Source organism: Methanoregula formicica SMSP (genome assembly GCF_000327485.1).
Lineage (GTDB): Archaea > Halobacteriota > Methanomicrobia > Methanomicrobiales > Methanospirillaceae > Methanoregula > Methanoregula formicica.
The window spans coordinates 112945-169249 of sequence record NC_019943.1 but is presented as its reverse complement, the minus strand read 5'-3'; the positions used below and the strand labels follow the sequence as shown (position 1 = coordinate 169249).

Below are 56305 nucleotides of genomic sequence, written 5' to 3'. Positions count from 1 at the left end.
TGTATCGCCACACTCCCAACGCAAAGCAAGCTGATTCTCTATTCGATGCTTATCCTGGAACAGCTGGGACAGAATATCTTTACGAGCGGGGAAGTCTCACGTATATACCAGGACATCGCCCCGTCCATCGAGCTCGATGTGCTCACCCACCGGAGGATTACCGACCTGATCTCTGAGCTGAACATGCTCGGCGTTATCAACACCCGGGTCGTGAGCCGCGGGCGGTACGGCAGGACTAAGGAGATGTGGTTCGATGCCAACACGGGCAAAATCCGCGAAGTCGTCCTAAAGGACTCGCGCCTCAATGGACTAAAAGATCTCGATGTCTCCCAGATGGAAGCCAAGTGGCTCAAGACTTGGTTCAGGTGAATTATGACGGATGAAAAGGATCTCGAGCTCCTCCGCATCCTGGAGGAGAACAGCCGGCTGTCGACAGAAGAATTAGCGACCATGACCAGCCTCGCCGCAGCCGAGGTTGCACGCCGTATCGGGGCCCTTGAAGCCGCCCAGGTCATCAAACGCTACTCAACGGTAGTCAACTGGGAAAAAGCCGGAAACGGCGAGGTCTCGGCCATCATCGAGCTGAAAGTGAGCCCCGAGCGTGATTTCGGGTACGATCGTATAGCCGAACGCCTCTCGCGGTTCCGGCAGGTCAGGAGCCTACGCCTTATCACGGGTACGTACGACCTCCAGCTCATTGTAAGCGGTAAAGATATGCAGGAAGTCTCACGGTTTGTCTCCGAGCATGTCGCACCCATGGACCGGATAAGGGAGACAGCAACACACATCATCATGAAGTCGTACAAGGAGAATGGCAATGCGTTCTTTGAACAGCCAGAAACGGAACGACTTCCTTACAGCCCGTGAGGTGCAAGGATGCGGAATTTTGTCTCACAGCGCACGCAGGAGATCCCCCCATCGGGGATAAGGAAGTTCTTCGACCTTGTTCTGACCATGGATGATGTGGTCTCCCTCGGGGTAGGAGAACCGGATTTCAACACCCCTTGGAACATCTGCGAATCGAGTATCTACTCAATTGAACAAGGAGGGACGTCATATACCTCGAACCGCGGGCTCCAGGCCCTTCGGGACACCCTCTCGCAGTATCTAGACCGGCACTATGGCGTGAGCTATGACAGCAATAACGAGATGGTCATCACGACCGGGGTATCAGAAGCGCTCGATATTGCTATCCGGGCGATTACCGATCCGGGTGATGAGATCATCATCTCGCAGCCCAGCTATGTCTCGTATGCACCTTGCGTCACCCTTGCGGGAGGGACACCGGTCCCGCTCCGTTGTATGGAGAAGGATCACTTCAAGATCAACCCGGACACCCTTGCTGAGCTGATAACCCCGAAAACGAAAGCGCTGGTCATAAACTTCCCGAACAACCCGACCGGGGGGGTTATGACGAAGAGCGACCTCATCGCTGTCGCGGACATTATCGCCGACCACGATCTCCTCCTCATCAGCGATGAGGTCTATGCAGAGCTGACCTATGAGGGGAGCCACTGCGTTGCGGCAACGGTTGGCGATCTCTGGGAACGGACGATCACCTTAAACGGATTTTCCAAGGCATATGCCATGACCGGATGGCGGATCGGGTATCTCTGCGCGCCAAAAGAACTCTGCGATGCGGCACTGAAGATCCACCAGTATGTGATGCTCTGCGCACCCGTTATGGGGCAGGTGGGGGCTCTCGAAGCACTCCGGTCGGCTGAGGAGGACAAGAACAGCATGGTAAACGAGTACCGTCTCCGCCGCAACCTGTTCGTGGCCGGACTCAACCGCATCGGCCTTCCCTGCCACGTGCCGGAAGGAGCGTTCTATGCATTCCCGTCTGTTGAGAAAACAGGACTATCTGACACGGAATTTGCCGAGCGCCTCTTAATGGAACAAAAGGTTGCTGTTGTCCCCGGTAGTGTTTTTGGCCCCGGTGGCGAGGGACACCTGCGGTGCGCCTATGCCGTTTCGAGGAAGGACCTTGGTGTGGCGATTGAGCGTATGGACCGGTTCCTCCAGAGTCTGAAATAAGGGAAAGCTTCGCACAACACTCCCCTTTTTTAAAAAAATACTCAATAATCGGACTTCTGTCTCAGGGAATAGTTTATTGGGAAACTCGCACAATACTACATGAAACAGAATGAGTTGTACAATCATCGTTGGTGGATTTTTCGGGGATGAGGGGAAGGGCAAGGTTGTTGCCCATATTGCCCATAAGGACAGACCCACAATCATCTCCCGTGGTGGTGTGGGCCCGAATGCCGGGCACACTGTCCAGGTTGGAACCAAGGAATACGGAGTCCGTATGGTTCCGTCCGGTTTTGTCTATAAAGATGCGAAGCTGTGCATCGGCAGCGGGGTCCTTGTCGACCCCCGGGTCCTGAAACACGAAGTCGAGACACTGGGTGTCAGGGGCCGCGTCTTTGTCGATAAGCGTTGCGGCATCATAACAGAAGACCATATTGCCCGGGACAAGGGGAGTGCTCATTTGGCGAAGAAGATTGGCAGCACTGGATCCGGCTGCGGGCCGGCAAACTCCGACCGGGTCATGCGCACCTCCCCGCAGGCAAAGGATGTTCCAGAACTTGCCGAATACCTGCTTGATGTGCCAAAAGCAATCGACGATGCCCTGAAACAGAAGCAGAACGTGCTTCTCGAAGGCACACAGGGATTTGGAATCTCCCTGTATTATGGGACATACCCCTTCGTGACCAGCAAGGATACTTCAGCATCCCAGATTGCCGCAGACAACGGTGTCGGGCCGACAAGGATCGATGATGTTGTCGTTGTCTTTAAGGCATATCCCACTCGTGTCGGGGAAGGGCCGTTCTCCACCGAGATGCCGGCCGAGAAGTCCGATGCCATGGGAATCCAGGAGTTCGGCACCGTAACCCACCGCAAGCGCCGTATCGGTGGCTGGGATGGCGATATGGCCCGGTACTCGGCCATGATCAACGGGTGTACTCAGGCAGCCATTACCGGGATCGACCGGGTAGACAAGGACTGTTTCGGGATTACTGAATACACGAAGTTGACCAAAAAGGCCAAAGACTTCATCAAGCAGGCCGAGGAAGACATTGGTTGCCCCGTTGCCCTGATCTCCACCGGACCGGAGATTACCCAGATCATTGATATCCGGGATGAACTGAAATGAGACGCTCTTTAATGGATATCCTCTGCTGCCCGGTCTGCAAGGGGGATCTATCTCTTCACATTGATGCAGAAGATGCAAAAGAAGTTCTCGAAGGGACCCTGCACTGCGCTGCCTGCAGGGTGGATTATCCAATCCACGAGGGCATCCCCAACCTCCTGCCTCAGCAGGGTTCGTGATAGAGAAGGTTCCGGCATGACAATCCCCTTCTTTTTTTTAGCACTGATATCTACTACTGACGGGAGTGATGCCGGGCACGAGGTTCATCTGAACCGGAGCAGTATCAACTCCATTGATGTCCCTCGGGATAAGATTGTTGCAGAGCCCGGGGGTCTCCTCCGCATCCGGTTTATGAACCACGGGGCGCCAATTCATATCACGATCACAGCATCCAATGCCGGGGCATTCACCAGTTTCTTTCATGAGAACCTGTACGTTGTTGATGAATCGACTCTTGCAATACCCATCCTCATGGACTGCCCCCCGGGCACGTTCGACCTTGACATCATCTCGGGCTACGGTGTGATGAAAGCACAGATTCCGGTTAGCATCCTGCCCTCGCAGGCATCGCGCCCGACAATCCGTGAGGAATATCCCCTCCAGCCGGTTGCCCACGGCCGGCCTCATCCCCTGATGCTCATGATGGGAGTCGCGCTCTTCCTGTACTGCGCCTGGTTCTATACCGGGATAAAGTTCCTTAATATCGCGGCATTCATCACGCTCATTGTCGGGGCACTCTACACATGGTACCGTCAGCAATAACGCTAGCGGCCCCGGCCCTCTGCGCGGCACTTGTTCTTGACCGGATCATGGGTGATCCGCATTCCCGGTATCATCCGGTCGCCCTTCTTGGATCATTTATAGCATTCTGGGGGAAGCCGGGTTGTTACCCGGCCAGTATCCAGCGTGTTGCAGGAGTCCTGTTCTGGGTGATGACAGTATTCCTGTTTTGCATTCCATTCATCCTCATTTCTCTCTATGCCCCCTGGTACCTGTATCTCCTCTTTGCTCCCGTGCTCCTGAAATTTTGCTTTGCCTGGAGATCTCTTGAGGAACACAGTCTTGCCGTAGTCTCGGCACTAAAGGAGGGCATGGAAAAGGGCCGGAAGAAAGTCAGCCTCCTGGTGTCCCGGGACACTGCTGCCCTTGACCGCGATCATATCCTCTCGGCAGGCTATGAGTCCATGACCGAAAATCTCAACGATAGTATCATCGCCCCCCTCTTCTGGTTTACCATTCTCGGCCTCCCGGGAGCCGCAGCCTGCCGGGCTATCAATACCATGGATGCCATGCTCGGGTACAAGGATGAGCGTGAACGACTCGGGTGGTTTGCTGCACGTATGGATGATATCATGAATTTCATCCCGGCACGGGTAACTGTCCTCCTCCTTTTGGTCTGGTTTGCCGTTAAAGGTACATTACCTAAGGCATGGCAGGTGATGCAGCGCGACGGCCACCTGCGCCCGGGTTTCAATGGTGGTATTATCATGGGAGCCATGGCAGGGGGGACAGGCACCCGGTTTGAAAAACCCGGTATCTATACAATCGGAGACGGTGACCGGACACTTGATGAAGCGGGCGCGGATATCCTGTCAGCGGTCCGGGCGGTGACCGTGATGTATGCAGCTCTTGCCTGCTGTACTCTGTTTTTATGGGCTGTCGTGATCAATAGTATAGGCATATGAAATTAGAAGAGCTGAGGTTTGGCACCGAGCTCCTCAAGCGCGGCTTTGCATCCATGCAGAAAGGGGGCGTGATCATGGATGTCGTCAATGCCGATCAGGCGAAGATAGCCGAAGAGGCAGGCGCAGTTGCGGTCATGTCGCTTGAGCGGGTGCCATCCGATATCAGGAAGGCGGGAGGCGTTGCCCGCATGGCAGATCCCGAGAAGGTCATGGAGATCATCGATGCGGTTTCCATTCCGGTCATGGGCAAGGTCCGCATCGGCCACTTTGTCGAAGCGCAGGTCCTGGAAGTCCTTGGGGTCGACATGATCGATGAGAGCGAGGTCCTGACCCCCGCAGACGAACAATACCATATCGACAAGAAGCAGTTCACGGTCCCCTTCGTCTGCGGCGCCCGCGATCTCGGTGAGGCGCTCCGGAGGATCAATGAGGGTGCGGCCATGATCCGGACCAAGGGAGAGGCCGGTACCGGCAATGTCGTGGAAGCAGTCCGCCATATGAGGACAATCATGGGAGAGATCCGGATGCTCCGCGGACTGGACAAGCAGGAGATGGCCGATTATGCCCGCGAGATTGAAGCTCCCGCGGAACTGGTCTTTGAATGCGCCGAGCGCGGCAGGCTCCCGGTCGTGAACTTCTCCGCAGGCGGTATCGCCACCCCCTCAGACGCGGCGCTCATGATGCAGCTGGGTGCGGACGGTGTCTTTGTTGGGTCCGGCATCTTCAAATCCTCGAACCCGAAGCTGATGGCCAAAGCCATTGTCGAGGCGGTCAACCATTTCGACGATGCAGAAGTGCTCGCAAAGGTCAGCAAAGGCCTTGGCGACGCCATGCCTGGCCTTGATGTCCACAAGCTCTCGGACGCCGAGGTGCTGCAGACCCGTGGACGCTAAGATTGGCGTTCTCGCGCTCCAGGGGAACGTGAGCGAGCATATCGACGCATTCCTCTCAGCGCTCGAACGGATGGGCCACGGCCTCTCTTCTGAAGTGTTCGAAGTGAGGAGCCCGGCCGATCTTGCGGAATGCAACGCCCTTGCCCTGCCGGGCGGAGAATCGACAACCATCTCCCGCCTGATCGACAAGAACGGGCTGTATGAGCCTCTGCGGGCGTTTCCGGGGGGGATCTTTGCAACCTGTGCCGGGATGGTGCTGATGGCCTGCCATGTGGAAGACCCCCGGATCCATCCTCTGGGGCTCATAGATATGGCTGTTGATCGGAACGCGTTTGGCAGGCAGCGAGAATCTTTTGAAGCAGACCTCGCGATAGACGGGCTTAAGGGAGGACCGTTCCATGCCGTTTTCATCCGCGCCCCCGTGGTCAAATCGGCAGGAAACGCTGTTCATATCCTTGCCGAGATCCCGCAGGGTATTGTTGCCGTTGAACAGGGGAGACACCTGGCGCTTTCCTTCCATCCCGAGCTCGGGGAGGATACCCGCCTTCATGAACGGTTCCTGCAGCGGCAGGGGATTGCGATTCTGGTCTCGTGATTGTTGCAGGGCAACATGAACAGATCCGGTACTGGTGCCTGATCGGAAAGTGATTTTACTTTCGCGGTGCTATGCACAAGAGAATATCCACAACAGCACCAGTCTCTTTCAGCTGCAGCCTGTCTGCAATCCAGACTCCCGTACGCTTTAACCCCACCATAAGATCAAGTCAGGGATACCCATGAGTTCACAACCGGTTGTCGACAGTATCCTTTCCGCCCGGTACCTCCGGAAAGGCGAGAAGGATTTTTCTGATATCTGCCGCCGCACAGCAGCGGCCCTTGCTGAAAATAACGAGGAAGAAGCCCGGTTCTTTGAGGCCATGACTTCACTCCGTTTCCTTCCCAATTCCCCCACGCTGATGAATGCAGGAACCGAGCTCGGCCAGCTCTCTGCCTGCTTCACGCTGCCGGTCCCCGACTCCATTGATGGTATTTTTGACGCCATGAAGCAGGGGGCCATCATCCACAAGACCGGCGGCGGGACCGGGTATAACTTCTCCCGTCTCCGCCCCGAAGGTTCCCCCGTCCAGTCAACCGAGGGGGTGGCCTCAGGCCCTGTCTCGTTCATGCGGGTCTTCAACGCAGCAACGGAAGTCATCAAGCAGGGCGGCCGCAGGCGCGGGGCAAACATGGGGATCCTGAATGTCTGGCACCCGGACATTCTTCCTTTCATTACGGCAAAGACAAAAGAGGGTGAGTTTGCCAATTTCAACATCTCCGTGATGGTCAATGACCGGTTCATGGATCTTGTCTCCAAAAAGCAGTTCGATACCGTCTGGCTTACCCATCCCAGAACGGGAGACACGGTAACGGTAGGCCGGATCTGGACAGCCATTGTCGAGGGGATCTGGAAGAATGGCGAACCGGGGATCCTGTTCTTTGATGAGATCAACCGGAGGAATCCGACACCGCAGCTGGGAGAGATCGATACCACAAATCCCTGCGGGGAACAGCCGCTTTTCCCCTACGAGAGCTGTGTCCTCGGGAGCATTAACCTCGCTGCCTGCATGCGGGGTGGTGTGCTTGATGAGCGATTACTTGAGGAGACCGCCCGCATGGGTACGCGCTTCCTTGATCTGGTCATAGATAAGAACACCTTTCCCATCCCGCAGATTGCGGAAGCAACGAAGCGGACACGGAAGATCGGCCTTGGCCTGATGGGAGTTCACGACGCCCTGCTCATGGCCGGCCTGGCATATGACTCTCCTGAGGGGCGGGCATGGTGCGAGCGGGTTATGCAGCTCGTGACCAGTGCCGCTGTTAAAGAATCACGGGAGCTTGCTGCAAAACGCGGACCCTTCCCCTCATGGGAGGGGAGCACCTGGAAGGAATTCCCGGTCAGGAACGCAGCGATGACAACCGTCGCGCCGACCGGTACCATCTCGCTGCTTGCCGGGTGTTCGAGCGGGATCGAACCCATCTTCTCGTTTGCCTACACGCGGAAAAATACTGTTGGCAAGACGTTTGTCATAGTCAACCCGGTCTTCCGGGAGCGCCTTTTAAAGACCCTCTCCACCATGGGCTTTGGTAACGAGGAATTGGAAAAGAAAACAGAGGAAGTCATCACGCATGTGCACGAGAAAGGGACCGTCCAGGACCTTCTCTGGCTCCTGACGGATTTCCGGAGCCTGTGCAAAACAGCCCTGGATATCGGCTGGAAAGACCATATCCTGATGCAGGCAGCACTCCAGAAACACGTACATGCCTCCATCAGCAAGACCATCAACATGCCGGCATCAGCAACGCGGGATGACTGTGCCGAGGCGCTCCTGATGGCCTGGACACTGAAACTCAAGGGTATCACCATCTACCGGACCGGGAGCCGAGAGGATGTAGTTCTTTCCCTGAAAGAGAACGTTACTGCACCAGCCGCACCTGCAGCCCTTCCTGCAGGGAGGAATGTACCAGAAAAGATCCCTGCGCTCTCCATTGACAGGCCAAAAGAGCTATCAGGACGGACCTACCTTTGCCAGTCCGGCTGCTGCCGTCTTTACGTCACCGTCAACCTCATGGATGGAAAACCGATGGAGGTCTTTATCAGGACGGTCGGGAGCGGGGGCTGCGAGGCCAACAGTAGCGCCCTTGGCCGCGCTATCAGCACCGGCCTCCAGAACGGGGTTCCGTACAACAAGTTCGTCAAGCAGTTTGCCAAGGTCAACTGCGTTGTGGCCATCAAGAATCCGTCATCGGAAGGCCATTCGTGTGCGGATGTTGTCGGGCGCTGCATCGAGCTCTCGGCAAAGAACCAGAGCATCACGACCTTAAAGGACTGGGATATCCGTGAGGTGGGAAAGACGAATCCCTGCCCGGACTGCGGCGAGCCACTGGACTTCGGTGAGGGCTGCAATAAGGGGATCTGCAAGCACTGCGGCTGGACCGGGTGCAGCTGAGATTACCCGTCCTGTTATACACGATTACCAGAACTCCGGTCATCTTCTCAAAATATATGGGGAAAGAAACACTCCTTTCTCCATGTCATATGGGAAGACCCTCCTTTTCATCTACAATGCCGATAGTGGCATACTGCCGGGATTGAAGGAGTATTCCTCGAAGGCTGGCATAGCGCACGAACGGAATTTCTGCAACCTGACGGCAATAACCAGTACCCCGATCGGCATGAAGAAAGACTGGAAACGGTTCGTCAGGGACCTGAACATACCCACCCGGTTCCTGAACCGGAATGAATTCATCTCTGAGATCGGGGCAGGGCTCATCACGTTCCCGGCTATCCTTGTCCAGATGGGAAAAGATTTCCTGATTGTTGCCAGCAGCGAAGAGATCAACAGGTGCACGAGTCTTGATGATCTGATCAGTCTTGTGCGGCAGCGATCGCTGGAGATTCCATAACTACAAGATGGATTATCTCTTCCAGTCCTTTTTCATGGCCTCCGAGTGCATCTCCTGCGGCATGAGCTCGATGGCATACCGGAGTGCAGTCCGGGGCATCCGTTGCTTGTTCTTTATGACATAGGCAAAGATTTCCCCGGTATGCTTCCGGCTCGCCTCTTTCAGGAGCCACCCATACCCCTTCTGCACCATGTCATCTGAATCGGTCAGCAGCAGATCGGCAATTTCCATGGACTCTTGGAGAAAATTTCCATGCTTTGCCGGGATGATGAGGGATACTGCCGCTGCACGGCGCATCCACCGGTTATCGGACTGTGTCCAGCGTTTCAGTTCAGTAACAGAGTCCGGGAATTGCTCAACGAACTCTCCCAGCGTATGATTGCAGAAACCGTCACAAGACGCCCAGTTGGTGATGTATGTATCGATCCAGTGCCGGAAAACAATCAGGTCGCTCCGTTCGTACTGCCCTGAGAGGGCGTGCGCCCATTCGGAGACGATGAAGGACTCTTCCATATACCCTGAGCGGTAGAGTTCCTCGCACAGGGAGAAGATCTCCGGTTTTGGCCGGCTCTTTACATCTTTCCAGTATTTCTTTGCCAGTGCGATCACCGCAGCCGTTTTCGTACCATAACAGCGGATCTCCTCTTTGAAGAACCGCTTTGATGTCTCCTTTATTGCAGGGTCGGCAATATTCTCAAGATCGTCCCGTATCCGGGTGATGACCGGGTCCATACAAGTGTGTTGCGGGAATCATGGATAAGGGACACGGTATGCGGGGAGTGAATGTGATGCATTCCCTCAAGACTGTCAGGGAAATTCATTGTAAAGACGAGACAAAAAAAAGACAAGACATTCACTGTGATACAGCTATCCCCGGAGCCGTGATCTCTTCCGCGGTAATTTTTTCGAGCGCTTCCGCGATGAATATCTTGACGAACGCATTGTCGCTGTTGTAGGCCTGCTGCAGGGCATGCGCTGCTCGTGGACCTCCAATTTTTCCCAGTGCTGATGCTGTGACCCAGCGTATATCCTGGTCCTCGTCCATCAGTGTCCGGGTGAGATAATCGACAGAGCTTTTACTCCCGATCTTCCCCAGAGCGTCAACGGCAAAGAACCGCACCCATTTGTCCTCGTCACGTAAGGCATGATGCAGGTATTCAAGTGCCGGTTCTCCGGATGTTCCCAGGGTAACGACGGATTTCCACCGCTCAGGGCGCACCCGGTCCTTTAAATCCAGTAGTGCCTGTTCCATAATACACTCCTCCTCCCAATTGGGACAGTTGCAGCATCACTGTCAGGTACCTATCAAAATTTGCCAATGGATGTTGCAGATCAGGTCTGCATGGCAACAGGCATTTGCCGTCTCCGTCATAAGAGATAGTTTGTCGGCAGAAAGGTGGTTTTCGCAAGAAACAGACCCTTGTGGTAACTATACCGGTACCTTTGATAGCAACCAGAGCAGAAATGATGATGCCAAGAGTTATCGAAACCGGTACTCCCCTTTTGGTACAACCATGTCGAACCGGGCCCCACACTCCGGGTTCCCGTTCTCGGATATACTGATCCCGGTGATAGAGAGGATTTCTGAAGACAGGAAGAGGCCAAGGCCCGTGTGTTTCCCGTACCCTCTCTCAAAGAGCCGCTTCTTCTCCTCTGTCGGGATCCCGGCTCCATTATTCTCGCACGTGAGGATCAGTCCGCTATCTGTTTCACGTGAGGAGATCCGGATCCAGGTCAGTTGTACTCCCCCGTACTGGAGGGCATTATCGATCAGGTTGTAGAAGACCTTACTCAGGAGCGGATCTGCATATACATCAAGATCCGGCCGTTCGATCTCAACTCGGGTTCCTCTGAGTGGCAGTAAAGCCACAGCTTGGGAGATGACTGCATCAACATTCTGCCACGTGGGAGCGTTGACACCCATCTCTTCATAATCCTTCGTGAATTCCAGCTGGCGGTTGATTGTTTCCACGACCGTGTCCGCCTTTTCCAGGGATTCCGTCAGATATACCGGTTTTTCAGAATTGAGCCGGGCCAGTTCCAGGTATCCTGATAACGCCTGGAGCTGGTTGCGGATATCATGCCGCGTGATGCCCGAGAGCAGGTTCAGTTTCGCGTTCGTGTGGAGGAGGGCAGATTCGGCATGTTTCCGCTGCGTGATATCATCATAAATGGTGACAAAATGATCCGGCTTCGGGCTGAACACTGAACACCTGAACCACTTGGCAAGCTTCCGGAACCGGATCTCGAAACGTTCCGGTGTTCCGGTTGATGTGACTCGTGAAAAAGCCTCCAGCAGTTCCGGGTGTTCGACTTGGATTTCAGGAAAGATCTCCCGGTTCCATTTCCCGGTGATCTCCTCTTTCCCGCAGGTCTGCTTGAATGAAGCATTGGCATCGAGATACAACCAGTCGAATGGCTTTCCCGTGTTGTCAGGGATCAGCCTGCAGTACGCTGCGCTCTCCAGCATGTTCTCGAAAAGCGAACGGTACTTGACCTCGCTCTCTTCCAGCTCGGTCCGGGAACGGATCATGTTCAGCATCAGGAAAAACCCTGTCACAAGAATATCGGCAATGATAGCGACGATGAAGAACCCGGTATTGAACGCATCGGTGCTGAAAAGCGTGTACTGTGCGGGGATTAGCAACCAGGCAATTATACGGGCTGTCAGAAACACAACAGGTACTGTCAGGGTGGCAGCAAAGAGATACCGGATAATGCGGTTTTCCTTCTGGCGTGACAGGATGGCGGGAGCCGCTGCAATAATAAGAGCAGGTGCGATAAAGACAGCTAATATGACAGCCCGCCATACCATGGAATCGAGAATGAATGTGAAATACCCATAGAGGAGGAGAATCGGAAGGATGAGAAGGTAGTACTGGGCCGGCATTGACCGGGACCAGAAAAACCTCCTGATAGCATCGATGCGCAGGAAGATGGCAAGCATACTGAACGCATTGGCAAGGATTATGGTGAAGAGTGCAGGGCCCGCCCCCTGCAACATGAAGAGGAGATATGCAACTGACTGAAAGAGCATGCCGAGGGACCAGAGTGCAAGACCCTCATACGTCTTCTGGGTCTTCCAGTAGACTAGGATCATGAGCGCGAGAAACGCGTTTATCAGGCATATCAGCAAAAAGATGGTCCTGAGATCCGGTGCCCACATTCTCATGCTCCAGGCCCGGTATCACGCTGCCGGGCATCAGCGTCATTATTCCGTGGGGTAATTTTTCTTATTATAATATGAATATTTATCGCCGCCCATATGATGGGAATCGGTGGACATAAATTTTTATCCAGCCAATAATCCTGAAGGATCCGCAACCCAGATGTATTCGGTATTATATGTCGATGATGAACCCGCTCTTCTTGATATCGGCAGGATTTATCTCGAAAAGTCCGGTCATTTCCACGTCGATGTGGCAGAATCGGTCGATGAAGCGATAACAAAGCTCGAAGCCCGACCCTACGATGCCATCGTATCGGATTACCAGATGGCGGATACCGACGGGATCCAGTTTCTCCGGATCATCCGCAAGCAGTACCGGGACATCCCGTTCATCCTCTTCACGGGGAGGGGCCGCGAGGAAGTTGTGATCGAAGCCCTCAACAGCGGGGCAGATTTTTACCTCCAGAAGGGAGGGGAACCAAAATCCCAGTTTGCCGAACTGGATTACAAGATTCTGGCTGCGATAGATCGCAGGCGGGTTCACAATGAACTCAAGGACTCACGAAAGCAGCTTGCAGACCTGATCAATTTCCTGCCGGATGCGACCTATGCCATCGATATGAAAGGCCATGTCATTGTCTGGAACCGGATGATGGAGGAGCTGACTGGCATCCCTCCCGCGGCGGTCCTGGGAAAAGGGAATATTCCCTCGCCCATCCCCCTGTACGGGAACCATGGTCACGCTCTTGCAGACTGTATCGTCCGGGCAGAGGAGGAGCCGGAGAAAGCATATCCGGATCTGCGGCGGAGCGGGGACCGGCTGATTGTCGAGACATATTCTCCGCCCCGCCCGGATGAGAAAGGTGGCTATTTCTGGCTCACGGCATCTCCCCTCTACGATTCCGGAGGCAGGATTGTCGGTGCTATTGAATCTGTCCGCGATATCACGCAGAGAAAAGAGACGGAGAAGAAACTGAAGCGCGCCCATGATGAGCTGAACATCACCTATGAGCACCTTGCAGCAACCGAGGAGGAACTCCGGCAGAACTATGAAGAGCTTGCAAAGAGTCAGGTTGAACTGCACTCAGCATACGAGCAGCTGGCTGCGACCGAAGAGGAGCTCCGGCAGAACTACGAGGAACTGGCAAAAAGCCAAGAAGACCTTATCCGGAGCGAGGAGCGGTACCGGAATGTCGTCGAGGACCAGACCGAGTTCATCTGCCGGTTTACCCCTGACGGGAAGCTGACCTTTGTGAACGAGGCCTACTGCCGGTATTTTGGCCTTGACCGGCAGATGTGCATTGGTTGCCATCATCCCGTGATCGTCCCTGCGGAAGATGCCCAGCGGATTAAAGAAGAGCTGAAAAAGGTCACAAGAGAGAATCCCGTTGTCATCATTGACAACCGGATCATCATGTCTTCCGGTGAAATTCGATGGCAGCGCTGGAGTGATCGCGCCATCTTCGATACCAATGGCAGGATTATTGAATTCCAGTCTGTGGGCAGGGACATCACAGAAAGCAAGCGGATCAAGCAGGCATTGCAGGAATCGAACCGGAAGCTGAACCTACTCTCGAACATCACGCGCCACGACATCCTCAACCAGCTGACCGTGCTCCTTGGAGCACTAGGGCTCCTTGAACTGGAGATCGCAAATCCCGAGCAGCGCCGGCTCATTTCCAAAGCAATCCAGTCAAGCGAGATCATCAGGAGCCAGATCTCGTTCACCCAGCAGTACCAGGACATCGGGGTGCACAAGCCCCGGTGGCAGAACCTTCATGCCGCGGTCACGACGGTATGCATGGATGAAGGGTATTGCATTGTTGACATCGATGACTCCCTGCTTTCCTGTGAGGTCTATGCCGATCCCCTGCTGAGGACGGTCTTTGCCAATCTCTTCGAGAATGCCGAGATGCACGGGGGGAAAATGACCATGATACGAGTCATGGGCCAAGAGACCCCGTACGGGTATACCATCGTTGTTGAAGATGATGGCGATGGCATTCACAACGGCGACAAGCAGCGGATCTTCCAGAAGGGTGTGGGAAAGCATACCGGGCTTGGCCTGTTCCTCGTGCAGGAGGCACTCGGGATCACGGGCCTTACTATCCGTGAGGTAGGCGAGTATGGCAGGGGCGCCCGGTTCGAGATCCTGGTCCCCAAGGGATCATTCAGGATCTCTGCTGCCAGCCATTCCCGCCATTATTCCGCTCCCCCTCTTTAACCTCAGTAACCGCCCACGACAGTACGGTAGGTTTCCTGCCGATCAGTGCACGGCCCGGTGGGTCTCCATATCGATTGGGATCTGGAGTTCGGTGAGGAGCTCCTCATCAGGAACAGTATCCGGGTCCTAAAGATACACCTCCCGGTGGTAACTACACGCAACGAACTCCCGCTCTTCGGCATAAGCGCCGATCCGGCTCCACGCCTCGTGCAGCTTCGTGTACGATCCTTTGTGGATAAGCGAAAGGCATTTCCCTCCCATGAGGGTTGTGACTTCCATTTCTGGATCGGTGAGGACAATCCGTCAGGTTACCGGAGCTGCACATTCCATGGTGGCATCCTTTTCACGGTACTCGCTGTCATAATAGAGCGTCATGAACGGCCCCGTAACCTTCACGTTCTGGTTCTCTTCCGAGAGGATCTGGCTGCAGAGTGCCGGCATGAGCCGGGAGATCGTTTTTCCATACGGGCCGGTACCTCTCTTTCCCACAATCCGCTGGGAGGCTACTTCCTTGATAACTGGTTCAGTGAGTGACATGTAGATCAGCTCCAGCGAGGCCTCCTCGGTTTCGAGGATAACCTCAATCTGTTGTAACCGTTTGACCTCGGACCGGATTTCCTTGCGGCGCCTCTCGAAGAGCCGCCGGATGGTGGCCGTATCCCGCCGCTCCTTTGCGTCAAGGAGTATTTCGATCTCGTGTAACGGGAATCCCAGACCACAGAGCGTCTTTATAGACACGCCTCGCGCAATCTGGGCTCCGGAATAATACCGGTAGCCGGAACAGAGGTCTTTTGCCTTCGGCACAAGCAGCCCTCGCTCATCATAGAGGCGAAGCGCTTTCTGGCTGAGCAGGGTGATGAGAGAGAACCTGCCAATAGGAATCCGGTCATATGCCATGGTTACGATACTATGTGATGCAGATGACAAAATAGGGTGTTGGAGTCTGCAGCAGGGCAGGGTTCCAGCATCTTCTCTAAAAACACTATGTGCAAGGGATTCTTTGGCAGCAAATCCGGATCAGGTGGTATGGCAGGTTACTTTTCGCGATCAGAATTCTGCATAACAATGTGGGAGATGTCCTGGACAATCCCGTTGATGAAAATGACAGTTCCGTTCTCGTCAAACTCCGCGAGTGCCGTGACATTAACGGAGAACTTTGTCCCATCGGGTTTTTTCAGGTCAAGGACCCGGTTCTTCACAAACCGGTTTTTCCTGAGGTCATCGAGCAGCTCACGCCTCCCGTCCGGCTGGTTGAAGATATCGGCAACCGGAACATCGCGGAGGTCGGAGATGGACAGGTACCCGAGGATATTGAGGAGGGCCGTGTTTCCCCACACGAACCTGCCACGGGGATCCCCGGTACTCCGGTAGATCCCGACATTCAGGTCTTCCACAAGAGTGCGGTACTGGTCCTCGTGCTGGCGCAGGTACTGCTCCATCTTCTCGCCGGTGATGTCCTGTACGATAGATGAAGTCCCCAGGATCGCCCCGTTCTCCCCGACAACGGGAGATATCGAGAGCAGGACATCGACGACCCGGCCTCCCCGTGTGGTCATCCGCATCTCCCGTCTCCGGACAGTCTCCCCGCGTGCCACCTGCCCGAGAATTGATGCGAGGTCATCCCGTGACGGCCCGGTCAAAAGATCCGTGATAGGCTTGGAAAGGACTTCGCCGTCCGTAAACCCGTACAGCCGCTCCGCTGCCTTATTCCAGCTGGTGATCAATCCTTCCGGAGAACTCCCGATGATGGCCTCCCCGATGGACTGGACAATTCCCCGGTACCGCGCCTCGCTGATGCGGAGCATCTCCTCGTATTTCTTGCGGCCGGTGATATCCTCTGCAATGAACGTGAAGCCATCGCTCCCGTCTTCGAACGCCGTTGGCACCTGCTTGATTCGGAAATGGAATTCATCGCCATGAATTATACAACTGAGATCGCTGACATGTTCACCGGTTGCATGGGGATCGCGCGACTCCCCGCTGGAACAGATAAGGTGGAAAAAAGGATTGTCAATCTCTTCGGGAAGGTGATGAAGGAGTGTGTCGCGGGGCAGACCGGCCAGGGATATCACGGGCTCGTTGACCTGGAGGATCTTCCGGTCACTGCCGGTTACGATGACCGGATCCTTGGAAAATTCAAGAAGGGCAGAGATTGGAACCCGCCGCGAGACAAAGTAGACTTTTGCCGCGCCTACGACCTGCATCTCGACCTGTCCTGAAACAAGGAGCATGTCGAGATATTTGGCAACGAGGTTGCGGTTCATCTTCATCTCAGAGGCTAGATCTGATATGGTCATTCCCCGCGGGTGCCACTTGAGGATTCTCTTGATCCTGTCGACTTTTTCAGAATCCAGAACTCCCATATATCTGTATTGTGCATATGCGGTAGTAGATATACTCTCCTCTCAATAATTTGCGCATGATGGATGCTATCCATTCCCGTCAGGGACGGGATCCCCCGTTCCATCGCTGCCCTGAGTGCATGGCAAATCCCCACAGCGTACCAGTCTTGCAGAAACGTTGGGCAAATATTGAATATCCCGCCGGAAAGAACGGATGGCTGACCCCGTATCGGGTCGGTGCGAAGCAGTATGGATGGAATCACGGAACGGGTAGTGGCAAGGACGATGGATTCCCGGTCGGTATCGGCTGTTCGCAAATTCCGGCAGCCTCTGGTCGAATACCTGATCAGCGGGCTCGATGACAATGACAAGTGGGTGCGGGTGATGGCTGCTGAGATGCTCGGGACTGTCGGGGATCCCCGTTCTGTCAGGGCACTCCAGCCACTTCTTGCCGGATGGGACAGTGATCTGCGGCTGGCTGCAGCACGGTCGCTTGCCAGGATCCGTTCACCGCAATCAGCGGCTATTCCGCCGGCACTCAGTTGCGATCACTGCATGATCCGTCTTGTCGCGGATGAGGCGCTGACGAGACTGAAACTGGAGCAGGACAGTGAGAACAGCCTATGAGAAGAAGGGAGCGCCAGGAGAATATCTACCGGCGGGTTCCTGGATCGGAACCCGCTCGGTGCAGAAAGAAGAAACAGTCACCGAATAGGGAGAAAACACGAGGAGGGAGATGAACATGTACGGCATTACCACGATTCCGCTGGAAGCCCGGATCCTTTATCGCCGGGGGATGGATCTTTTGGACCAGCGGAAGGACGATGCTGTGGTGAAATACCTGCGGCAGGCCATAATCATCGCACCCCGGTTTACAGGAGCGTATCGGGCACTGGGGATCTGCATGACCCATCTTGGGAGAGAACAGGACGCTGCGGACTGCCAGTACCGGCTGGTCACGATGGCGACAAATTCCACCCCAGGCACGGCACGGGCTGGCGTCTGATACGTAAAGAGATAATTCTCTTTTCACAAATCCCCCACGTTACGGGGAGAAAGACGGCGAAGAAAAAAGTATGGTTAGATGAAGAGCGGCGCAAGCACGAGCGTTAACGTCGCGAGGAGCTTGATAAGCACGTGGAGCGACGGGCCCGCGGTGTCCTTGAAGGGGTCGCCGATGGTGTCGCCGATGACAGCTGCCTTATGGGCCTCGCTACGCTTGCCGCCATGGGCACCGGTCTCGATATATTTCTTGGCATTGTCCCATGCACCACCAGCGTTGTTGAGGATGAGTGCAAGAAGGATGCCGGTGATGGTCCCGACCATGAGGAAGCCTGCGAGGGCCTCGTACTTCATGGTGACGCCGATGATGATCGGGAAACCGACCACAAGGATACCGGGGAGGACCATGCTCCTGAGGGCACCTGCCGTGGTGATGTCGATGACAGCTGCATAGTCAGGCTTCTTGGTACCTGCCATGATGGCCGGGTCCTTGAACTGAACGCGGACGGCATCGATGACGGACTGTGCTGTCTTGGAGACAGCGCGGATGGCGAGGCTCGCAAAGAGGAAGACGAGCATGGCTCCGAGAAGCGCACCGACAAAGACCGGGACGCTTGCTAGGTTGACGACCTCGAATGCCTTGCCGGTCAGCTTGGTGATGTCGGCCATATAGGCGTTGAAGAGCAGGAATACCGCAAGGGATGCACTGCCGATGGCATATCCCTTGGTGAGTGCCTTCGTGGTGTTGCCAGCTGCATCGAGCTTGTCCATGCGGTTCCTGACTTCGTCAGGTGCCTGGCTCATCTCGACAATGCCGCCTGCGTTGTCAGCGATGGGGCCGAAGGTGTCCATGGTGAGGACATAGGCACAGACCATCAGCATACCGATGGTTGCGACTGCGGTACCATAGAGGCCACCGCCCTCGATGCCGGTCATGGTCCCGCACCAGTAGGAGAGCAGGAGCGAGATACCGATGAGAACCGCCGGGATGGCGGTGGTCTCAAGGCCGACAGAGAACCCGGAGATGATGTTTGTTGCCGCTCCGGTCTCGGATGCATTGGAGATCTCCTGCACCGGGCGGTAGTGGTGGTCGGTGTAGTAGAGCGTGACCCGGAGGAATGCAACGGAGAGGGCAATCCCCACGAGACCTGCAAAGAAGAAGTAGATCCAGTTCGGGGTTGAACCAAGGAGCCACTGGACACCGAAGTAGAGGAAGACAGCCGAGATGACTGCGGTGATGTAGTACCCCATGTTCATGGCGTCCATCGGGTCTGCGCCGTCTTTACCGCGGACGCAGAGGATACCGATCATGCTCGCGAGGAGACCCAGCGCACACATGATGATCGGGAAGAGGATACCGTTGACGCCAAAGATCGGGAAGAGCGCGACACCGAGGATCATCGCACCGATGTTCTCGGCAGCGGTGGACTCGAAGAGGTCAGCACCACGTCCGGCACAGTCGCCTACGTTGTCGCCGACAAGATCGGCAACCACGGCGGGGTTCCGGACATCGTCCTCAGGGATACCCGCCTCGACCTTGCCGACAAGGTCTGCACCGACATCTGCCGCCTTGGTGTAGATACCGCCACCGAGCTGGGCAAAGAGAGCCACGAACGAGGCACCAAAGCCGAACCCGACGATGACGAACGGGGTGTGGGTCGGGTCAGCACCGAGCGCAATGTAGGTGAGCGAGACACCGAGGAGTGACATCGAGGTGATGATCAGGCCCGAGATGGCCCCGCCGCGGAACGAGAAGTCGAGGGCTTTTCCATCGCTCTTCTGTGCTGCGGCTGCCGTGCGGATGTTCGTCCTGACGGCAATCCACATGGCGACGATACCGGCAACGGCACTGCAGGCCGATCCCACGATGAACGCAGCTGCCGTGGAAAGGGCAAGCGCCTGCTGCCCGGTAAGAGTATAGACAGCAAAGATCACCACGGCCAGAATAATGGCCAGGATGGCGATAGTCGAGTACTGGCGTTTGATGAATGCTTCCGCACCCACCCGGATCGCATCGGCGACCTCGCGCATCTTGGGCGTACCCTGGTCCTGCGAAAGGAGGTTACGCGTCAGGATTGCTGCAAGGCCCAGCGCGACGATACAGATCGCAATCACGATGAGTAATGCAAAGTCGATCATTCCATGACCTCCCTGCTGCATCAGACCTCTCCGTCAGGGGAGCAGCATCCGGTTTGTACCGGCAGGACTGCGGACTGACTGGATACTTGGACAGACACATCAGGTATGATAAATTGGCATCAGCAGAGACCTGCTCAAATGACCCATAGGAGGGCATTCTATGCTTCAGGGGGGATGCCCTGCACACGTACATAACCCATCCTAAGAGATTATTAGTGCATTTTTGTAGCATTAAATTTTTATCTTATATTCCCGCCCTGCACCACTCCCGAATAGCGGAATAATTGGGAGATTTTTCTTATTTTAACGCTAAAACTGGCGTTTTCGCATTCCCGCACCACACTCTTTGCCCGGCCCGTTCGTGCACAATTCAATATGATTAATAATGGAAAATTCCCATATTCCCGGAGGGAGGGTATCTGGTGCAAATCTCTCAGTTATTAATATTCCTGGTTCTTTTTCCACTGATTGCTGCATTTTTTTTGCTTTTTGCAGGAAAAAGCCTTGAACGCAATTGGATTGTGAAACTGGCCGCACTGGCAATTGGTGCGATCTCGCTCTGGCTCCTTGTTGCAGGATTCGACAAGGGAATGATGATGTTTGGTGTTTCCGGCAAGGCGCTGGATCTTGCCATGCTCGCCATTGAGCTGGTGATAGCGGTCTACCTGCTCTGGCTCGGCCTGAAACACAAGAAGTATTCCGTGGTGATCCTGGTCGTGATCCAGGCAGCCCTGCTCCTCTGGTTTGAACTGGCCTTCGGCCATACCCTTGTCGAGCTGCCCAACAACCTCTTCGTTGACCAGTTCTCCATCATCATGGCGATGATCATCGGGATCATTGGCAGCCTCATCTGTGTCTATGCCCTGGGCTACATGGAGACCTTCCACGAGCACCACAAGGAGATCGCGGACCGGCGGGGAATGTTCTTCTTCATCCTCTTTGTCTTCCTCTCCGCGATGTTCGGGCTGGTTTTCTCCAACAACCTGCTCTGGGTCCTCTTCTTCTGGGAGATCACGACGCTCTGTTCGTTCCTCCTTATCGGGTACTCGCAAACAGCCGAGGCAACGAACAACGCGTTCCTCGCCCTTGCCATGAACATGCTGGGGGGGGTTGCCTTTGTCGTTGCCCTGATCTACCTTGCGACCCTCGATCCGTCCGGCAGGCTGCTGGAACTGAGCACCCTGCTCACATCCGGATATGCTGTGGCCATCGTTCCCGCAGTGCTCATCTGTTTCGCCGGCCTGACAAAAGCAGCCCAGATGCCGTTCTCGTCATGGCTCGTCGGAGCAATGGTTGCTCCCACGCCGGTCTCGGCGCTGCTGCACTCCAGCACCATGGTGAAGGCCGGTGTCTATATTATCGTCCGGTTCGCCCCGGTCCTGACCGGCACGACCGAAGGGCTCATGATCGCCCTTGTCGGCGGTTTCACGTTCCTTCTGACTTCCTGCATGGCGATATCCGTGAGTAATGCCAAGAAGGTGCTTGCCTACTCGACCATCGCAAACCTCGGCCTTATCGTGGCCTGTGCCGGAGTCGGGACCTACAACCTGATGTGGGTGGCGATCCTGCTGATCATCTTCCACGCGATTGCAAAGTCGCTCCTCTTCCTCTGCGTCGGTACCGTGGAGCACCGGATCGGGAGCCGTGACATCGAGGACATGGGCGGCCTTATCGAGCGTATGCCCAAGCTCGCTCTCATGATGTTTATCGGCATGGCCGGCATGTTCCTTGCCCCGTTCGGTATGATCATCTCCAAGTGGGCGGCTATCGAAGCATTCATCCAGGCACCCTTCGGTCTCATCTTCATCATCATCCTTGCCTTCGGGGGGTCAGCCACTCTCTTCTTCTGGAGCAAGTGGATGGGCAAGATCATCTCGGTCATGCGCCACCAGGAGAACGTGGAGAACTCGATCCGGCAGGACAAGTGGATTGTCCTCTGGATTCTCACGGCGCTTGTCGTCATCGTGGCCCTGATCTTCCCGCTGATATCATCAACGCTCATCGAGCCCTTCATCATGCAGATCTACGGTCAGACAACGCGGCTTGCAGAAGCCAACATCATTATCATGCTGCTGATGCTCGGCCTCCTCATGATCATGCCGTTCTCGATGTTGTTCGAGAGCAAAACGCCGCGAATCGCTCCACCCTATATGGCCGGCAGGACCACAGAGGGGGGTATGAAGTTCCACGGATCCCTTGGGATGTCCCGCGACTTGGTGCTCTCCAACTATTACCTGCGCTCCTACTTCGGTGAAGAGAAACTCTTCATGGTAGGGGTACTTGCATGCTGGGGTATCATCCTCATCGCGCTGGTCATGATCGTGGGGGTGGTGCTATGATTCCCGATCCGTGGACCGCAGTCCTCAACGCGGTCATCTACCTCCTGCTGGCTCCGGTTGCCGGTGGGCTCATCGCTGGTATCGACCGTAAAATCACGGCACGAATGCAGGGCCGGGTAGGACCGCCGCTCCTCCAGCCGTTCTACGACGTGGGGAAGCTCTTCGAAAAGGAGAATCTCGTGGTAACGACGACCCAGAACTTCTACGTCCTGAGCTACCTCGTATTCATGGCGGTGTCGGGAGCCCTTTTCTTCTCGGGCGGGGACATGCTGCTCGTGATCTTTGCGTTCACGCTCTCGCACATCTTCCTCGTTCTCGGGGCCTATGCCGCTTTCTCCCCCTACAGCCATGTTGGGGCAGAACGCGAACTGATCCAGATCATTGCCTATGAGCCGATGATCATCATCACGGCGGCGGGCATGTACATGGTCACGAAGAGCTTCTACGTGAGCGACATTGTACAGTCCGCAGTACCCCTTGTCCTCTACCTCCCGGGTGTTTTCATCGGGTACCTGATTGTCCTGACAATCAAGCTCCGGAAGTCCCCGTTCGATCTCTCCACCTCCCACCATGCGCACCAGGAACTCGTGAAGGGTGTAACGACGGACTTCGCCGGCCCGAACCTGGCGAAGATCGAGATCGCCCACTGGTACGAGTACGTCTTCCTGCTCGGGGTCGTGTACCTGTTCTTCGGCTTCAACCCCCTGCTTGCCATAGCCGCGATCATCATCGCCTACTTCCTTGAGATTCTCATCGACAACACGACCTCGAGGGTCAAGTGGCAGATGACTCTGCGGAGTGCCTGGCTGGTTGCCGGTACGCTCGGTATCATCAACCTGGGCGTCCTGTACTACCTCAGGATGGTGGTTGTTCCATGAGTTACCTCACCAAATCCCCCTGGATTATCCATTACGACGCATCGTCCTGCAATGGCTGCGACATCGAGGTGCTTGCGGCACTCACACCTGTTTACGATGTCGAACGTTTCGGCATCATCAACACCGGGAACCCCAAGCACGCCGACATCTTCCTTGTGACCGGCAGTGTCAACGAACAGAACCGCGAGATCCTGAAGAACACGTACGACCAGATCCCGGACCCCAAGGTCGTCATTGCGGTCGGGATCTGCGCATCCACGGGCGGGATCTTCCGCGAGTGCTATAATGTCATGGGCGGGATTGACAAGGTCATTCCGGTCGATGTCTGGGTCCCGGGTTGTGCTGCCCGGCCCGAGTCGATTATCGATGGCGTAGTGAAGGCCCTCGGTATCCTTGAAGAGAAACGGAAGGCGATGAACCGGCCGGCAGGTGATTCGGTATGAAACAGGAACAGACAATAATCCCCATCGACGTTGGCAGGCTCATCGGGAGCGTGGAACAGTTCAGGAACGAGGGCTACCGTCTCGCCCAGATCGGCTGCACGAAGGTAGGTGACAACTCCTTTGAGATCAACTACTCGTTTGACAAGGACTATGTCCTGCAGAACCTGCGGATCACGGTAACAGCGGAGACTGAAGTCCCGAGCATCACCGGCATGTACTGGGGGGCGTTTGTGTACGAGAACGAGATGCACGACCTCTTCGGCATCCAGGTGAAAGGGATCAACATCGATTTCAAGGGCACGTTCATTAAAACAGCCATCAGGTACCCGTTCGGTGTCTCGGTTGCAAAGGAGGAGAAGAAATGACAAAACAGATTATCGTCCCCTTCGGGCCCCAGCACCCGGTCCTGCCCGAACCGATCCATCTCGACCTTGTCCTCGAGGACGAGAAGGTTGTGGACGTCATCCCCTCCATCGGGTACATCCACCGCGGGTTTGAGAAGCTTGTGGAGAAGCGGGAGTTCACCGAGTACGTCTTCATTGCCGAGCGCACCTGCGGCATCTGCAGTTTCATCCATGGTGCAACGTACTGCCAGGGTATCGAGCAGATCATGGGCATCCAGGTTCCCGAACGGGCGGATTACCTCAGGACGATCTGGTCCGAGTACTCGCGTCTGCACTCCCACCTCCTCTGGCTCGGCCTCTATGCCGATTCCTTCGGCTTTGAGAACCTCTTCATGAACGCATGGCGGATCCGCGAGCGGATCCTCGATGTGATGGAACAGACCACGGGCGGTCGCGTGATTCAGGGCTCCTGCAAGGTCGGCGGGGTCCGGAAAGATATCTCCAATGCAAAACTCGCCGAGATGAGCCGCGACCTCGACAGCATCAGAAAGGAGATGGAGGAGCTGACGACCGTCTTCCTCAAGGATGACACGGTCATCCACCGGACCCGGAATGTCGGCGTCCTCTCACGGCAGGACGCCTACCATCTCGGCGCTGTCGGGCCCACGGCCCGGGGCAGCGGCGTTGCAATCGACCTCAGGAAGACCGGCTATGCCGCCTACAGCGAACTGGACTTCCCGGTGGTCACAGACAGCTGCGGGGACTGCTATTCCCGCTGCTTGGTACGGTGCAAGGAGCTCTTCACCTCCGTTGACATCATCCAGCAGGCGATCGCAAAGATTCCTGACGGCCCGGTCGATGTCAAGGTGACCGGCGCGCCTAACGGCGAGTTCTTCATGCGGGCCGAGCAGCCCCGGGGCGAGCTGGTCCACTACCTGAAAGGCAATGGCACCAAGTTCCTGGTCCGGTCACGGATCCGGACGCCCACCCTGACCAACATCCCGCCGCTCGTGAAGATGCTGCAGGGATGCGATCTCGCCGATGTCCCGGTAATTGTACTGTCCATTGATCCCTGTATCAGCTGCACGGAGAGGTGATCTGCGATGGGTTTTTTTGAGATGACAAAAACGGCACTCAGGACCGTGCTCTCCCGACCGGCAACCATCCTGTACCCTGCACAGGCGGCAAAGAGGACCCCGCTCACCCGTGGGCACATTGTTTTCGACGGGAGCAGGTGTATCTCCTGCAGCATCTGCCAGCGGAAGTGTCCCGCCCAGGCAATCGTCCTCAGCAAGGAGGCGAAGAGCTGGCAGATCGACCGGTTCCGCTGCGTGATGTGCAGCTCGTGTGTCGACACCTGCCCGTCCAAGTGCCTCTCCATGGATCCGGTCTATACCGCACCGACCTCGGCGAAGGGTGTGGAGGTTTTCACCATTACTTACGTGAAGCCGCCCAAGCCCGAGAAGAAGGAAGAGTCGAAGACCTGATGGTCTTCTCCTCCTCGAGGTTCTGATGAACCTCTCGGAAGTCGAAGCAATAATTCTCTCTCATTTTTGGGATCCCTCAATGTTAACAGATACTACAGATAATCCGACCTGGACCATACAATATCATAACGGCGATTTTCTGGGCTTTACACGTCACCGGATCCGGAAGATGAACCAATCAGAACCTTTATGTCTTCCCCTGTGATATTGTCCCATTGTTAAGCACTGGGATCCTGTAGCCCATACAGGGAGGTACAGATTGAAGTGCCGGATCTTGATCTGCTGGTGATGACTGCGCTCGGATGCGCGACAATCGTGTCAGCATTAATCGCAGTCATGCACGAAGATCTGATCCGGTCCGTTGCTGCCTACGCGGTCTCCAGTGTCTGCCTTGCGGCGATCTTTTTTTTGCTGGCCTCGCCCTTTGCCGCCGCGCTCGAACTGACCGTTGGTGCCGGCCTTGTTGCTGTCCTCTTCCTTGTCGCACTCATCCTTGCCGGCGGTGAAGCCGGGGAGGCCGGGACATGAACCATCGGTCGGTTCTCGGCCTGGCACTTGGCGTCCTCTTTTTCCTCCTTGTTATCCTCATTCTTGCACTATCTGTTGCGGCAGTGCCTGTAGCATCTCCCATCACGACCAGTGCCGGTGAAGCTCTCTGGACAGGACGCACGTTCGAGGTGGTCCTCCAGGGGATCATGATCCTGTCGGCCATCATGTCCATAATCCTGCTGCTCGGCCCGGGCCGGTTACGGGGGGGGGTGTCATGATCCTCACGGCCATTGCTATCGGCACCGGCCTCTTTGCCTGCGGGCTTGTCTGCCTTGTATCGCGCAGCCACCTCATCAAGATGGTGATGGGGCTCGAGTTCCTCGGCAAAGGGATCAGCGTCTTCTTCATCCTCGGGGGATACGCAGCTGGTAACGTTGCGGTCTCGCAGGCAGTTGTGTTCACCCTCATCGCAATCGAAGCCGTAGTGGCCGGCCTTGCCCTTGCCCTCGTCATTGTCCTGCGTCGCACCTGGAAGACCTTTGACTCCTCTGCCCTCCTTCGGCTGGACCGGGGTGAGCCGTGATGGCCGAAAACCCCTGGATCCTGCCGCTGATCGTAGGGATACCGTTCATCGCTACCTGTCTTGTGATCCTGCTGGACCGGCGGCCGGATGCGAGGGAGGGCGTCTCCCTGATATCAGCCATCCTGACCTTTGCGCTCTGTCTCCTTGCCCTTCCCTCGGCTTTTGCGCCCGCACCGCTCACGACACCTGCGCTTGCCGTCCTCCCGGGACTCTCCCTCCACCTTGCCGCGGATGCGCTGGGATTGCTCTTTGCCTGCATCGGCTCGGGGCTCTGGGTTGTCACAACGGTCTATAACATCGGCTATATGCGGGGCAGGAACGAGCATGCACAGACCCGCTACTATGCCTGCTTTGCCATCACGATCGGGGCAGTGATGGGAGTTGCCCTATCATCGAACCTCTTCTCGCTCTTTGTCTTTTACGAGATCCTCGCGATCGCGGCATATCCTCTCGTGGCGCACAGCGAGACAAAAGAGGCGCTTGCCGCGGGACGGAAGTACCTGATCTACACCCAGGCAGGCGGGGTTGCTGTCCTCGCCGGCATGATGACCGTCCTTGGGATGGGGAGCTCGCTCGATTTCATTGCCGGCGGGAATCCGGGTATTGCCCTCCTCTCACCGGAGTTCGCCCGCATCGGTTTCCTCCTCCTGATGGCAGGGTTCGGCGTCAAAGCGGCGCTCGTTCCGGTCCACGGCTGGCTCCCCAGCGCGATGGTCGCGCCAACGCCTGTCAGCGGGCTCCTCCATGCAGTAGCCGTCGTGAACACCGGCGTCTTCGGACTGATGCGCCTGATGTGGGACCTGTACGGGCCCCGGTTGATGCTCGAGCTGGGCCTCCGGAACCTGGTCATTGCCGTCGCCGTCATCACCATCATTGTCGGTGCGCTGCTCGCCCTGAGGCAGGACGACTTCAAACTCAGACTCGCGTATTCAACGGTCAGCCAGCTCAGCTACATGGTCCTTGGGGCGGCAGTCCTCCTGCCGGCAGGACTGACCGCTGCAGCCGGTGCCTGGGGTGCCGCGGCCGTGATCGGGGCTTCCTATGCGTTCACGGCCCATGCGTTTGGGAAGCTGACCATGTTCTTTGTCGCAGGTGCTGTCGCGGTCGAGACCGGGAAGACGAAGATCTCCGAACTTGACGGCCTCGGGAGAAAAATGCCATGGGAGTTCGCCGCGTTCACGCTTGCAACACTCTCGATGGCAGGCCTCCCCCCCATGGCCGGCTTCATCGCAAAATGGTATCTCTCGCTCGGCATCGGGGCCGGGTATACCGGCGAATGGTGGATCCTCACAATCCTAGTTGCAGCAAGCGTCCTGAACCTTGCGTATTTCCTGCCGGTCGTGATGCGTGCCTTCTTCCCGCCCTGTGCGGTTGATATCCATGGTGTTCGGTGGACTCTCCGCGGCCCGGTCATCGTAACTGCTGCGGGCGCCCTTGTCTTCGGGCTCTGGACGGCTGGTCCCTGGAGCCCCTTTGCCCTCTGCCAGCAGGTGGCGGCAGGGGTGACCGGCAGCACCGCAGCCGTGGTATCGGGCACGCTCGCATTCGGGACTGCCATCCCCCCGTTCCTAATCTTCTTCATCGGTGCCCCGCTCGCCCTTCTCGCAACCGGTCGTGCACGCCAGGCTATCCTCATCATCACCGGGGCCCTTGGCCTTGCCGCAGTCCTCCTGTTGCCCGGGGGGTATTTCTCCGGTCCCGTTGCCGGCGGTGTCATGCAGTGGAACCTTCCCTTCATGGGATATACCCTCACCCTGCTCCGGGTGGACAGCCTCTCGTACCTCACCGGCGTGATCTTTGCCATCATCACCTTCCTTGCGATTTTGTATGCTGCGGCATTCGCCCCGGCCCGCCTCCATCTCTATGCCCTCCTCTACGCGGGAGCGTCGATGGGTGTGGTCTTTGCCGGTGACTGGATCACGCTTTTCTTCTTCTGGGAGGTCATGGCAGTCACCTCGACGTTTCTCATCTGGCAGGAGGCCGGCGGGGCCATTGGTGCAGGGTACCGCTACCTTCTCTTTCACGGACTCGGGGGCACGCTGCTTGGAGCCGGTATTGCCCTGCTCTTCATTGGCGCAGGTTCTCCCATCGTCGGGCCCCTTGCCGGCATCCCCGATGCCACGTACCAGCTCTGGGCCTCGGTGCTCATCGTGCTCGGGATCGGCGTGAACCTCGCGATCATCCCGCTTCATACCTGGCTGCCGGATGCCTACCCGCGGGCGCATATAGCCGCCAGCGTCTTCCTCTCCGTGTACACCACCAAGGCTGCCGTCTATCTTCTTGCCCGTGCCCAGCCCGGCACGGAATACATTGCCTTCATGGGTGCCCTGATGGCCGTCTACGGCGTGGTGTTTGCCGTCTTCCAGAATGACATGCGCCGGCTCCTCTCATACCACATCGTCTCGCAGGTCGGTTACATGGTTGCCGGCGTCGGGATCCTTGGCTGGCTGGGAGCTGCAAGTGCCACCGGGCAGCTCGGCCTTGACGGCGGGATGGCGCATGTCTTCAACCACATCCTGTACAAGGCCCTCCTCTTCATGGCTATCGGTGTCGTCATCTGGAAGACCGGCGAGAACCTGCTGAGCCGGGTCGGGGGGCTGCAGAAGAAGATGCCCGTGACTGCCCTTGCGTACTGGGTTGCCGCATTCTCCATTGCCGGTGTACCGTTTTTCAATGGCTTTGTCTCCAAGGGCATGGTCCTCGCCGCGGCGGAGCATACCAGCATCTGGCTCTGGATTCTCCTTGAGATCGCCTCTTTCGGCACATTCCTGTCATTCCTGAAGCTGGGCTATTTCGCGTTCCTCCGGGACGGGGACTCGCAGGTATCCGATCCCCCGCTGCTGATGCAGGCTGCCATGCTCGGCGCCGCAGCCCTCTGTGTCATCATCGGCATCTACCCGGCAACCCTGTATGCCCTCCTCCCCTATCCTGTAACCTATGCCGCCTATGACCCGGCCCACGTGATCAGCGCAGTCGTTGTCCTGGGCGCTGCAGCACTCTTCTTCTTTACCGCCGGCAAAACCCTGCTCCGGCCGCACGACACCCGGCTGAAGGACGTGGATGTTGTCTATTACGCCGCAGGCCGCGGGCTTGTCGCGTTTGCCGGCCGGCTCCGCGATGCCTTCGTCCTGATATATGAGGTGGCGACTGCAGCGGCACTCCTCCTCTTTACTGCAGGAAAGGCAGCCATGGCATGGGAGAACCGGGATGTGAACCATGACATGACTGTCTTCTTCGCAGTCGTTGTAGCCCTCATCGGCATCATTCTCGTGTGGGTTGGTATATGATCGCTTTAGATCCCGGCACGCTTGTGCCGCTCTATATCGCTCTCGGAGGCATCGTTCTCTACGTTGTGATCAGCCGGATCCCTCCCGGCTACCGGCGGTGGAGCGGCACGCTCACGGCCCTCTGGCTCGCTGCAGCGTTCCTGTATCTTCTCCTCACCATTCTCGAAAGTCCGCCATCCCCGGGTACACCGTATCTCGGCCTGACCTGCGGGCTCCTTGTGACCGGTCTCGGGGGGCTTGCTGCGTTCGCTTCGCAGGGGAACCTCGACCCGGACGGGCCGGTGCGGTTCTATTACCCGCTCTGCCTCTTTGCCCTTGCCGGTGCCACAGCGGTCGGTTTTGCGACCGACCTCTTCACTATCTTTGTCATGGTCGAGCTCTCTGCTCTCCCGATCTACGCCCTCGTTGCTTACCGGTACCGGGAGGACAAGAACGCGGTCCCTGCCGCAATGAAATACCTCGTCCAGGGGGTTTCCGGGACCCTGACCGCCCTTTTCGGGGTCTCGGTCCTGTTCCTTGCCGGAAAGACAACGGACCTCTCCAGTCTTCCCGGAGCCCTGTCGGGGACAAGCCCGGTCGTAATCCTGCTTGCGGCAGTCCTCATCCTTCTCGGGTATGGCGTCAAGCTCGCCATCGTCCCGCTGCATTCGTGGCTGCCGGATGCCTATGCGCTCGCGCCGCCCGGCGTTACGGCAATCATGGTCGGGGCCACAAAGACCGGGGTGCTCGTCGCCCTCTTCCTCTCCCTGACAGCGCTACCTTCCGGCAACGGGACCATTTTCGTTCTCGGGCTCATTGTCACGTTCTTTGCCCTCGTCACCATGACGGCCGGCAACCTCCTTGCCCTTAACCAGAAGGATCTCCGGTATATCCTCGCGTATTCGAGCGTGGCGCAGATGGGATACATCCTTCTCGGCTTCGGCATGGGCCTTGTGTACGACTTTCCCTTTGCGTTCACGGCAGGGCTGTATTACACAATCGCCTACAGCATCATGAAAGGCGGCGCGTTCATGGCCGCGGATGCCTTTTCGTGGGAAGCCGGCACAACTGAGGTGGAGGGGATGAGGGGTATTGGGGCCCGGCACCCCCTTCTCGGGATCGCCTTTGTCATCTTCGTCCTCGGCCTGATCGGCGTCCCGTTCACCTGCGGCTTTTTGGGGAAGCTCCTCCTCGAGCAGGCAGGTATGGCAACATCCCTGATGAGCGGGGTTGTCCTTGCCCTGATCCTTGCGGTCAACAGCGTGGTCTCTCTTGGGTATTACATCCCCGTCCTCTCGATTCTGATGTTCTCCGCCCCTGCTGTTGCCCCGGTGGCGGGACCGGTGAGGAAGAAGGCCGTCCTTTCCCGCAGCGTGCTCTTTGCCGTTGTGGTCCTTGCCATTGTCACGGTCTATCTGGGCCTCTTCCCTGAGTCGTTCGACTGGATCACGCACGCTGCCGGACAGCTCACCCCTTGGGGGCTGGTCTGAATGGACCTGCCGTTCCTCCTCACTTCCGCGCCCCTCATCGCAGTGTACGCGCTTGTGGTCTGTTACCTGGTCTATGCCTGGTCCCGGAAGGTTGCACCGGAGTTCACACCTTCGGTGAACAAGACCATGCCCTATGTCGGGGGAGAGGCGATGGAGGGGAGTGCCTGCCTCCCGGGATACCAGTTCTTCTACGTGGCCCTCTTCTTTGTGGTAGTCCACGTGGCCGCACTCATCATCGCAGTCGCTCCCGCCGACGCTCCGCTGGCAGGCACGCTGGGGTATCTCGGCATCATTGCCGTAGCCATCACTATCCTGAGGTGGGAGCAGTGACCCCCCGGCAAGGAGGTGAAGTGGTGTCATGACAGGTGAGCGGCAGTCCTTGAGCCAGCGCATTGCCAACTGGGCACGGGTGAAATCCCCCTGGGTCACGGTCTTCAACAGCGGTGCGTGCAATGCGTGTGACATCGAGATCATTGCCTGCCTTATGCCACGGTTCGATGTGGAGCGGTTCGGGATCCTGGCCAAAGGGTCGCCCCGTCATGCAGACATCCTGATCGTGACCGGCGCGGTTACCCGGAAACAGGCTTCGAGGCTTCGCAGGATTTGGGAACAGATGCCCGAGCCCAAGTACGTGATCGCCTGCGGGGCATGCGGGGCCGGCGGGGGCGTGTTCCAGGGGCTGTACCATGTCGTGGGGGATGTCGGAACGGTCATCCCTGTCGACATGTACGTGGCCGGCTGCCCCCCGCGCCCGGACGAGATCATCAACGCCGTTGTCGCCTGCCTCAACCTGATGAAGGAGGATCTTGCCCGGGGAGGAAAGGAATGGCGGAAGAAGGCAGGGGACACGGACAGGAAGGAGATCACACCCGGCACGGGCACGAAGGATGTGAAGGTATGACGACACAACTGACAATGGAGCAGGTATCGGGAGCACTGAAGGAGTATGGATCCGCTGAGCAGGTGCGAAAAAACCGCATCCGGGTGAATACCGACCCGCAGAAGATCCTCAGTGCCATCAAGGCAGCTCAGCAGTTCCTGGACTGCGATCATCTCATCCTCATCAGCTGCACGGACGATACGGGGAGTTTCGGGCTGACCTACCATCTCACCGGCCCTCACCGTACCATCATCTCACTGGCCGTTTCTGTCCCCCGTGAGTCCCCGCAGGTATTCTCCGTCTCGGATATCCTCCCCCCGGCCGCAATCTACGAGCGGCAGATCCATGACCTGTTCGGGATCGTCTTTTCAGGTCACCCGGGCCTGACTAGGCTCATGCTGAACGAGGACTGGCCTGACGGCGAATACCCCCTCCGGAAGGACTGGAAACCGAACAAGGCGAACTCCTATGGCGGCGCTGCACCGGAGGGGGCCTGATATGGTGGAAGTGATGGTCCCGATCGGGCCCCAGCACCCGGCGCTCAAGGAACCGGTCAACTTCCGGATCTATGTAGAGGGGGAGAAGATTGTCCGGCTCGATCTCGACCTCTCCTACAATCACCGGGGCATCGAGAAAGCGGCCGAGGAACGCAACTTCATCCGGGTCCTCCCGCTCCTGGAGCGTGTCTGCGGCATCTGCTCCCACTCCCATGCCACGGTCTTTGCCAAGGGTATTGAGGAGATCATGGGCCTTGAGGTCCCGGCACGGGCACAATACATCCGCACCATCATGGCTGAACTCGAACGGATGCATTCCCACCTCCTCTGGCTTGGCGTTGCCGCCCACGAGATCGGGTTCAACACCCTCCTGATGTGGACCTGGCGCGACCGGGAGGCCGTGCTGGACACGCTCGAAGAGATGTCCGGCAACCGCGTCCACTACAACATGAACGAGATCGGCGGGGTGCGGCTCGACCTGTCGGAGAAGCAGGTGGCGGCGGCACAACAACGGCTCCCCCTCCTGGAAGACCGCATCGCGCAATACGTTGACATGGTCAGCCACCAGGAGACGATGCTGATCCGGTTCCGGGGTGTCGGGAAACTCTCGAAAGAGGAGATCCTGAAGTATGGGACGGTCGGCCCTACCGCACGGGCAAGCGGGGTGGACTATGATGTCCGCCGGGACGATTCGTACCTTGTCTATGACGAGGTTCCCTGGAACGTAGTCACGGACTCGAGCGGCGACGTGTACGGCAGGACGAAGGTGCGGATTGGCGAGCTTTCCGAGAGCCTGAAGATCGTGCGTCACTGCATCGAGAACCTCCCGGAGGGGCCGGTCCGCGTTGCCAGTACGCCCAAGATGGCGCCAAAGGGAGAGATCCTCTCGCGGTACGAGGCCCCCCGTGGCGAGCTGGCGCACTTCATCCGGACGAACGGCACGGACAAGGCCGAGCGTCTTGATATACGGACACCGACGCTGGCAAACTGGACCTCGGTGGCAAAGGCGCTCGTCAACCAGAACCTCGCGGACATCCCCGTGATCGTAGCGGCCATTGACCCCTGCCTCTCGTGCACCTCGCGGATGACCGTGATCGATACCGGCACCCAAGCGCAGGGCAGCATCTCGTGGGAAGAGCTGGTGAGGAAGTGCAGGGCACGATACGGGATGGGAGTGCAGCCATGATAGATCCCCTCCTTCTGACAGTGTATATCCTCATCTTCCCCGGGTTTCTCTTCCTTTTGGCCTATTCCCTCTTCTTTCAGTATATCGACCGCAAGCTCGCGGCCCGGATGCAGCACCGGGTCGGCCCGCCGCTCCTCCAGCCGCTTGCCGACTTCATCAAGACGCTGGGCAAGGAGGTGATCGATGTAAAGGGTGTTGACCGCGGGGCTTTCAGCGCAGCCCCGCTCATCGCCCTTGCCGCAGTCATGACTGCATTCCTCTATATTCCAATTATCGGGGCAAGCCCGCTCGCCTTCCAGGGAGATCTCATCCTCGTCCTCTATCTCATGACGTTGCCGACCCTGACACTCTTCGTTGTGGGCTGGCTGAGCCGGAATGTCTTTGCCTGTGTTGGCGCAATCCGCAGCGTCACCCAGCTTTTCATTTACGAGGTGCCGTTCTTCCTGGTCATGCTTGCGCCGGCGCTGATGGCAGGCACCTGGTCGGTATCTGAAATCGTGGCATGGCAGCAGGCACATCCCTGGTGTGCAGTTCTCCAGCCAATCGGTTTTGTTATTGCGCTCATCGCCCTGCAGGCAAAGCTGGAGCGGACGCCGTTCGATATCCCCGAGGCAGAGACCGAGATCGTTGCCGGCCCGTGGACCGAGATGACCGGGCACCGGCTGGCCCTCATGAAGCTGGCATTCGATGTCTCGCTGGTCACCGGCAGCGCCCTCATTACCGCCCTGTTCCTCGGCGGCCCTGAGGTCCCGTGGGTAATCACACCTGCGTGGCTTGCCGCCCTTGCAGGCTTTGGCCTGTTCCTCGTAAAGACCCTCGCGGTCCTGTTCATCCTCTCCACCCTCCGGGTCGCCACCGGCCGTATCCGTCTCGACCAGCTCAACGATATCGGCTGGAAATACATTGCCGGGGCGGCCGTTTTCCAGGTCGCCCTCGTCCTTGTCATGAATGCATGGTGGGTGCAGCCATGAGTGTCATCCGGGAGATGCTGCACAACCTGGTTACAAAACCCTTCACCATCCTCTACCCGTACGAGAAGGCCCCGATCCCCTGCACGTTCCGCGGGGAAGTGGCGATCGACGATGACAAGTGCATCGGCTGCTCGAAGTGCTCGCTGGTCTGCCCGCCGCAGGTAATCACGATGATCGACGGCCCGCGTGAGGTCGAGTTCAAGGGAAAGAGCCTTGCACGGAAGAAGCGGCCGCAGGTGAAACTCTATAAGTGCATCCGCTGCGGGCTCTGCGAGCGGCACTGCCCCACCGGGGCGATCCACCTTAAGGACACGCTCTCGGGTTGCGGTACGGACAAGGAAGCCGTGATAACGTAATGACCACCAGGGATCCGGCATTTCCCGACCTGCGGCGAAGACTGGGGGGCACACGCCTGATTGCCGTAGTCGGAATCGGCGATGAACTCAGTCATTCGGACCGGCTGGGAATGACCGCAGCACGGGAGATCGACCGCCAGAGCATCCCCGGCGTACAGGTTTTCCTTGCCGGTACTGTGCCGGAGAACATCACCGGCCCGCTCCGGAGGTACCGGCCGGACCATATCCTCCTTCTGGATGCGGCAGAGATGGGAGAGCGGCCCGGGACGATTGCCCGGATCGAACCGGGACGGGTCAGGGCGGGTCTCTTTTCGACACATGCCCTACCGCTGCCGGTGGTCATGGAGTATATCGAACGGGATATCGGGATACCCGTTACCCTGCTGGGGATCCAGCCCGGCAGTAGCGGGGCAGGGGATTCTCTGACCGGGAAAGACCGGGCATATCTGAAGGAGAACCTACGACAGTTATCAGAAGCCCTCCGGGACCGTTAGCTGTATAAGGAATTTCGCATCATGCAAAGCTGAACGTCTCCGGCATCAGCGTCTGTAAGTCCACAACGACCGCGAGCGCCGGTGTCGGGTTCACGTTCATCTGCTTCTGGAATGCGGTCTGGGACTGCCAGGTGCCGGCATTGACTCCGAGTACGCCACGGTAGGTGGTGATGCCCTTGATGTGCACATGGCCCGTGTGGAGGATCTCGGGGATTGGGTCGATGATCATCCGGTCGGTCCTGCCGGCGGCAATCGGTGTCCGGCGCCCGTATGCGGGAGCGAGGTGACGGCGGATGAGCATCTCTTCCATCATCAGCCCGGAATGCTCGTAGGATGCGCCGGGGATGAGGCCGATCATGTCGTCGATGGACCGGCCGTGATACATCATCACCCGGACTCCCTGAAGATTGACGACGGCAGGGTTCTCGACCTGCATGCAGTTTTGCGGGAACTTCTTCGTGAACGCCTCGGGGATGACCGGCTGGGGCTCGGCGCCCCGCACCACATCGTGGTTTCCCGGCGAGATGATGATCTTCATCCGCGAGGGGAGATCGGAGAGCATCGCCCCGAAGGCATCGTACTGCTCGTAAATGTTCTTGATCGTCAGCTCTTGGTCCTGCCCGGGGTAGATGCCGATCCCATCTACGAGGTCTCCCGCAATGAGGAGGTACTGGTAATCGGAATCCGAGAGCCAGTCCGCGAACCGGTTCCAGGCCTCTTCGAGGAACGTGTTGCTGCCCACGTGGACATCGGAGATGAGAACAGCCTTTCCCGGCTTGTCGCTCTTGAACGGCGTATTGTCAATGCGGATGTCCGGGCGGTAGAGGAACTCTGCAAAGAAGAGGCGGCCGTCGTTCGAGAGTTTTCCCTTGACCCCGATCACCTCGTCATGGACAATCTTCTCTGCATCGGCAAAGACCGGGCGGTCCTTCCGGAAGAGGACGGAGATGCTTGCCGAAGAGTCCTCGATCTCGGCGATACGGTGGCCGTTTTTTGTCGTGCTCACGTCCACGACCATCCCGATGACCGTGCATTCTTCCTGCCGGTACCGGGTATTTTTGGTGAGCCCCTCGATCGGCATCGCCCCGACGCGGCCCCGAATCATCCCGCCAAGCCGGCTGAAGCGGTCGCGGAAATAGTGCAGGTAATCGCCGGTCCCGTTCACGGGGCCCGAGGTGCCCGGGTTGCCGCTCACTACCTCAACCGTAGGATCGAGGAGGAAGCGGGTGCCGTCCCGGGTCGGGCGGATGCCCGGGATGTGCTTTGCGGAGACGACAACCGTATCCTCCGGCACCCCGGCGATGATGCGCTCGATCAGGTCCGGCTCATCGTTCTCCAGGATATAGCGGACCACCTCGGGGTGGACCTGGAGCTTGGTGTCGAGGAACCGGAGCGCGATCTCCTGCGCAGTCAGCATACCAGATCTTTGGCTCCCGGGAAAATATAGCCTGTTATCCTGTCATTGCTGGAACCCGGGGGAACGGGTTCATTATCCTCCAAAAACAACAGGTACCATCAGATGGGCAGGCGGATACAATGTACGAGATCATCGCAACGCTGGTACTGGGCCTTGTCATCGGGTTCACCGGTGCGCTCGTCCCCGGTCCCACACTGGTGGCAACCATCAACGCATCCCTTGCCGGGAACTGGACTGCGGGGCTGAAAGTCTCCCTGGGCCATATCGTCATCGAGACCGCCATCTTCTTCCTGATCATTCTCGGCCTTGCCAGCATTGCGAGCCCCTACACTACGGTCATCGCCGTAGTCGGGGGTTTCGCTCTAATCGTCTTTGGTGCCATGACCCTCTTGGGGAGCCGGAACGCCACGCTCTCCACCGGCCTGAAAAAAGACGGGTCCGGTCCCTACATGGCCGGGCTCGTGACGAGCGCCGCCAACCCCTATTTCTGGATCTGGTGGCTCTCGGTGGGAAGCGCTCTCCTCCTCCAGTCGCTCGCGGGGGGGATTGTTTTTGCAGTTGCCTTCATGATAGGCCACTGGGGAGCCGATACGATCTGGTACACGTTCGTCTCTACCACTGTTGCAAAAGGGCGAGCCCTCCTCTCTGACCGGACCTACCACATCGTCATGGCGGCCTGCGGGGTCTTCCTGATCCTCTTCGGATTGTATTATCTCTCCGGGGCGATCCTTCCGTATTGAACGGAGGGCGCACCACCTCCGGTGCAATGCCGTATAGTTAATCTGTACACGGTTCAACACTATACAAAACTCCCGACCAGGTATCCCGATGGCTGACAAAGACTCCCCCCGTGACTTCCGCACGCTCATCGCACAATTCCGCACCAGCGAGCACTGGGCGGTCTCGCTTGCCCGTGATCTCCTCTGGGTGGCCTGCGTTGTCGGCGGCATTGCGCTTGCCCTCTTCCTCATCTGCGGCACCTGGCCTGCGGTCGTGACCATCGAGTCGGGGAGCATGGTCCCGAACATGAACATCGGGGATCTTGTCGTTGTTGTCCAGAAGGACCGGTACGGGGAGCTGATGAGCTGGGAGGAGGGGAAGGCAGCGGGGGTGCCAAAGTTCAACAGCTACGGCGACGTGCTCATCTTCCGGCCCAACGGCAATACCGTTGTCCACCCCATCATCCACCGGGCTGTGGCGTACGTGAAAGCGGGCACCCCGATAACGGAGATCCGGGGCAATCAGCTCGTTACGAATTACACAGCTGACCATGACGGGTATATCACCTGGGGAGACCACAACCCCTACCCGGACCAGTTCTCCCGGTATGAGGCGATTGGTACTCCCGAACCGGTAAAGGATGAGTGGATCGTCGGCAAGGCACTCTTCACGGTTCCCCTTGTCGGCTACCTCCCGCTCCATATCTGGGAAGTGGTGATCGTTGTTGTCATCATCATGGCCCTCCACGAGCTCTGGCTCCGCTCCCGCGAGGAGAAAAAAGAGAAGGGCAGCGGACAGAAGAAGCGGCAGGGAAAGAGGAAGTGAGGTGGCGCCATGACAGAAATCCAGGCCCTCTTATCCGATGTCATGGAAGGCCACCGGCTCACGGAGCAGGAGGCAGAACAGCTCCTGAAAACAACCGGCCGCGATGTGTGGCGCATCACAGCGGCTGCCGACGAGATGCGGGAGCGCCGGGCGGGGGAGGTCGTCACCTATGTCCGCAACCAGAACCTCCACGTGACGAACATTTGCAAGAACCTCTGCAGGTTCTGCGGGTTCGGCCGGAAGGCAACGGATGAGGGGGCGTACTGCCACGACAAAGCCGCAATCCAGGAGCAGGCACGGCTTGCAAAGGAACGCGGGGTAACAGAGATCTGTTTCCTCTCGGGCGTCCACCCGGGATTCACGCTCGACACCTACTGCGAGATGATGGACTGGGTGCATGAAGCCTTCCCCGGCGTCCACATCCATGCGTTCAGTCCCGACGAGGTAGCCTATGCGGCTAAGAGGGGGAAGATCCCAACCCCCGAAGTCATTGAGAGGCTGAAAGAGGGGGGCCTTGGAACCATCCAGGGAACCGCGGCGGAGATCCTCGTTGACTCTGTCCGTGAGGTCATCTGCCCCCGGAAAGTCCCCACGGCAGACTGGGTCCGCATCATCAAGGAGGCGCACCGGGCCGGCATGCGGTCCACCGCGACCATCATGTACGGCTCGTACGAGTCCCCGCGGGACCAAGCTGAGCACCTCCGGCTCCTCCGCGAGGTCCAAGATGATACGCACGGGTTCACCGAGCTTGTCACCCTCCCCTTTGTCCACACCAATACCCCGCTCTGGCAGCAGGGCCTTGCCCGGGCCGGGCCTACGGGCCGCGAGGATCTCCTGATGATCGCAGTCTCGCGCCTCTTCCTCGACAATTTCACCAACGTGCAGGTTGCCTGGGGAAAGGTCGGCCTGAAGATGACCCAGCTCGCCCTCATCTCGGGCGCCAACGACCTTGCCGGCACCATGTTCACGGACGACGTGACGGGCGATGCCGGAGGGGCGGGTTCGGATTATCTTGACCCAAAAGACATGGAGCGGATCGCAAGCGATCTCGGGCGGAAGCTACAGCAGCGGACAACGCTGTACGAGCTGCTATAAGAAAAGAGAAGACCGGGTATTCAATTCCTAGCGATCAGAGCAGTTCCAGCGCCTGTTTCCCGGTCATCCCGTTCGTGACGCCGCGGTTCATTGCCGAGCGGTTCGTCTCCTTGACGATCCCCTTTAAGAGGTCGTCGATGGTTGCGATGGAGGGACCCGATGACGGTTTTATCTTTGCCGCCGGGTAGCTGAACGAATCGAGAGCAACAACATCGAAGGCGCCGCACCCGACCATGCCCACGTCCGTCTTTACCGCGACCAGGTTTGCCGGGCCAAGAGGGATGACGATCCCCTCTGCCACTTTCCGGGAGAGTCTGACTTCAGTCTTCTGCATAGTCCCACTGGAATGGTCGCTGTTCCAGAAGATGAATCCTGCGGGACAGGATTTCGATATCTTTATTCTTCCGGGATGCCACTCTCCGTAGCAGTACCGGGGGAGACATTGTGGAGAGGGATGTAAAGAGATTGCTGGACGATGTCCGGGGGGGCCACCGGATGAATGCAGAAGAGGCGCTCCTGCTGTTCGGGACAAAGGGCCGCGATGTCTGGGAGATCGCTTCTGCTGCCGATGAAGTGCGCGAGCAACGGGCTGGCAATGCCGTCACCTATGTCCGGAACCAGAACATCAATGTCACGAACCTCTGCGTCAATGCCTGCGGGTTCTGCGGGTACTCGAAGAAGCCCGGCGAGGAAGGGATCTACTTCCACGACAAGGCAGAGATCCAGAGAAGGGCTGCCCTGGCAACGGAGCGGGAGTGCACAGAGATCTGCACGGTGAGCGGCCTTCACCCGGACTTTTCCGCCCGGTCCTACACGGACGTGTACCGCTGGATCCACGAGGCAGCACCGGGTATCCACCTCCACGCGAGCAACCCGATGGAGGTCGCTTATGCCGCACGGAAGAGCAAGATGAGCACGGTGGAGGTGCTCGGGGCGATGAAGGAGGCGGGCTTAAACTCGATGTGCGGGACGGCGGCGGAGATCCTGGTGGACGATGTCCGTCAGGTGATCTGCAAAGAGAAGATACCCACGAAAGAGTGGGTCCGGATCGTCACCGAGGCCCACGGACTCGGGATTCCCTCGACAGCAACCATCATGTACGGCCACTGCGAGAGCGAGAAAGACCGGGTGGCCCACCTCGCAATCCTCCGTGACATCCAGGACGAAACGAACGGGTTTACCGAGTTCGTCCCGCTCTCGTTCATCCACATGAACACCCCGATCTACCGGCAGGGGAAGGCCCGGGCCGGGGCGACCGGACGGGAAGACCACCTGATGGTCGCGGTCTCGCGGCTCTTTCTCGATAATTTCAGAAACATCCAGGTCTCCTGGGTGAAGGAAGGGATCAAGATGGCCCAGATCGGCCTGATCGCCGGCGCCAACGATCTCGGCGGAACGGTCTTCGAGGAAAGCATCTCAAAGGGCGCCGGGGCAACCAACACCGATTACCTTGACCCGAAGGAGATGCAGCGGATAGCAGAGGACATCGGCCGACCGCTCCGCCGGAGAACAACGCTGTACAAGCTGGTCTCGTAAAACAGGAACTCGTTAAAAGGAACGGGACAGGGTCTCAGTCGTGGCTGGGCTTTAAGAGCCGCACGATCTTGTCCCCGATCTTCTGCGCCCGTTTCATAGCCTTTTCGTCTTTTAAGACATCGCCCTCATGGTAACCTGTGCCCTTGACGCACCCGAGCGACGAGAACTCGTGCGTGGAGAGGAAGGCTTCAAGCGTCTGGATGGTCCGCACCGCTCCCTTGTTCGCATGGACGGCGACTGCCACCCCTTTCTTGCCCGAGAGCTTGCGGTCATGGTACAGGGAATAGGTTCGGTCGATGAAGTTCTTGAGCTGGCCGCAGACATCGTAATAATAGGTCGGCGACCCGATGACAAGGACATCGCACTTCATCACTTTCTGCATCACATCGTCCCAGTCGTCGTTCTCGATGATACACCATTTCCTCTCCTTGCACTTCTCGCAGCCGAGACAGGGCAGGATCTTCCTGCCGGCAAGAGACACAAACTCGGTTTTCACCCCGCCCTCTTCGCAGCGGCCGAGGATTGCCCCGACCAGTTCTGCTGTGTTCCCCTTCTTGCGCATACTCCCCGATATGCCCAGGACCTTCATTTCCCTCATATGATACCCTTACTGCCGTCCCGGCTCATGATAGTTGTGGTGACTGCAACGAGGCCGAGCCGGTTGAAGGCAGAAATGATCTCATCATGCGGGTTTTTTTTGCGGGAGAAGAGGTGGGAGGGGCAGCGGCAGTCGCTGCAACCGAAGGAGGGAACTGACGCTCCTCCGAGTTCCTCTGCAAGCCGGCACTCGAGCCGGTCCCCGGTCAGTGCATGGACAGTATACCGGAGCTCGAAGAGGTCCGAGCAGGAGAGAACGTCGACATGCCATTTCGGCCGTTTATCCTTTGCTTGGGAGAGGCTGACATGACGGGAAAGCCGGGCAAGCCCCCCGCTGCCGAGCGCTGAACCGGCATAGATATGCCAGCCCCTCCGGAACGCAACCGTCCCGAGGGCCCCGACCTGCACCGTGCACGCGGGATTTTTAAACACCAGAACGTAGATGCCCTTATCCATACCCGGTCTTCATCAGCCCGACTGCCGCAGCAATGCACCGGCCCCCATCCTGCTCAGTGGGCTCGCCATGGCCCGCGTACAGCCCTTCAACATCCAATGCCCCGAGCCGGTCAAGTGACCGGGCAAGCTCGGTCCTGCTCCCGCCCGGGAAGTCGTACCGCCCAAAGTAACCATCGGCGAAGACCGTGTCGCCGCTGACGAGCACCCGGTCCTTTTCTGAATACAGGCAGATGCAGCCGGGAGTGTGGCCGGGAGTATGGATGACCTGGAAATTGCCGATCGTGTCCCCGTCGTTCAGGACGATGTCGGGAGCGATACCGGGCGATCGGGCGCCGAAGTTCATGGCAAGGCTATGGAGGTCCTCGACAAGCCCTCTTGCGTCGGCTTTATGGATGGCGACCTTTGACTTGCACATGTGCGCGATCTCCTTTACGTGGGCGATGTGGTCGTAGTGGCAGTGGGTCAGGACGATGGTGTCGATCGCTTCCTTATACGGCGCAACCGCCATCGGCATCACGCCGGTATCAACGAGAATGTTGCCGATAATGTACGAGTTCGCAAAGATCGATCCGCCGGGTATCCACCTGACCTGCATGCACAATAATAAGGACCCGGAACAGATGTTTCTTATGGATTTGCTCATCCGCAGGTGCCAGAAGGGGGTCCCCCGGGAACTGGGGGCTGTGGCGAAAGCGGAAAAGATTGAACCGGCAGCGCTCGCACGGGAGATTGCCTCGGGCAGGATCGTTGTCCCCCACAACCCGGCCCGGAAGCACAAGGCCTGTGCCATCGGCGAAGGCTGCACGGTCAAGATCAACGTGAACATCGGTACCTCGGGCTCCCGCTGCGACCCGGCGCTCGAGATGAAGAAGGCAACGGCTGCGCTTGACAACGGCGCCGATGCCTTAATGGACCTCTCGACCGGCGGCGATCTGGTCGCGATCCGGAAGAAGATCCTGAAACTCGATACAACGGTCGGCACGGTCCCCGTGTACGAGGCAGTACGCCGGGCAGGAAATGCCGGCGATGTCACGGCCGACCTGCTTTTTAAGGTCATCCGCGAGCACTGCAACCAGGGAGTCGACTTCCTCACGCTCCACTGCGGCGTGAACCTCCAGGCCCTTGACGCCCTGAAAGCCGATCCCCGGCTGATGGGCGTCGTCTCCCGCGGCGGATCGTTCCACTGCGCCATGATGATGCAGCGGGAGGAGGAGAACCCGCTCTTTGCCGAGTATGACTACCTCCTCGAGATCCTTGCCGAGTACGACGTCACCATCAGCCTTGGCGACGGGATGCGCCCCGGCTGCCTGCAGGACGCTGGCAAGCTGGCAAAGTCGGTAGAGTACAACACCCTCGGCCTTCTTGCAAGGAGGGCACAGGAAGCCGGCGTCCAGCGGATGATCGAGGGCCCGGGCCACATGCCCCTCGACCAGGTGGGCTACAACGTGAAGATGATCAAGGAGATCACCGATCATGCCCCCCTCTACCTCCTCGGCCCGCTCGTTACCGATATCGCGCCCGGCTACGACCACGTGGTCGGGGCCATTGGCGGGGCTGCGGCCTGCCTGAACGGTGCCGACTTCCTCTGCATGGTCTCTCCGAGCGAACACCTGGCCCTGCCTGACGTTGCGGACATCATCGAAGGCACCCGGGTCGCAAAGATCGCAGCGCACATCGGCGACACCGTCAGGAGGCCCGAGGGCTGGCGGATGGACCGGGAAGTGAAGATGGCCGAGGCCCGGCACGAGCTGGACTGGAACGGGCAGTTCCGGCATGCGCTGTACGGGGAGCATGCCCGGAAGATCCACGAGCGCGATGGTGCAACGGAGACCTGCTCGATGTGCGGGGATCTGTGTGCGGTCAAGATGGTGAACGAGCTGTTCGGGACGCAAGGGAAAAAGAAGGGGTCGAAAAAGAACGTGAAGAACAAAAGTTGAATAAATCTGAAAATTTTTCAGCTATTTTTCAAATCCCTCTCAACTACTAATATCTACTAATATCTACTAATTTAGTAGATCCTTCGGCGAAGTTTTTTGCGGAATGCAATAGAAACACCAAATACTAATAAATACTAATTTGTGCTAATTTAGTAGTTAGTGAGACGGAACATATGCAGAAACTGCCTGAAAAACCCCCGGTTAAATGGGATGACGCCTGGAATGCGGGGAATGTAAAATTTTCAGAAGACGAAGCTTTCCAGAAGGCTGTTTCAGAATACAACCAGCGTTACCTCTTCTGGGATGAGCTGAAGTTCCGTGTGGAGGATCCCGAACGGAGGAAAGCAATCTGGGCGCTGATGAAATTCCTCCGGGTTATGCGGTATGAGCGGACGAGGATTGCCAAACTTTCTTTGAGCTACTCATTCATTCCGGAAATTGTCAAAGGATTGCATACAATCGACCGCTATCTATCAGGTACGATTCAGATCCATAACAAGACTATCCGGATGGAACAGTCGTATATCATCAACTCCCTTATGGAAGAGGCGATAGCTTCCAGTATTCTGGAGGGTGCGGCGACGACCCGGAAAGCTGCAAAGGAGATGCTCCGGAAGGGACGCAAGCCAAAGAACCATGCAGAGCAGATGATCCTCAATAATTACGAAGTCATGCGGTTCATCCGGGTGAAGAGGGATACCCCGCTCACGAAAGAACTGATCCTGGAAATCCACCGGATTGTGACAAAGGGCACGATTGATGAAGCATATGTCGGGAAGTTCAGGACGGAAAATGATGTAGTGGTTGTAGATCCAGGGGACGGGACGATCTTCCATACACCACCGGATCATGCCGAGATAGAAGGATTCATTGAGCAATTCTGCAAGTTTGCGAACCGGAAGGAGGAAGGATCAGATAGAGCAGCTGGCGATTTTATTCATCCGGTAATAAAGGGAATTATCCTGCACTATCTTTTCGGATATTTCCATCCGTTCAATGACGGGAATGGGAGGACCGCGAGGAGTATCTTCTACTGGTACGTCCTCTCACAGGGATATTGGTTATTTGAGTATATGGCAATCTCCCGGATTCTCCTCAAGTCGAAAAAGAAGTACGGGCTGGCGTATCTGTATACGGAATACGATGACAATGACATTACGTACTTCCTTAAATACAATATTTCCTGTATAATCCAGGCACTCGATGATCTCCTTGGATATCTTGAACGCAAACAAAGTGAACAGAATGCCACAAATGCAATCATCACAAAGATTCGGGATATTAATCCCCGTCAGGCAACCATCCTGCGGCATATGATGGAACACTCTGACGAGTATTTCACCATCAAACAAATCTCGCAGATGTTCGGTGTGGTCTACCAGACAGCGAGGACGGATCTGTTGCATCTTGTCAGCCTGGAATATCTCATTATGGAACAGCGGGGGAGGGAGTTTATCTTCATATTCAACGAACATTCTGAACTGTGGGAACAGAAGGCCAAACCGGTAAAGAAGGATAAACTTCAGAGCCTACTTCAGGACTTCCCGGACACTGAATGATTGAATGCGTCAAAGATTCTAGTCGAATCCGATGTTAAAGTGCCCAACGTCCGCAAACCTGAAGGCTGGCGGATGGACCGCGAAGTAAAAATGGCCGAGGCCCGGCACGAGCTGGACTGGAACGGGCAGTTCCGGCAGGCTCTCTATGGAGACCATGCCAAAAAGATCCACTGCCGGGACGGGGAGATCGACACCTGCTCGATGTGCGGGGATCTGTGTGCGGTCAAGATGGTGAACGAGCTGTTCGGGACCGGGAAGAAAAGGAAGAAGGAAGCGAAGCAGGGAAAGTGATCCAACAGGGAGGGGTACCTACCCCCCTTATTTTGCAGGAACCGGAGTACTGCTTCTTCTGGAACTTCCGACGGAAAGCGGTTTTTCCGGTCATTCATGATATAGAAAACAGGAGGGGTACCCATCCCTCTTATGCCAGGGGGGTAGCTACCCCTCCCTCAGTACAAGGGGGGAACCCTGGCGCCGGATCCGGGCCGGCACAATGGGAGGGGTGGGTACCCCTGCAGGGCAAATACCGTGTTCCCTCCCCCTCCCCACCGTCCGCTTTGCAATCTGTTCCGTTGTCACTGGCAGATCCTGTGCAAACGGGATGGCTCCCCACTTTGCTGTCCCGGGTTTCTCCCTCTGATTGGTAAATGTCTTGTCAATCACTTCGTTTCATTGTTCATTATGCGTCGCCAGGTCCCTTTCGGCACGATGATCTCAAACCGTGCCCCCCGGCCGGGGTGTCCGGTCTCCGTGATTGTGATACCCGTTATCGCAAGGATCTCACGGGAGAGGAAAAGGCCAAGGCCGGTATGCTTTCCAAAACCGCGTTCAAAGAGCCTCTGCCGGTCTTCCGGGGATATACTGGCACCGTCATCCTCAACGGCAATGACCAGCTCCTGGCCGGATTCCTGTGAAAAAAACCGGATTGCCGACATCTCCGGACCCCCGTACCGCAGCGCATTGTCAATAAGGTTGTAAAACACTTTCTCGAAGAGCGGGTCGGCATAGATTTCCAGGTCCCCGATCTCATCGATGATCCGGATATCCCTCAGGGGAAGGGCATTTGCTGCTGATTTGACAGCCGCAGAGACAGCCTGCCATACCGGTGCATTGACCCCGAGATTCTGGTATTCCTTTGTGAAGGCAATCTGGCGTTCAATGGCATCGGTCACCCGCTCCGCTTTCTGGAGGCATGTATTCAGCTCCGCCGGATCCCCCTGGGATTCCCGGGAGATTTCGAGGAACGCTTTTAAAGAGAAGATCTGGTTGTTGATATCGTGCCGGGTGATGCTTGAGAGAAGGTTCAGCTTCTTGTTTGTCTCCTTGAGTGCTGACTCCATCCGCTTGCGTTCGGTGATGTCCCGGTTGCTCGCTCGCCTGCCGATGAACTCCCCCTGTGCATTGTAAATCGGCTGGCAGACATGGGCGATCCACCGGATATCCCCGTTCCGGTGGATGATCCGGAAGTCCACGGCACCAGGCTCCGGCTGGGTGAACCCGTGAATCATGTGGTGGTCCATTGCATGGTTATCCTCGGGATAGATGATCGTTTTGAGCAGTTCTTTGTCCCTGGCAAATTCCTCTGCAGTATAGCCGGTGATACGCTCGCACGAGGGAGTAGTGTACAGGAAGGTCTCATCAGGAGCGATCCAGTATTCCCAGTCATAGGTGTAATCCGCCAGCAGCCGGTGGTCCTCCGCACTTTTCCGGAGGGCATCTTCGCTCCTGCGGCGCTCCGTGATGTCCCTGCCAATGACCTGGATCCCGTACACCCTGCCGGCATCGATGATAGGCGATGCCGAGAATTCAACGATGGCATAGTCTCCGGTCTTTTTCCGGAACCGGAGGGTTACCTCTACCGGCCCGGATCCCCGGGAAATATGCGGCAACGCCTCTTCAAGGATCCTGTAATCATCGGGATGAATGAACTCCCGGGGCATCCGGCCCAGGATCTCCTCAGGATCATATCCGGCAACAGCCTTGACGGATGGAGACACGTACTGTGCCTTGCCATCGGGATCCGTGAGCAGGATGACATCGGAACTCCGTTCGGCAACTCCCCGGAACAGCCTTTCGTTCTCCTGCAGCCGCAAGGTCAGGAACGAGACAACGGCCGCGATGAGGATGAATATGATAATCCTCCCGGCTGCCGAGAGGGGCTCCCGGAATGCAACCGGCGCCAGGATACAGGCCAATACGCAATACAGTACGGAGATGACGCATGCGAACAAGATCCCGCGGCGGGGGAAAAAATACGAGGCGAGAATGATGGGTATGTAAAAGAGGTGGGGGAGGACTGTCGTTATACCCTGCCGGAGAAAGTAGCCGTTAAGAAGCAGCACGATCAGGGTTACACTGGCAATGATGACAGCAGTAGCCGTCGGCCGTTTCTGCATCTCGGATATTACAGCGAAATTCATCTTGGATCTCCGTATTCCATGAACGCTTCACGTTTGGTATGGGAAGGAAATGCAATAATACTTGTCACAGAGAAAATCGACAGATCTCCTTCAGTGCAGGTATAATAGAGGGATGTGCTGATGGTGACACCCCGGTTTATTTCTTACCCTCCATGGCAGCCGCCCTCACGATCTGGTCCATCGTCACGGGCAGGGTCTTCTCGAACGGCACGGACCAGTGGAAGAGGATGGCATCGACAACCGCTGTCCCCTTGATCGTGACCTGCACGATGCCTTGTGCCGCGAGGGCCGCGAGCGCCGCAAGGAGGATTGCATTGTCAGACCTGACCGGGACCGTGATGAGCGTACTGTCGTTTGCCTTGATCGTCACCCGGCCGGTATTTCCTGTCGCGATCTGCCGGACGGTAGCGCAGTCCCGGCACAGCACTTTGAAGGAGACTTCCTGCACGGTCACACCAAGCGGGTTTTTGTTCTTCACCCGGATCGCCACGTCGAGTTCAAGGGACGAGATCGACAGGGAGCGGAGCCGCACCTCTTCAAGGCTGACTTCCGGTTCGTGCAGGAAGGGCATCGTAAGAACGTTGTCCCGAGCCGGTTAAAAATCCTGTTCATCTGTTCCGCTATTTCCGGCTCCGGAGTTCGTTTTCCATTGCAGCAAGGGTGGCGTTGGCCTCTGCCTCAGTTATTCCCGGAGTATCCCGGATCCGGTCGAACCGGTTGCACATCAGATCAGGGCACTTCCCGCAGTGCGGGAACTTCCGGTCATTGTTGCAGCAATCGTAGATCGCACAGTGGTCAATGCCGATGAATGCCGTCCAGAAGGGGATACCTTTTGTCTCCGGGCAGCCCCTGCACTCCTTCCCGTGATGGTCGCAGTCGCTGCACGAATACCCGCAGACGGTCTGGATCTTCTTTTTTGCCATACCCACGTGTCAACACCGCACCAGCATAAAGACACGGGATCCGTGATGTGAAAGTGAAAAACAGGACCGGGCTTACAGGAACGTGAGCGGGTGGAGTTCCGCTTCCGCTCCCTTCCCGGATTTGATCCGTTTGATCAGCGCCAGTTCGGACTTCAGCCCGAGGTCACGGCAGAGCCGCTCGGCCTGCTCGAGCTTGTCTGCAGTGACGGCGTATTTCTCCGGGCGCTCGTCCGCTGCGGCATGATAGAGCAGCGCCTCGGAGATGAAGGTCTGGACAATCCCGTGGTCAGACGAGATCTGGCAGTAGATCTCGAACGCGTTGGCGTACTTGTTGTCTAGGTTCTTTGGCAGGGGTTTGTTCAGTTTCAGGCGGGCGACCCGCGCCAGCTCACACTCCCCGATGAGCCCGTGGGCGAACCAGTTGATGTTCCGGATCCGCTGGGCAGCTTCCTTTGCCTCACCATACAACCGGGCGGCCTCGTCCACGAACCGGCCGGCGACCTCCGGTAAGGAGAGGAACGCCCGCGCCCGGGCAAGCTCCGCTTGTTCGGGCAGCAGCCAGACATGGCCCCGGGGCATGGTCTTCCCATAGACCTCCCCGGCCTTCGTATAGCAGGCCTCTGCCTTGTCCAGTTCGCCAAGGACACGGTGGACGGCCCCGGTCCTCCTCAGGATATCGGCTTCCAGCTCACGGATGTCCGCGGCCTTCCCGGAAGGATCGGCCGTATGGCAGAGATCGAGCGCTTTTTTGAATCGTGCGGATGCGTACGGCAGGGCAAGATCCCCGCAGACGAGCTCCACTTCGCCTGCGCCAAAGAGGCTCCGGGCCTTCGTGACGGGTCCGGATTCCCGGTTCTGATAGGCAGCGAGGAATGCCTCTTTTGCCCCGGCAAGGTCGTTGGTATGGAGCAGGATATGGCCCTTCGAGATCGGGGCCTCTTCAAGGATTGCAGAGAGTCTGAGGCCCAGCTCCTGCGCCCGTGCCACCCCCGTTTCGAAAGCCTGGAGCGCGATCCCGTACTGGTCGAGGATATGGAAAAAGTCAGAGAACCAGAAGAAGAACCGTACCTCGCGTTCTTCGTCCGGGGCGGTTGCCACCGACCGTAAAAAGTCACGGGCAATGAGGCCGTCGAAGTCGCTTGACGGGATCCTGCCCACATAAATATCCTCGTAGATCGCCTCCAGGTAATCGCCGATTGCAGTCTTGTCGCCGAGAATTTTCTGGAAGGCCTCGTACGCGGAACCGATCTGGTGGCTCCGTTCGGTCCGCTCGCCAACAGCCGAGATGAACTTCGGGTGGGGCAGGGCAGTCTCCCCATGTGCGGACATCTGTGAGAGCTCGTGGAGGAGGATCGTCAGGTCGAGGAGCCCGGTCTTCGGGCTGTCCCGGCACTTGACCAGGATGTACTGGTTGAAGATCCACGGCCGGCGGATGTAATAGTAGGGATTCGTGCACTCGCTGCCTGCCTTGGCCAGGATCCCGCGTTCTGTTAAGAGCTCCAGGCGTTTCCGCATCGCGGACTTGGTGATAGTGTGATCCTTACCCCCCTTGGAGAAATTGACAATCTCCAGGATCTGCGCAAGATGGAGCGGGCCATCGTACAGGGCAAGCAGGGTCTCCCTGCCGGGAGTAGAAAGGGTGGTGTCGTCCTGCACCATCCGCTGGAAGGTTGCACGATCCGGGTACATTCGTACAATACAAGGAAAACCGCGTCTTTAATGATTCCGGTTCTTTCCCTGCCGGTTGGAAAATTTCCTTCCGGTTTTTTCCAACTTCCTGTGCTCTTTATAGCCCCATGGGAAACGGGAACATAACAAATGAAAGGAGTATCATCATGGAAATTCACGTTACAAAGACACCGGAGCTGACGATTGTTACAATCATCGGCAAGCTCGATGCCAACACCATTGCCGATTTCCAGAAGAGCGGTGCTGACCTGCCGGTGATGCCGACGGTCCTTGACCTGTCCCGGCTGGAGTACATGAGCAGCTCGGCACTCCGGGCGCTCCTGCAGATGAAGCGGGAGTTCTCAAAGCAGGGTGTGCCGGTCGTCATTGCCGGCAGCGACGGGCTTGTCGACAAGGTCCTGCGGGTGAGCGGGTTCGAGCAGATCTTCGTCCTGTTCCCCTCGGTTGACGAGGCGGTCAGGGTCATGACCCGCGGGGGGGGCTGATCGTGCAGGCCTGTGCACAGCAGACGAATCCCGTCCTGGTCGTGGCGGAGGCAGAGATCCGCCGAATGCAGCCGGAGGATGCACCCGGTGTTGCACGCCTGATGCAGGACGTGTACGGGAACACCTATCCCAAGAAATACGTCTACGATCCGGTACAACTGCGGGAGAAGAACGCGAAAGGTGAGGTCTTATCGGTTGTAGCAGCAGGCCCAAAGGGAACGGTCATCGGCTATGCCGCACTCTCTGCCTATTATGGCTACCCGGAGATCGGGCTGCTCGGATCGATGGCTGTAACCCCCTCCTGCCGCGGCCGGGGTCTTGCAGGAACGATCCTCCGGCACCTGATTGCCTGCAGCGATGGCACGGAGTTCCGGGCCCTGACGGGCGGGGCGTTCACGGCCCACCCCCACTCCCAGCGGGCCATGGAACATGAGGGATTCTCCCCCAGCGCACTCCTCCTCGGGTCGCAGCCGCAGGAAATCTCGTTCCGGGAGCTCACCGGGGCCTTAAGCCAGCGGGAGAGCGTGGTGTTCTATACCAAGGCGCTTCACGAAGAGGAGTTCGCCTTCCAGTACCTTCCCGAGAACCACCGGAAGACCATCCGCGAGATCAGCGGGAAACTGGGCATCCGGATCAATGCGGACGGGTCCGGAAAACCCGGCCGGGCACGGACAGTGATCGAGAAGACCATCAATCCCGATACCGGTGCCGGCCTGATCTGGATCCGGAGGGTCGGGCCCGATTACCGGGAGGCCGTTGCTGACACCGCCCGGCAGCTCCGCGCCCACGGCGCACAGGTGATGCGGATGCACGTTGACCTGAACGACCCGGGAGCGAATGCCGTTGTAGCAGCGGCAGAAGAGGCCGGGTTCATCTTCGCCGGCATCCTGCCCGGGGAAGAGGGATACATCCTCATCCTGCAGCACCTGCAGGACATCACCATCGATCTCCGGAAGATCCAGACGGGAGGAAACGCCTGCAGCGAGCGGCTCCTCTCCTATATCGGTGCACAGATGAAGGAACATGAAGATGGGGCCGGATCAGGCTCCTGAAAAACCATCGGAGGAAAAATCATGGTCACAAAAGACAGGAGACAGAAAGCCGTTGTCCTGGTGGACGGGTTTGCAACATCCGGCAGGGTGATGGCGTCCCGGTTCCTGATGCAGGGGATTCCCTGCATCGAGGTGCTCAGCCACGAGGCATTTCCCGAGAAATACTTAAAAAAGAACCATGCGGAAGACTACCTGGAGGACCCCCTGTTCACCGACAAGATCGTGTTCCGCGGGGACCTGGACGCCGTTGTCCGGCAGCTGGACCGGTATGCGGTCATCGGGATCATCCCGGGCAGCGAGATGGGAGTCCCGTTTGCAGACGCGCTGAGCGAGCGGATGGGGCTCTTCTCGAACGGGACGGCGCAGTCGGTTGCCCGGCGCAACAAGTTCCGGATGCAGTGTGCGCTCCAGGACGCGGGAGTCAGGACAAAGCAGTTCATCTGCACACAAGACGAGAACGAACTGATCGCCTGGTTCCGGGCCGGGTCGTTTGCAGAGGTCGTAATCAAGCCTATGAGCAGCGCCTCCACGGAAGGGGTCACGTTCTGCTCGACCGAGGAGGAGGTCCTTTCCGCGTTCCGGAACCTGATCGGGACGACCAACCACCTGGGAGACAAGAACACCGAGGTTCTTATCGAGGAGCGCCTCTGCGGGACGGAGTTCGGGGTCAATACCGTCTCCTGGAACGGGAAGCACCGCCTTGCCGAGCTCTGGCAGTACAGGAAGGTCAAGGTCGAGGGCGTAGGGAACGTGTACGACTGCACCCGCCTCCACGACTGGCCTGAGGGACAGCTGATGGAGCTGGTCCGGTATGCCTTCTCTGTCCTCGATGCCCTCGGGATCCGGTACGGGGCTGCCCACACGGAGATCATGCTCACAGAGAAGGGCCCGCTCTTAATCGAGTCCGGAGCCCGCATCATGGGCGGGACGATCCCTCCCGATCTCATCGTCAGCTGCTCCGGTCAGTGCCAGGTCGACCTGATGGTTGCGGCATACAGCGATCCGGAGAAATTCCTGGAGACCATCGACAAGCCGTACCACCTGAAGCGTCACATGATCAGAAAGCACCTGATTGCACAGCACGAGGGGACACCCGAAGGCGAGATCGCGGCCATCGAAATGCTGGCCCGGCTGAAGAGCTGTGCACGAGGCGATTTCGTCAACCTCATCAGCGACTGGCACGTGAACCGGACCGTCGACATGATGACAAGCCCGGCAAAGGTCTTCCTCATCCACAAGGACCCCCGGGTCATCCTCGAAGATTACCGTCGCATCCGTGACTTCGAAACCTACCAGGAGAACGAACTCTTCAGCATCTGAGGAAGGTAGTACCTTATCCGGTCGTGATCAACCATGACGGTGGCAGAGACCAGCGGAGCGGAATCAGGAAGGATGGACCCGGAACGGAAGCGCCTCGCGGCATTCCTCCTCTGCTTTACCGCCTTTGCCACCATGCTCGGGATCGGGATTATCACTCCCGCCCTACCATTGTACGCACAGCTGATGGGGGCAACCGGCTTCTGGATAGGTGTCATCTTCTCCTCCTTTGCCCTGTCGAGGACGGTCTTTTTGCCGGTCTTTGGCGCGATGTCGGACTCCTGTGGCCGGAGGAATCTCCTCCTCATCGGCCTTGCCGGGTACTCCCTCTTCTCCGCCCTGTACGTGCTCGCGGACTCGGTGTACCTGCTGACGCTCATCCGTTTCCTCCATGGCATCGCGGCAGCGATGGTCTTCCCCATTGCCATCGCGTACATGGGGGACATTGCGGATGTCGGGGAAGAGGGGCGGATGATGGGCGGCTTCCACAGCGCGGCTTTCCTCGGGATGAGCTTTGGCCCCCTTATCAGCGGGGTCCTGATGGACTACCTGGACATCTCCGCGGCGTTTCTCTGCCTCTCCCTCATCACGGCCGTCACTGCGGTTGTCTGTTTCCGGTTCCTTCCCGATCACCGGGCAAAGCCCCGCGACCCCGTCCCGTTCCTTACGGCAGCCTGCCACCCGGCCCTCCGGATACCGGTGTTCTTCTACCTCGTGTACTCGGTAGCGTACGCAACGTACCTCGTGTACCTCCCCGTTATTACCGGGACGGTGCAGCACTTCACCGGAACAGAGGTAGGCGTCCTGATCTTTGTCGGGACCGTCATCGTGGCCGGGGTCCAGAAGCTCTCCGGCAGGATCGTGGACCGGTCCAACAAGTACTTCCTCCTGGCCATTGGCATAGCGGTGATCGCCGCAGCCTCGTTCGGTATCGGGCTTTCCGCGACCTTCGCCGAATACCTGGGTGCCGTCATCGTGCTCGGCTGCGGCTTTGGCCTCTCGCTCACCACCATCGCAGCACTGGTGACCATTGCCGGCCGGGAGACAGGCCAGGGCGCTGCCGCGGGCATCGCTAGCATGGCTCAGGGCATCGGCCTGATGGTCGTTCCCGTCATCTTCGGGGTCGTGATGGACACCGCGGGGATCCACGCGGTCTTCTTTGCAACAGCGGCGCTCACGCTCATTGCTGTCCCGGTCCTCCTGGCCGTCGGGAGGAGCCGCCCAGTGGAGCTGAAGACTGCCGCTCCCGCACCCGTGGAACGGTAAGGAGATCACCATCGGCAGGCTGGAAAAAAACCCTGCGAATTGTTCCAACATCCTGCCCGCTATATACCCCCGCATCCAACCACTGTATCAGGCCCGGAACAACCGGGCAGGAGAGAACAACCATGACCAGACAGATGATCCGCAGGAACTGTCCCGGAAGCAATGAGCGTTTCCGCAGCCATACCGAAAACGAACGGAGGGACACGCCGCTGTCCGTGTTGTGGGAGATCTTTCATCACGCGCCTTCACTGCCCGTTCCGGCCGTGACGGAGTCCCACCTCCAGTAGTACGGATGAAACCATCATACACAGGCAGACTCGCCCGATTCACCTTCGTATCATTGCATTGGCACCAGCAGCAGACCGACGGCCGGGGAAACACCCCCCGCCCTCTTTTGAAGGGTGACAAACCCTTCGACCACAAAGCACTCATTACACCCTGTGCCACAGCTATGCATCATGTCATTACCCCAATTACCACCGTTTTTTTACCAGATTTTCGAATCTCTTCCGCGGCAGGGGCCCGGGTCATCAGAAGCGACCCGGAAGGTGTGGTCGCTGCTCCCCTCCGTTCCCCGGGACGCAAAAATCCTCGATGTCGGCTGCGGGAGCGGGACGCAGACCCGGGATCTTGCGGCCCTCACCACCGGAACGATCACTGCTGTCGACATCCACCAGCCGTTCCTGGATAAGGTCGATGCATGGGTCAGAAAAGCCGGCATGGCACACCGGGTCAAAACGATCTGTGCCTCCATGGACGCCCTGCCGTTCGACAAAGGATCGTTCGACCTTATCTGGTCCGAGGGAGCCATCTTCATTGTCGGGTTCGAGAAGGGCCTCAACCTCTGGAAGCCGCTCCTGAAAAAAGGCGGGTACATGGTCGTGTCCGATGCCGACTGGTTCGAGCCAAACCCTCCCGAAGAGCTCAGGAAATGGTGGGAGAGCGAGGGATACATCCCTGTGCCCGAAGAGGAGATGAAGGAGCGGGTGAAGCGGACCGGGCTCCGCCTTGTGGCAACGTACCGGCTGCCGGAGGCCGGGTGGTGGGATAACTACCATGTCCCGATGCTGGCCCTGACCGCGGAGCTCCGGAAGATCCACGGGAAGGACCCGGGGAATGCCGCCCTCCTCGATGCTTTTGAGCACGAAGCGGACATGTACCGGAAGTACAAGCGGTGGTACGGGTACACGTTCTTCGTGATGCAGAAGGTCTGAACCGGGCGCCGGTTAATACCATCCCTCTATCACTGGTTT

58 protein-coding genes and 1 pseudogene (1 of these 59 cut by a window edge) are annotated in these 56305 nt (G+C 57.8%); 44 read left to right on the top strand and 15 right to left on the bottom strand.

Annotation, left to right across the window (positions count from 1 at the left end; all coding sequences use genetic code 11):
• From METFOR_RS00900 to METFOR_RS00850, 11 genes are all read left to right on the top strand, one after another.
• On the top strand, positions 1–369 hold the final stretch of the coding sequence (locus METFOR_RS00900) for an ORC1-type DNA replication protein (RefSeq protein WP_048110723.1). The gene continues 927 nt to the left of window position 1, outside the view; the window shows 369 of its 1296 coding nt (coding positions 928–1296); its start codon lies off the left edge, out of view; the stop codon is at positions 367–369.
• Between the two features lie 3 nt (positions 370–372).
• A complete protein-coding gene (locus METFOR_RS00895; protein WP_015284223.1) occupies positions 373–867 on the top strand; it encodes an Lrp/AsnC family transcriptional regulator in 495 nt (164 codons plus the stop codon).
• Between the two features lie 9 nt (positions 868–876).
• On the top strand, positions 877–2037 hold the full coding sequence (locus METFOR_RS00890) for an aminotransferase class I/II-fold pyridoxal phosphate-dependent enzyme (protein ID WP_015284222.1): 1161 nt from the start codon (positions 877–879) through the stop codon (positions 2035–2037).
• Between the two features lie 109 nt (positions 2038–2146).
• Positions 2147–3160: an adenylosuccinate synthetase gene (locus tag METFOR_RS00885; RefSeq protein ID WP_015284221.1), complete on the top strand. Its 1014-nt coding sequence runs from the start codon at positions 2147–2149 to the stop codon at positions 3158–3160.
• Positions 3157–3336 carry a methytransferase partner Trm112 gene (locus METFOR_RS00880; protein ID WP_048110722.1) on the top strand — a complete coding sequence of 60 codons (180 nt, stop codon included), beginning with the start codon at positions 3157–3159 and terminating at the stop codon, positions 3334–3336. Before METFOR_RS00885 ends, METFOR_RS00880 begins: the two co-directional genes overlap by 4 nt.
• Positions 3337–3352: 16 nt before the next feature.
• Complete coding sequence (locus tag METFOR_RS00875; protein WP_015284219.1) at positions 3353–3919, top strand: DUF7524 family protein; 567 nt, start codon at positions 3353–3355, stop codon at positions 3917–3919.
• Positions 3901–4842 (top strand): adenosylcobinamide-phosphate synthase CbiB, encoded by a 942-nt coding sequence (gene cbiB / locus METFOR_RS00870; RefSeq protein ID WP_015284218.1) that lies wholly within the window; start codon positions 3901–3903, stop codon positions 4840–4842. The genes METFOR_RS00875 and cbiB overlap by 19 nt, the downstream gene beginning before the upstream one ends.
• Entirely contained in the window at positions 4839–5735 is an 897-nt protein-coding gene (gene pdxS / locus METFOR_RS00865) for a pyridoxal 5'-phosphate synthase lyase subunit PdxS (protein WP_015284217.1), read from the top strand. Before cbiB ends, pdxS begins: the two co-directional genes overlap by 4 nt.
• Positions 5725–6330, top strand: a complete 606-nt coding sequence (gene pdxT / locus METFOR_RS00860) for a pyridoxal 5'-phosphate synthase glutaminase subunit PdxT (protein WP_015284216.1) — start codon at positions 5725–5727, stop codon at positions 6328–6330. The genes pdxS and pdxT overlap by 11 nt, the downstream gene beginning before the upstream one ends.
• Before the next feature lie 181 nt (positions 6331–6511).
• The gene (locus tag METFOR_RS00855) at positions 6512–8722 is read left to right on the top strand and encodes an adenosylcobalamin-dependent ribonucleoside-diphosphate reductase (RefSeq protein ID WP_015284215.1); all 2211 of its coding nucleotides are present in this window, start codon (positions 6512–6514) and stop codon (positions 8720–8722) included.
• Between the two features lie 82 nt (positions 8723–8804).
• Positions 8805–9179, top strand: coding sequence for a hypothetical protein (locus tag METFOR_RS00850; RefSeq protein WP_015284214.1), 375 nt, complete (start codon positions 8805–8807; stop codon positions 9177–9179).
• 12 nt (positions 9180–9191) lie between these two features.
• On the opposite strand, the gene METFOR_RS00845 is transcribed toward METFOR_RS00850, so the two are convergent.
• The 3 genes from METFOR_RS00845 to METFOR_RS14320 all read right to left on the bottom strand — a co-directional run bounded on the left by METFOR_RS00845 (position 9192) and on the right by METFOR_RS14320 (position 12345).
• Entirely contained in the window at positions 9192–9911 is a 720-nt protein-coding gene (locus tag METFOR_RS00845; protein ID WP_015284213.1) for a DNA alkylation repair protein, read from the bottom strand.
• A gap of 121 nt (positions 9912–10032) precedes the next feature.
• Positions 10033–10431, bottom strand: a complete 399-nt coding sequence (locus METFOR_RS00840; RefSeq protein WP_015284212.1) for a HEAT repeat domain-containing protein — start codon at positions 10429–10431, stop codon at positions 10033–10035.
• Positions 10432–10659: 228 nt separating this feature from the next.
• Entirely contained in the window at positions 10660–12345 is a 1686-nt protein-coding gene (locus METFOR_RS14320; RefSeq protein WP_015284211.1) for a sensor histidine kinase, read from the bottom strand.
• Between the two features lie 163 nt (positions 12346–12508).
• Here METFOR_RS14320 and METFOR_RS14315 point away from each other — a divergent pair, with 163 nt between their 5' ends.
• A complete protein-coding gene (locus tag METFOR_RS14315) occupies positions 12509–14572 on the top strand; it encodes a hybrid sensor histidine kinase/response regulator (protein WP_015284210.1) in 2064 nt (687 codons plus the stop codon).
• 126 nt (positions 14573–14698) lie between these two features.
• On the opposite strand, the pseudogene METFOR_RS00825 reads toward METFOR_RS14315, so the two are convergent.
• Positions 14699–15469, bottom strand: a pseudogene (locus METFOR_RS00825) (MerR family transcriptional regulator).
• 137 nt (positions 15470–15606) lie between these two features.
• The gene (locus METFOR_RS14310) at positions 15607–16935 is read right to left on the bottom strand and encodes a PAS domain-containing protein (RefSeq protein ID WP_015284209.1); all 1329 of its coding nucleotides are present in this window, start codon (positions 16933–16935) and stop codon (positions 15607–15609) included.
• Between the two features lie 228 nt (positions 16936–17163).
• Between METFOR_RS14310 and METFOR_RS00815 the strand changes: the two genes are divergently transcribed.
• Positions 17164–17541 carry a HEAT repeat domain-containing protein gene (locus METFOR_RS00815; RefSeq protein ID WP_015284208.1) on the top strand — a complete coding sequence of 126 codons (378 nt, stop codon included), beginning with the start codon at positions 17164–17166 and terminating at the stop codon, positions 17539–17541.
• A gap of 109 nt (positions 17542–17650) precedes the next feature.
• Positions 17651–17920 (top strand): hypothetical protein, encoded by a 270-nt coding sequence (locus METFOR_RS00810; RefSeq protein WP_048110720.1) that lies wholly within the window; start codon positions 17651–17653, stop codon positions 17918–17920.
• Between the two features lie 74 nt (positions 17921–17994).
• Here the strand turns inward: METFOR_RS00810 and METFOR_RS00805 are convergent, their stop codons facing one another.
• Positions 17995–20055 carry a sodium-translocating pyrophosphatase gene (locus tag METFOR_RS00805; RefSeq protein WP_015284206.1) on the bottom strand — a complete coding sequence of 687 codons (2061 nt, stop codon included), beginning with the start codon at positions 20053–20055 and terminating at the stop codon, positions 17995–17997.
• Positions 20056–20576: 521 nt separating this feature from the next.
• On the opposite strand from METFOR_RS00805, the gene METFOR_RS00800 reads away from it, so the two are divergent.
• The 18 genes from METFOR_RS00800 to METFOR_RS00710 all read left to right on the top strand — a co-directional run bounded on the left by METFOR_RS00800 (position 20577) and on the right by METFOR_RS00710 (position 35758).
• Complete coding sequence (locus METFOR_RS00800; protein WP_233504420.1) at positions 20577–22394, top strand: NADH-quinone oxidoreductase subunit 5 family protein; 1818 nt, start codon at positions 20577–20579, stop codon at positions 22392–22394.
• Positions 22391–23272 (top strand): respiratory chain complex I subunit 1 family protein, encoded by an 882-nt coding sequence (locus tag METFOR_RS00795; protein ID WP_015284204.1) that lies wholly within the window; start codon positions 22391–22393, stop codon positions 23270–23272. Before METFOR_RS00800 ends, METFOR_RS00795 begins: the two co-directional genes overlap by 4 nt.
• On the top strand, positions 23269–23715 hold the full coding sequence (locus METFOR_RS00790) for an NADH-quinone oxidoreductase subunit B family protein (protein ID WP_015284203.1): 447 nt from the start codon (positions 23269–23271) through the stop codon (positions 23713–23715). Before METFOR_RS00795 ends, METFOR_RS00790 begins: the two co-directional genes overlap by 4 nt.
• Complete coding sequence (locus METFOR_RS00785) at positions 23712–24080, top strand: NADH-quinone oxidoreductase subunit C (RefSeq protein ID WP_015284202.1); 369 nt, start codon at positions 23712–23714, stop codon at positions 24078–24080. The genes METFOR_RS00790 and METFOR_RS00785 overlap by 4 nt, the downstream gene beginning before the upstream one ends.
• Positions 24077–25156, top strand: coding sequence for a hydrogenase large subunit (locus tag METFOR_RS00780; protein WP_015284201.1), 1080 nt, complete (start codon positions 24077–24079; stop codon positions 25154–25156). Before METFOR_RS00785 ends, METFOR_RS00780 begins: the two co-directional genes overlap by 4 nt.
• A 6-nt stretch (positions 25157–25162) precedes the next feature.
• Positions 25163–25546 (top strand): 4Fe-4S dicluster domain-containing protein, encoded by a 384-nt coding sequence (locus METFOR_RS00775; protein ID WP_015284200.1) that lies wholly within the window; start codon positions 25163–25165, stop codon positions 25544–25546.
• Positions 25547–25810: 264 nt separating this feature from the next.
• On the top strand, positions 25811–26074 hold the full coding sequence (locus METFOR_RS00770) for an NADH dehydrogenase subunit 6 (protein ID WP_048110719.1): 264 nt from the start codon (positions 25811–25813) through the stop codon (positions 26072–26074).
• Positions 26071–26313 carry a hypothetical protein gene (locus METFOR_RS00765; protein ID WP_048110718.1) on the top strand — a complete coding sequence of 81 codons (243 nt, stop codon included), beginning with the start codon at positions 26071–26073 and terminating at the stop codon, positions 26311–26313. Before METFOR_RS00770 ends, METFOR_RS00765 begins: the two co-directional genes overlap by 4 nt.
• Positions 26310–26618, top strand: a complete 309-nt coding sequence (locus METFOR_RS00760) for an NADH-quinone oxidoreductase subunit K (protein WP_015284198.1) — start codon at positions 26310–26312, stop codon at positions 26616–26618. The genes METFOR_RS00765 and METFOR_RS00760 overlap by 4 nt, the downstream gene beginning before the upstream one ends.
• Positions 26618–29905 (top strand): Na(+)/H(+) antiporter subunit D, encoded by a 3288-nt coding sequence (locus METFOR_RS14305; protein ID WP_015284197.1) that lies wholly within the window; start codon positions 26618–26620, stop codon positions 29903–29905. Before METFOR_RS00760 ends, METFOR_RS14305 begins: the two co-directional genes overlap by 1 nt.
• On the top strand, positions 29902–31374 hold the full coding sequence (locus METFOR_RS00745; RefSeq protein ID WP_015284196.1) for an NADH-quinone oxidoreductase subunit N: 1473 nt from the start codon (positions 29902–29904) through the stop codon (positions 31372–31374). Before METFOR_RS14305 ends, METFOR_RS00745 begins: the two co-directional genes overlap by 4 nt.
• Positions 31375–31704, top strand: a complete 330-nt coding sequence (locus tag METFOR_RS00740; protein WP_015284195.1) for a hypothetical protein — start codon at positions 31375–31377, stop codon at positions 31702–31704.
• 28 nt (positions 31705–31732) lie between these two features.
• Positions 31733–32275 carry an NADH-quinone oxidoreductase subunit B family protein gene (locus METFOR_RS00735; RefSeq protein ID WP_015284194.1) on the top strand — a complete coding sequence of 181 codons (543 nt, stop codon included), beginning with the start codon at positions 31733–31735 and terminating at the stop codon, positions 32273–32275.
• Positions 32272–32751 carry an NADH-quinone oxidoreductase subunit C gene (locus tag METFOR_RS14300; protein WP_015284193.1) on the top strand — a complete coding sequence of 160 codons (480 nt, stop codon included), beginning with the start codon at positions 32272–32274 and terminating at the stop codon, positions 32749–32751. The genes METFOR_RS00735 and METFOR_RS14300 overlap by 4 nt, the downstream gene beginning before the upstream one ends.
• A complete protein-coding gene (locus METFOR_RS00725; RefSeq protein WP_148277554.1) occupies positions 32723–33937 on the top strand; it encodes a hydrogenase large subunit in 1215 nt (404 codons plus the stop codon). Before METFOR_RS14300 ends, METFOR_RS00725 begins: the two co-directional genes overlap by 29 nt.
• Positions 33934–34908 carry a complex I subunit 1 family protein gene (locus METFOR_RS00720; RefSeq protein ID WP_015284191.1) on the top strand — a complete coding sequence of 325 codons (975 nt, stop codon included), beginning with the start codon at positions 33934–33936 and terminating at the stop codon, positions 34906–34908. The genes METFOR_RS00725 and METFOR_RS00720 overlap by 4 nt, the downstream gene beginning before the upstream one ends.
• Positions 34905–35264, top strand: coding sequence for a 4Fe-4S dicluster domain-containing protein (locus METFOR_RS00715; protein ID WP_015284190.1), 360 nt, complete (start codon positions 34905–34907; stop codon positions 35262–35264). Before METFOR_RS00720 ends, METFOR_RS00715 begins: the two co-directional genes overlap by 4 nt.
• Positions 35264–35758 (top strand): hydrogenase 3 maturation endopeptidase HyCI, encoded by a 495-nt coding sequence (locus tag METFOR_RS00710; protein WP_015284189.1) that lies wholly within the window; start codon positions 35264–35266, stop codon positions 35756–35758. Before METFOR_RS00715 ends, METFOR_RS00710 begins: the two co-directional genes overlap by 1 nt.
• Positions 35759–35777: 19 nt before the next feature.
• Here METFOR_RS00710 and METFOR_RS00705 read toward each other — a convergent pair whose 3' ends face one another.
• Positions 35778–37175 (bottom strand): DNA-directed DNA polymerase II small subunit, encoded by a 1398-nt coding sequence (locus METFOR_RS00705; RefSeq protein WP_015284188.1) that lies wholly within the window; start codon positions 37173–37175, stop codon positions 35778–35780.
• Between the two features lie 119 nt (positions 37176–37294).
• Between METFOR_RS00705 and METFOR_RS00700 the strand changes: the two genes are divergently transcribed.
• From METFOR_RS00700 to cofH (METFOR_RS00690), 3 genes are all read left to right on the top strand, one after another.
• Positions 37295–37915: a LysE family transporter gene (locus METFOR_RS00700; RefSeq protein ID WP_015284187.1), complete on the top strand. Its 621-nt coding sequence runs from the start codon at positions 37295–37297 to the stop codon at positions 37913–37915.
• A gap of 88 nt (positions 37916–38003) precedes the next feature.
• Positions 38004–38720, top strand: coding sequence for a S24/S26 family peptidase (locus tag METFOR_RS00695; protein WP_015284186.1), 717 nt, complete (start codon positions 38004–38006; stop codon positions 38718–38720).
• Positions 38721–38729: 9 nt separating this feature from the next.
• Positions 38730–39815, top strand: a complete 1086-nt coding sequence (gene cofH, locus METFOR_RS00690) for a 5-amino-6-(D-ribitylamino)uracil--L-tyrosine 4-hydroxyphenyl transferase CofH (RefSeq protein WP_015284185.1) — start codon at positions 38730–38732, stop codon at positions 39813–39815.
• A gap of 34 nt (positions 39816–39849) precedes the next feature.
• Here the strand turns inward: cofH (METFOR_RS00690) and METFOR_RS00685 are convergent, their stop codons facing one another.
• Entirely contained in the window at positions 39850–40149 is a 300-nt protein-coding gene (locus tag METFOR_RS00685; protein ID WP_015284184.1) for a YunC family protein, read from the bottom strand.
• Between the two features lie 110 nt (positions 40150–40259).
• On the opposite strand from METFOR_RS00685, the gene cofH (METFOR_RS00680) reads away from it, so the two are divergent.
• On the top strand, positions 40260–41351 hold the full coding sequence (gene cofH, locus METFOR_RS00680; RefSeq protein ID WP_015284183.1) for a 5-amino-6-(D-ribitylamino)uracil--L-tyrosine 4-hydroxyphenyl transferase CofH: 1092 nt from the start codon (positions 40260–40262) through the stop codon (positions 41349–41351).
• 34 nt (positions 41352–41385) lie between these two features.
• Here the strand turns inward: cofH (METFOR_RS00680) and METFOR_RS00675 are convergent, their stop codons facing one another.
• Genes METFOR_RS00675 through METFOR_RS00665 form a run of 3 tightly spaced genes read right to left on the bottom strand, consistent with a single transcriptional unit; the run spans position 41386 to position 42999 of the window.
• Positions 41386–41940 carry a flavodoxin family protein gene (locus tag METFOR_RS00675; RefSeq protein ID WP_048111040.1) on the bottom strand — a complete coding sequence of 185 codons (555 nt, stop codon included), beginning with the start codon at positions 41938–41940 and terminating at the stop codon, positions 41386–41388.
• Between the two features lie 5 nt (positions 41941–41945).
• Complete coding sequence (locus METFOR_RS00670) at positions 41946–42404, bottom strand: GIY-YIG nuclease family protein (protein ID WP_015284181.1); 459 nt, start codon at positions 42402–42404, stop codon at positions 41946–41948.
• A complete protein-coding gene (locus tag METFOR_RS00665; protein ID WP_015284180.1) occupies positions 42397–42999 on the bottom strand; it encodes an MBL fold metallo-hydrolase in 603 nt (200 codons plus the stop codon). The genes METFOR_RS00670 and METFOR_RS00665 overlap by 8 nt, the downstream gene beginning before the upstream one ends.
• A gap of 25 nt (positions 43000–43024) precedes the next feature.
• Here METFOR_RS00665 and thiC point away from each other — a divergent pair, with 25 nt between their 5' ends.
• The 3 genes from thiC to METFOR_RS00650 all read left to right on the top strand — a co-directional run bounded on the left by thiC (position 43025) and on the right by METFOR_RS00650 (position 46191).
• Positions 43025–44341, top strand: coding sequence for a phosphomethylpyrimidine synthase ThiC (thiC, locus tag METFOR_RS00660; protein ID WP_015284179.1), 1317 nt, complete (start codon positions 43025–43027; stop codon positions 44339–44341).
• A 173-nt stretch (positions 44342–44514) separates the two neighbouring features.
• Positions 44515–45900: a Fic family protein gene (locus METFOR_RS00655; protein ID WP_015284178.1), complete on the top strand. Its 1386-nt coding sequence runs from the start codon at positions 44515–44517 to the stop codon at positions 45898–45900.
• A gap of 39 nt (positions 45901–45939) precedes the next feature.
• Positions 45940–46191, top strand: coding sequence for a phosphomethylpyrimidine synthase ThiC (locus METFOR_RS00650; RefSeq protein ID WP_394295926.1), 252 nt, complete (start codon positions 45940–45942; stop codon positions 46189–46191).
• Between the two features lie 368 nt (positions 46192–46559).
• Here the strand turns inward: METFOR_RS00650 and METFOR_RS14295 are convergent, their stop codons facing one another.
• The 4 genes from METFOR_RS14295 to METFOR_RS00625 form a co-directional block, all read right to left on the bottom strand.
• Positions 46560–48296, bottom strand: a complete 1737-nt coding sequence (locus METFOR_RS14295) for a PAS domain-containing sensor histidine kinase (protein WP_158491336.1) — start codon at positions 48294–48296, stop codon at positions 46560–46562.
• A 160-nt stretch (positions 48297–48456) separates the two neighbouring features.
• Positions 48457–48891: an NDR1/HIN1-like protein gene (locus METFOR_RS00635; protein ID WP_015284176.1), complete on the bottom strand. Its 435-nt coding sequence runs from the start codon at positions 48889–48891 to the stop codon at positions 48457–48459.
• 49 nt (positions 48892–48940) lie between these two features.
• Positions 48941–49243 (bottom strand): DUF3795 domain-containing protein, encoded by a 303-nt coding sequence (locus METFOR_RS00630; protein WP_015284175.1) that lies wholly within the window; start codon positions 49241–49243, stop codon positions 48941–48943.
• 72 nt (positions 49244–49315) lie between these two features.
• A complete protein-coding gene (locus METFOR_RS00625; RefSeq protein ID WP_015284174.1) occupies positions 49316–50932 on the bottom strand; it encodes a hypothetical protein in 1617 nt (538 codons plus the stop codon).
• A gap of 146 nt (positions 50933–51078) precedes the next feature.
• Between METFOR_RS00625 and METFOR_RS00620 the strand changes: the two genes are divergently transcribed.
• The 5 genes from METFOR_RS00620 to METFOR_RS00600 all read left to right on the top strand — a co-directional run bounded on the left by METFOR_RS00620 (position 51079) and on the right by METFOR_RS00600 (position 56266).
• On the top strand, positions 51079–51417 hold the full coding sequence (locus tag METFOR_RS00620) for an STAS domain-containing protein (protein WP_015284173.1): 339 nt from the start codon (positions 51079–51081) through the stop codon (positions 51415–51417).
• Positions 51418–51419: 2 nt separating this feature from the next.
• Entirely contained in the window at positions 51420–52469 is a 1050-nt protein-coding gene (locus METFOR_RS00615) for a GNAT family N-acetyltransferase (protein ID WP_015284172.1), read from the top strand.
• Between the two features lie 21 nt (positions 52470–52490).
• A complete protein-coding gene (locus METFOR_RS00610; RefSeq protein ID WP_015284171.1) occupies positions 52491–53789 on the top strand; it encodes an ATP-grasp domain-containing protein in 1299 nt (432 codons plus the stop codon).
• Between the two features lie 33 nt (positions 53790–53822).
• Positions 53823–55052 carry an MFS transporter gene (locus tag METFOR_RS00605; RefSeq protein ID WP_015284170.1) on the top strand — a complete coding sequence of 410 codons (1230 nt, stop codon included), beginning with the start codon at positions 53823–53825 and terminating at the stop codon, positions 55050–55052.
• A 548-nt stretch (positions 55053–55600) separates the two neighbouring features.
• Positions 55601–56266 (top strand): class I SAM-dependent methyltransferase, encoded by a 666-nt coding sequence (locus METFOR_RS00600; protein ID WP_233504418.1) that lies wholly within the window; start codon positions 55601–55603, stop codon positions 56264–56266.
• Positions 56267–56305 lie beyond the last annotated feature (39 nt).

Bases quoted from the DNA above. Each gene is read 5' to 3' on its own strand.
- METFOR_RS14305 (WP_015284197.1), top strand. From the start codon at position 26,618: ATGGCCGAAAACCCCTGGATCCTGCCGCTGATCGTAGGGATACCGTTC.
- METFOR_RS00815 (WP_015284208.1), top strand. From the start codon at position 17,164: ATGGATGGAATCACGGAACGGGTAGTGGCAAGGACGATGGATTCCCGG.
- METFOR_RS00665 (WP_015284180.1), bottom strand. From the start codon at position 42,999: ATGCAGGTCAGGTGGATACCCGGCGGATCGATCTTTGCGAACTCGTAC.
- METFOR_RS00635 (WP_015284176.1), bottom strand. From the start codon at position 48,891: ATGCCCTTCCTGCACGAACCGGAAGTCAGCCTTGAAGAGGTGCGGCTC.
- METFOR_RS00670 (WP_015284181.1), bottom strand. From the start codon at position 42,404: ATGGATAAGGGCATCTACGTTCTGGTGTTTAAAAATCCCGCGTGCACG.
- METFOR_RS00875 (WP_015284219.1), top strand. From the start codon at position 3,353: ATGACAATCCCCTTCTTTTTTTTAGCACTGATATCTACTACTGACGGG.
- METFOR_RS00790 (WP_015284203.1), top strand. From the start codon at position 23,269: ATGAGTTACCTCACCAAATCCCCCTGGATTATCCATTACGACGCATCG.
- METFOR_RS00610 (WP_015284171.1), top strand. From the start codon at position 52,491: ATGGTCACAAAAGACAGGAGACAGAAAGCCGTTGTCCTGGTGGACGGG.
- METFOR_RS00805 (WP_015284206.1), bottom strand. From the start codon at position 20,055: ATGATCGACTTTGCATTACTCATCGTGATTGCGATCTGTATCGTCGCG.
- METFOR_RS00620 (WP_015284173.1), top strand. From the start codon at position 51,079: ATGGAAATTCACGTTACAAAGACACCGGAGCTGACGATTGTTACAATC.
- thiC (WP_015284179.1), top strand. From the start codon at position 43,025: ATGTTTCTTATGGATTTGCTCATCCGCAGGTGCCAGAAGGGGGTCCCC.
- METFOR_RS00840 (WP_015284212.1), bottom strand. From the start codon at position 10,431: ATGGAACAGGCACTACTGGATTTAAAGGACCGGGTGCGCCCTGAGCGG.
- METFOR_RS00775 (WP_015284200.1), top strand. From the start codon at position 25,163: ATGGGTTTTTTTGAGATGACAAAAACGGCACTCAGGACCGTGCTCTCC.
- METFOR_RS00795 (WP_015284204.1), top strand. From the start codon at position 22,391: ATGATTCCCGATCCGTGGACCGCAGTCCTCAACGCGGTCATCTACCTC.
- pdxS (WP_015284217.1), top strand. From the start codon at position 4,839: ATGAAATTAGAAGAGCTGAGGTTTGGCACCGAGCTCCTCAAGCGCGGC.
- METFOR_RS00605 (WP_015284170.1), top strand. From the start codon at position 53,823: ATGACGGTGGCAGAGACCAGCGGAGCGGAATCAGGAAGGATGGACCCG.
- METFOR_RS00675 (WP_048111040.1), bottom strand. From the start codon at position 41,940: ATGAAGGTCCTGGGCATATCGGGGAGTATGCGCAAGAAGGGGAACACA.
- METFOR_RS14315 (WP_015284210.1), top strand. From the start codon at position 12,509: ATGTATTCGGTATTATATGTCGATGATGAACCCGCTCTTCTTGATATC.
- METFOR_RS00855 (WP_015284215.1), top strand. From the start codon at position 6,512: ATGAGTTCACAACCGGTTGTCGACAGTATCCTTTCCGCCCGGTACCTC.
- METFOR_RS00725 (WP_148277554.1), top strand. From the start codon at position 32,723: ATGGCGGCGCTGCACCGGAGGGGGCCTGATATGGTGGAAGTGATGGTC.
- METFOR_RS00845 (WP_015284213.1), bottom strand. From the start codon at position 9,911: ATGGACCCGGTCATCACCCGGATACGGGACGATCTTGAGAATATTGCC.
- METFOR_RS14295 (WP_158491336.1), bottom strand. From the start codon at position 48,296: ATGCAGAAACGGCCGACGGCTACTGCTGTCATCATTGCCAGTGTAACC.
- cofH (WP_015284185.1), top strand. From the start codon at position 38,730: ATGACAGAAATCCAGGCCCTCTTATCCGATGTCATGGAAGGCCACCGG.
- METFOR_RS00685 (WP_015284184.1), bottom strand. From the start codon at position 40,149: ATGCAGAAGACTGAAGTCAGACTCTCCCGGAAAGTGGCAGAGGGGATC.
- METFOR_RS00735 (WP_015284194.1), top strand. From the start codon at position 31,733: ATGACAGGTGAGCGGCAGTCCTTGAGCCAGCGCATTGCCAACTGGGCA.
- METFOR_RS14320 (WP_015284211.1), bottom strand. From the start codon at position 12,345: ATGTGGGCACCGGATCTCAGGACCATCTTTTTGCTGATATGCCTGATA.
- METFOR_RS00880 (WP_048110722.1), top strand. From the start codon at position 3,157: ATGAGACGCTCTTTAATGGATATCCTCTGCTGCCCGGTCTGCAAGGGG.
- METFOR_RS00890 (WP_015284222.1), top strand. From the start codon at position 877: ATGCGGAATTTTGTCTCACAGCGCACGCAGGAGATCCCCCCATCGGGG.
- METFOR_RS00740 (WP_015284195.1), top strand. From the start codon at position 31,375: ATGGACCTGCCGTTCCTCCTCACTTCCGCGCCCCTCATCGCAGTGTAC.
- METFOR_RS00710 (WP_015284189.1), top strand. From the start codon at position 35,264: ATGACCACCAGGGATCCGGCATTTCCCGACCTGCGGCGAAGACTGGGG.
- METFOR_RS00745 (WP_015284196.1), top strand. From the start codon at position 29,902: ATGATCGCTTTAGATCCCGGCACGCTTGTGCCGCTCTATATCGCTCTC.
- METFOR_RS00850 (WP_015284214.1), top strand. From the start codon at position 8,805: ATGTCATATGGGAAGACCCTCCTTTTCATCTACAATGCCGATAGTGGC.
- METFOR_RS00780 (WP_015284201.1), top strand. From the start codon at position 24,077: ATGACAAAACAGATTATCGTCCCCTTCGGGCCCCAGCACCCGGTCCTG.
- METFOR_RS00700 (WP_015284187.1), top strand. From the start codon at position 37,295: ATGTACGAGATCATCGCAACGCTGGTACTGGGCCTTGTCATCGGGTTC.
- METFOR_RS00885 (WP_015284221.1), top strand. From the start codon at position 2,147: ATGAGTTGTACAATCATCGTTGGTGGATTTTTCGGGGATGAGGGGAAG.
- METFOR_RS00765 (WP_048110718.1), top strand. From the start codon at position 26,071: ATGAACCATCGGTCGGTTCTCGGCCTGGCACTTGGCGTCCTCTTTTTC.
- METFOR_RS00655 (WP_015284178.1), top strand. From the start codon at position 44,515: ATGCAGAAACTGCCTGAAAAACCCCCGGTTAAATGGGATGACGCCTGG.
- cbiB (WP_015284218.1), top strand. From the start codon at position 3,901: ATGGTACCGTCAGCAATAACGCTAGCGGCCCCGGCCCTCTGCGCGGCA.
- METFOR_RS00630 (WP_015284175.1), bottom strand. From the start codon at position 49,243: ATGGCAAAAAAGAAGATCCAGACCGTCTGCGGGTATTCGTGCAGCGAC.
- METFOR_RS00895 (WP_015284223.1), top strand. From the start codon at position 373: ATGACGGATGAAAAGGATCTCGAGCTCCTCCGCATCCTGGAGGAGAAC.
- METFOR_RS00695 (WP_015284186.1), top strand. From the start codon at position 38,004: ATGGCTGACAAAGACTCCCCCCGTGACTTCCGCACGCTCATCGCACAA.
- METFOR_RS00785 (WP_015284202.1), top strand. From the start codon at position 23,712: ATGAAACAGGAACAGACAATAATCCCCATCGACGTTGGCAGGCTCATC.
- METFOR_RS00715 (WP_015284190.1), top strand. From the start codon at position 34,905: ATGAGTGTCATCCGGGAGATGCTGCACAACCTGGTTACAAAACCCTTC.
- METFOR_RS14300 (WP_015284193.1), top strand. From the start codon at position 32,272: ATGACGACACAACTGACAATGGAGCAGGTATCGGGAGCACTGAAGGAG.
- METFOR_RS00810 (WP_048110720.1), top strand. From the start codon at position 17,651: ATGAACATGTACGGCATTACCACGATTCCGCTGGAAGCCCGGATCCTT.
- METFOR_RS00705 (WP_015284188.1), bottom strand. From the start codon at position 37,175: ATGCTGACTGCGCAGGAGATCGCGCTCCGGTTCCTCGACACCAAGCTC.
- METFOR_RS00760 (WP_015284198.1), top strand. From the start codon at position 26,310: ATGATCCTCACGGCCATTGCTATCGGCACCGGCCTCTTTGCCTGCGGG.
- METFOR_RS14310 (WP_015284209.1), bottom strand. From the start codon at position 16,935: ATGGGAGTTCTGGATTCTGAAAAAGTCGACAGGATCAAGAGAATCCTC.
- METFOR_RS00720 (WP_015284191.1), top strand. From the start codon at position 33,934: ATGATAGATCCCCTCCTTCTGACAGTGTATATCCTCATCTTCCCCGGG.
- METFOR_RS00625 (WP_015284174.1), bottom strand. From the start codon at position 50,932: ATGTACCCGGATCGTGCAACCTTCCAGCGGATGGTGCAGGACGACACC.